Raw genomic sequence first — 57671 nt, forward strand, 5'->3', positions numbered from 1 at the left:
GGCTTCTCGGCGGCCGGGGCCGGCTCGGGCTCGGCCGGGGCGGGGGCCTCGGCGTCGCTCTCGGCGTCGACCGACGGGGTCGCCTCGTCGGTGGCCTCGGTCTCGGCGGCCTGGACCTCGGGGGCCTCCTCGGCGGGAGCCTCGGGCTCGGACGCCGACGCGGCTCCGGAGCCGTCGCCGATGCGCACCAGCTCGGCGCCGACCTCGACGGTCTCGTCCTCCTGGACGAGGATCTCCTCGATCACTCCCGCGACGGGCGACGGGATCTCGGTGTCGACCTTGTCGGTCGAGACCTCGAGCAGGGGCTCGTCCACCTCGACGCGGTCCCCGACGTTCTTCAGCCAGCGGGTGACCGTTCCTTCCGTGACACTCTCTCCGAGTGCCGGGAGGCTGACGGATTCGCTCATGAGCCTGTCTCCTTAAGACGCTTGTGTTTCGATGTCCAGCTTACTGATGCGGAAGCGGCGGATCGCCGCACCGCAGTGGTTCTACAGGGCGTGCAGCGGCTTCCCGGCCAGAGCGAGGTGCGCCTCGCCGAGCGCCTCGTTCTGAGTGGGGTGCGCGTGCACGAGGGGCGCGACGTCCTCGGGGTGCGCCTCCCAGTTCACGATGAGCTGAGCCTCGCCGATCAGCTCGCCGACGCGGGCTCCGACCATGTGCACGCCGACGACGGGGCCGTCGACCAGGCGCACGACCTTCACGGAGCCGGTGGTCCCGATGATCGTGCTCCGGGCGTTGCCGCCGAGGCCGTAGTCGTACACGGCGACGCGCTCGGCGCCGTACTCGGCGATCGCGCGGGCCTCGCCGAGGCCGACGGAGGCCACTTCGGGGTCGCTGTAGGTCACCTTCGGGACGTTGACGTCCGAGACGACCTGCGGGCCCAGACCGGCGATCTCCTCCGCGACGAAGATCCCCTGCTGGAAGCTCCGGTGCGCGAGCTGGAGCCCCGGCACGATGTCGCCCACGGCGTACACGCCGGGGACGGAGGTCTGCAGGCGCTCGTCGGTCAGCACGTAGCCGCGGTCGAGGCGGACCCCGGCCTCCTCGAGGCCGATGCCCGCGGTCACCGGGCCGCGGCCGACGGCGACCAGCAGGATCTCGCCCTCCACCGTGGCGCCGCTCTCGAGCGACACGGAGACGCCGCCCTCGCTCTGCGAGACCGACGCGACGCGGGATCCCAGCTGGAAGGCGATGCCCCGCTTGCGGAAGGCGCGCTCCAGCTGCTTGCTGACGCTCTCGTCCTCGTTGGGAACGAGGTGGGGGAGGGCCTCGACGATCGTGACCTCGGCGCCGAACGAGCGCCAGACGCTCGCGAACTCGACGCCGATCACTCCGCCGCCGAGGACGACGACGCTCGCGGGCACGTGGTCGAGCTCGAGAGCCTGGTCGCTCGTCAGGATCCGGCCGCCGATCTCGATGCCGGGGAGGGTGCGGGAGGCGGACCCGGTGGCGACGACGATCGACGCGCCGTGGAGCACGTGCTCGCCGACGGTCACCGTGCCGGGCGCGGTGAGACGGCCCTCGCCCGTGACGACCGTGATGCCGCGCGAGGACACGAGGCTCTGGAGCCCCTTGTACTTGCCGGCGACGACGCCCTCGCGGTAGCGCGTGACGCCCGCCATGTCGATCCCGGTGAAGCTCGAGAGCACGCCGTACTTCTCTCCCTCGCGGGCGCCGTCCGCCAGCTCGGCGGCGTGCAGCAGGGCCTTGGTGGGCACGCATCCCCGGTGCAGGCAGGTGCCGCCGAGCTTGTCGCGCTCCACGAGCGCGACGCTCATCCCGAGCTGCGTCGCCCGGAGGGCCGCCGCGTACCCGCCGCTGCCACCTCCGAGCACGACCAGGTCGTAGCGCTCTTCCGACACCCAGTGACTCCCTCGCGACGTGCGGTCCCGCTTCCCGGCCGACCGGCTCCGGCGCTGAGCGCCGAGCGGATCGGGAGGGGGGACGAGGCGGGATCTCCCGCCCCGTCGACCCTACTACGCGCTCGCGAAGCCCTCGGCCAGGGCGATCAGCGCGCGCACCGAGACCCCCGTGGCGCCGGCTCCGGTGAAGCCGTAGCCGCCGCCTCCGTTGCTCGAGGGGCCGGCGATGTCGAGGTGCGCCCACGGGATCGTGGTCGCGTCCTCGCCCTCGCCGCGCTTCCCGACGAACTCGCGGAGGAAGTGGCCGGCGAGGAGCATGCCGCCGGCGGTGTTGCCCGGCTTGACGTTCGCGATGTCGGCGATCTCCGAGTTCAGCAGCGGTCGCAGCTCCGCGGGGAGGGGCATCTGCCAGAAGGGCTCTCCCGCCGCGCGGGCGGCGTCGAGGACGCGGGAGACCAGCTCGTCGTCGCCCAGAGCGCCGACGGTCCGGTTGCCGAGGGCGACCACGGAGGCGCCGGTCAGCGTCGCGACGTCGATGATCGCATCGGGCTGCTCCTCGCTGGCGGCGACGAGGCCGTCGGCGAGCACCAGTCGGCCCTCGGCGTCGGTGTTCAGCACCTCCACCGTGGTCCCGCCGCGCACGGTGAGCACGTCGTCCGGGCGGATCGCGGTCCCGGAGGGGAGGTTCTCGGCGATGCAGAGCCAGGCGGTCGCGCGGAGCGGGAGGCCGAGTTCCGCGATGGCGCGCACGACGGCGTACACGGTCGCCGCGCCCGCCATGTCGGTCTTCATCCCGATCATCGAGGCCGGCGGCTTGAGCGAGAGTCCGCCGCTGTCGAAGGTGATGCCCTTGCCGACCAGGGCGAGGTGGGTGCTCGCGCCCTCGGGCGCGTAGGCGACCTTCACGAGGCGGGGCGGGCGGGAGGAGCCGCTGCCGACTCCGAGGATGCCGCCGAACCCCTCCTCCGCGAGGGCCTCCTCGTCCCAGACGGTGACCTCGAGCGGCAGTCCCTCGGCGCCGGTCTGCACGGCCTCGGCCAGCGTCTGCGGGTAGAGGTGCGACGGGGGAGTGTTGACGAGGTCCTTCACCGTGCCGACCGCGCGGCCGAGCACGAGCGCCCGGTCCAGGACGGCGGGGTCGGCCGACTCGCCGCCGCCCAGCAGGACGACGTGCTCGACGGGCGCCTTCGCCGCGGCGGCGGTGCTGCTGCGGAAGGCGGTGAAGGAGTAGGAGCCGAGCGCGGCGCCCTCGGCGACCGCGGCGAGCGTGCCGTCGGAGCCGGCGGGGAGGGAGAGGGCCACGGAGGCGGACCCCGCGAGCAGGCGGACGGCGGCGCCCGCGGCGTTCCGCAGCGCGGTGTCGTCGGGCTCCGCCGAGCCGAGGCCGACGAGGACGATCACTCCGGCACGGACCGAGGACGGCACGCGCACGAGCGTCTCGGCGGCGCCGGTCGCGCCGAGCGCGCTCAGCGCGGGGGCCAGCTCCTCGAAGCCCTCAGCGCCGACGAGCCGGGGACCGTCGGGTCCCGGGGCGACGCCGAGGACGAGGGCGTCGGTGTCGATGTCGGAGGCGGGAACGGTCGAGTACTCGAGAGAGGAGAGGGGCATGGCGGCAATGCTAGGCGCTGTTCGCTGAGGGCTCAGCGGACCCGGACGGGGCGCCGGGACCCCCGTTTAGACTGGACGCATGCTGGATCCGGAAGACCTGTTCGAGATCGAGGGCGACCTCTCCGAGATCCCGCGCGGGCTGCACCTCGTCACGGGCCTGACCGGCTCGGCCGACGCCGGGGGAGCGGTGGGGCAGCTGGGGGAGTACCTCTTCGAGACCCTCGAGCACCGCGAAGTCGCGGTCTTCGACCAGGATCAGCTGCTCGACTACCGGGCCCGCCGCCCCATCATCACGTTCGACCAGGACCACCTGACGGACTACCGTCCTGCGATGCTCCGGCTCTCGCTCGCGCACGACGAGCTGCACCAGCCGTTCCTCCTGCTCACCGGCTTCGAGCCCGACTTCCAGTGGGAGCGGTTCACCCGCGCGGTGGTCTCCCTCCTCGAGCGGCTCGACGTCGCCTCGACCACGTGGGTCCAGGCGATCCCGATGCCCGTGCCGCACACCCGGCCCGTCGGCGTCACCGTGAGCGGCAACCGCGAGGACCTGATCGAGGCGATGTCGGTCTGGAAGCCGCACACGCAGGTGCCCTCGAACGTCCTCCACCTGCTCGAGCTGCGCCTCTACGAGCGCGGTCTGACCGTGGTCGGCTTCGCGCTGCTCATCCCCCACTACCTGTCGGACACCGAGTACCCGCAGGCGGCGGTCGCGGCGCTCGAGAGCATCTCGGCGTCGACCGGCCTCATCTTCCCGACGGACCGCCTGCGCGAGAGCGGGCGGGAGTTCCTCGGCAAGGTCGACGAGCAGGTCGGCGGCAACGACGAGCTGCAGAAGCTGGTCTCGGCCCTCGAGGCGCGGCACGACACCTACATGGAGGGGACGAGCCTCCGCTCGCCGCTCACCGACGAGGACGGCTTCGTGCCCAGCGCCGACGCGATCGCCGCCGAGCTCGAGAAGTTCCTCGCGATCCGCCGCCCGGGCGAGGAGCCCACCGCCTCCTGAGCGGCCGTAGGATCGGACGAGTGCGTGATCGTCGAGCCTGGTTCGTCTTCGGTGCCGGAGCGTTCGCCTACCTCGTCGCGGTCCTGGACCGCACGACGCTGGGCGTCGCAGGAGTGGACGCCGCGGAGCGGTTCGGGGTGGCCGCCGCCGTCCTCTCGTCGCTCGCCGTCGTCCAGCTGATCGTCTACGCCGGGATGCAGATCCCGGTCGGGATCCTCATCGACCGGTTCGGCCCGCGGACCCTGATCCTCTCGGGCACGGCCCTGATGATGGCGGGCCAGGTCGTAGTCGCGATCGCGCCGGGCATCGGCGTCGCGATCGTCGGGCGGATCCTGCTGGGAGCCGGGGACGCCGCGATCTTCACCTCCGTGATCCGCCTCACGGTGACCTGGTTCAGCGGACCGATCGTGCCGCAGCTCTCGCAGTGGATCGGCAACATCGGCCAGGTGGGCCAGATCCTCTCCGCACTCCCGTTCGCGGCGATCCTCCACACGTTCGGCTGGGAGCCCGCGTTCCTCAGCGCCGCCGGCCTCGGGGCCGTGTCCTTCCTCGGCGTGCTCCTCCTGGTCGCCGACGTCCCGCCGCGCACCGAGCCGATCACGGTGGTGCCTCCGACGCTCCGGGCGACGATCGCGCAGCTCGGAGTGAGCCTGCGCCGGCCGGGGACGCAGCTCGGCTTCTGGTCGCACTTCGTCACGCAGTCCTCCGGCACGGTGTTCACGCTGCTCTGGGGCTACCCCTTCCTCGTCTACGCGATCGGCCTGCCGCCGACCGTCGCCGCGCCGACCCTCACGATCGTCGTGATCGCGGGGATCGTCGTCGGGCCGGTGCTCGGCGTCCTGACCGCTCGCCACCCCATGCGCCGCAGCAACCTCGTGCTCGGGATCGTCTCGGCGATGGCGGTCGCCTGGACCGTCGTGCTGCTCTGGCCCGGCGTCCCGCCGTACTGGCTCGTGGTGCTGCTCCTGATCGTCGTCGGAGCGGGCGGCCCCGGCTCCATGATCGGGTTCGACTTCGCCCGCACGTTCAACCCCTCGCGGAGCCTCGGCGCGGCGAACGGAGTCGTCAACGTGGGCGGGTTCCTGGCCAGCTTCACGATGATGTTCGCGATCGGCCTGATCCTCGACGCACTGGCCGGTCCCGGTGCCTCCTCCGAGCAGACCTACTCGCTCGAGCACTTCCGCCTGGCGTGGTGCGTGCAGTACGTGGTGGTCGGCGCCGGAGTCGTCGGACTCGTCGTCGCGCGCCGCCGGACCCGCCGCCGCCTGGCCGAGGACGAGGGAATAACCGTGGCCCCTCTCTGGGTTGCACTGAGTGACCGGATGCGCCGCGGCCGCGCGGGGCGCTGACGGTCGTCCGTCGATCCGCCCTTCTGCAGACGCGATGTCCCAGCGGAACGGCCCGGATCCCGCCGGATCGAGCCCCACTCGCACCGCACCGCACGGCTGCACTACTCAGACGTGCAATAATTGTCAATAGGACCCGTTCGGGTCGAGGAGCACCAGGCCCACGTCGGGCGTGCGACGTCCTCGACTTGACATGGGTCCTCGTAATGCCCACCGACGGACGACGCCTTCCCGCGCCGCCCGCCCCCGGGACGCAACGGATGGAGAGGTGCCGCCATGGCCACCAGAGCTACCAAGACCGCAACGCTCGACGCCGTCGACGACGACGTGACGACGACCACCAAGAAGCCCGCGACGCGCAAGCCCGCGGCGAAGACCACGGCGGCCAAGACCACCGCGGCCAAGACGACCCGCTCGCGCGCCACGACCAAGGCCGCCGCTCCCGCCGACACCGAGGAGGAGCCGACCGACGCCGTCGAGCCCGACGAGGCGGCGGAGGAGGAGACCGAGGTCGTCGCCGAGGACACCGAGACCGACGCGAAGGACGACGCGGAGACGCCGGAGGCCCCGGCCGCCGCTGCCGTCGCCGCTCCGGCCGAGCCGCTCCCGAGCGGTGCGCTCGTCCTGTCGTTCGGCGGAGAGGACGACGAGGTCCCGGTCTACTCGACCGCGATCACCGGCGCCACCGCCGACCCGGTCAAGGACTACCTGAAGCAGATCGGCAAGGTCGCGCTCCTGAACGCGGCCGAGGAGGTCGAGCTCGCGATGCGCATCGAGGCCGGCCTGTTCGCCGAGGACAAGCTCGCCAACTCGACCGACCTCAGCCCGGAGCTCGTCCGCGAGCTGCGCTGGGTCGCGAAGGACGGCCAGCGCGCGAAGAGCCACCTGCTCGGAGCGAACCTCCGGCTCGTCGTCAGCCTCGCGAAGCGCTACACCGGTCGCGGGATGCAGTTCCTCGACCTCATCCAGGAGGGCAACCTGGGCCTCATCCGTGCGGTCGAGAAGTTCGACTACACCAAGGGCTTCAAGTTCTCGACCTACGCCACGTGGTGGATCCGCCAGGCGATCACCCGCGCGATGGCCGACCAGGCCCGCACCATCCGCATCCCGGTGCACATGGTCGAGGTCATCAACAAGCTGGCCCGCGTGCAGCGCCAGATGCTCCAGGACCTGGGCCGCGAGCCCACGCCCGAGGAGCTCTCGCGCGAGCTCGACATGACCCCCGAGAAGGTCATCGAGGTGCAGAAGTACGGGCGCGAGCCGATCTCGCTGCACACGCCCCTGGGCGAGGACGGCGACAGCGAGTTCGGCGACCTCATCGAGGACACCGAGGCGGTCGTCCCGGCCGACGCCGTGGGCTTCACCATGCTGCAGAAGCAGCTGGAGTCGCTGCTCGACTCGCTCTCGGAGCGCGAGGCCGGCGTGATCCGCATGCGCTTCGGCCTCGGCGACGGCATGCCGAAGACGCTCGACCAGATCGGCGACACCTTCGGCGTGACGCGCGAGCGCATCCGTCAGATCGAGTCCAAGACGATGGCCAAGCTCCGCCACCCGTCCCGCTCGCAGTCGCTCCGCGACTACCTCGAGTAGGCCGGTGATCCGCTACGCGCCGGCGGTCCTCCTCGGGAGGGCCGCCCGGTTCGCCGCGCGGGTCCGGAAGCCCGGCGGGGGATCCGCCGTGCCCGGACTCGTGGTGAACCGCGTCGCGCCCGGATTCCTGCCCGCGGTGCTCGACGGGTTCCGGGACGGCCTCGTGGTCGTCACGGGATCGGCGGGCAAGTCGACCACGACCAAGATGCTGGTCGCGGTGCTCCGCGCGCACGGGCTCCGGGTCTTCACCAACCCGTCGACGGCCAACATCGCCCAGGGGCTGACCTCCGCGCTCCTGGAGCGGGCGGACCTCCGCGGACGGATCGACGCCGACATCGCCGTCCTCGAGATGGACGAGGGTCACGGCGCGCGCCTCGCGCCCCGGATGCGCCCCCGCGTCGTCCTGCTGACGAACGTGGTGGTCGACCAGATCGACCGCTTCTTCGATCCGGCCATGGTCGCCCGGATGCTCGGCACCATCGCCTCCCGCGCGACCGGTCCCGTCGTGCTGAACGCCGACGACCGCCACGTCGCCGATGTCGCGACATCCCTCCCCGACGAGCGGATCCGCTGGTACGGCGTCTCCTCCTCCGTCCGCGACTCCGCGTCCGGCGGTCTCGGCTACGCCGCGGAGGCGGAGGCCGGGACCGACCGTGCCACCACCGTCGTCGAGAGCACGACGGGAGCGGTCGCGCGCATCGTCAGCGACGGCGACCCGCTCGAGGTCCGGCTCCCCGCGCGGGGCGTCCACTACGCGGTCGACGCCGCGGCGGCCGTCTCCACGGCCCGCGCCGTGCTCGCCGAGCGCTTCGACCCGGTCCTCGCCGCCTCCGCGCTCTCGAGCATCGACCCCGTCTTCGGGCGGGGCGAGATCGTCACCGTGCGCGGCCACGAGGTCGAGTTCGTCCTGGTTCAGAACCCGGCGAGCTACCGCCTGAACATCGCGGAGATCCCCGAGGGGACCGAGCAGATCATGCTCGCGATCGGCTCCGACGTCCGAGACCCCTCCTACTTCTGGCCCGTGGACACCTCCGTGCTCGGGCACGTCCGGGTCGTCTCGGGGTCGAAGGCGCGCGAGGCGGCGCTGCACCTGCGCTACGACGGCGTGCGCGTCGACTCCGTCGACGAGGACCTGGGTCGCGCGCTCGACGCGTTCCTCGCTCTGCCGACCCCCGCCTCCGGCCGGAAGACCATCGTCTTCTCGGCCGATTCGATGCGCCGCACCCGTGCGCACCTGCAGCTCATCACCAACCGCGAGGAGACCGCGTGACCACCCTCCGCATCGCCGTGCTCGCTCCCGACGTCCTGGACAGCAACGGCGACGCGGCGAACGCCCGGGTCCTCGCGGCTCGGGCGCGCTGGTCGGGCGTCGAGGCGGAGGTGGTGCCGCTGGCGACCGCCTCCGACGCCGAGGTCCGTCCGGACGTCCTGGTCGCCGGGACGGGAGCGGACGAGGACCTCCCGGGCGTCCTGGCACTCCTCCACGAGATCGCGCCGACGCTGCGGGCCTGGGTCGACCAGGGCACCCAGGTGGTCGCGGTCGGAGCCGGCTGGGAGATGCTGGCCGGTTCGATCAGCACGGCCGCGGGCGGCGCCCGGGGGATCGGGCTGTTCCCCGGAGACTCGGTCACGGGCGAGCGCGCGACCGACGACCTCCTCGTCGAGACGCCGGGCGGCGTCCTCGTCGGATTCGAGAACCACGAGCGCCGGATGACCGGGATCGCGCCCGAGGACGCGCTCGGCCGAGTGCTGCACGGCACCGGCGACGGCGCCGGCCACGAGGGCTACGCGGAGGGAGGCCTTCTGGGCACCCACCTGCACGGCCCCGTCCTCGCGAAGAACCCCTCGCTCGCGGACGCGATCCTGCGGCGCGCCCTCGGCGACGCCTACTCCCCGTCGGACGAGCGTCTCCGCCTGGTCGATGAAACGGCACGAGCCGCTCGCGATGTGATCGCGAAGCGGCTCGGCGTCGGTCGGTAGGGCGCTGACGCGCCGTCCGGGCTGATCGGGGACGCGCTAGGGGCGCTGCTCCTCGAAGAGTCGGGCGGACTCGTCGTGCCAGCTCTGGGCGATGCTGGAGAGCTTCTCCTGGTACTTCTTCCCGTGGTGCGCGCAGAACAGCAGTTCTCCGTTGTTCACGACCACTCGGATGTACGCCTGCGCACCGCAGCTGTCGCAGCGGTCGGCGGCGGAGAGCTGGTGGGCACCGGCGAGCTCGTCCACGCCGTTCTGGGTTGCTGTGGTCGACATGACTTGGCCTCCTGCACTCGTTCTTCGATCTCTGCTTAGTGGAACCCATCCAAGCACGCGATTGTTTCCGCACGGAGTCGATCGGTCGGCATTTCGCTCTGCGCGTAGGGGCCCCGCGCCGAGCGGCCATCGTGCTGTCGTCGGGTGCCGCGCCACCGCGGCCGGAGCGGTTCCCGAAAGTAGACTGGGCGGATGGCCTCCACCGACTACAACGCCCGCCACCTCTCCGTCCTCGAGGGTCTCGAGGCGGTCCGGAAGCGGCCCGGCATGTACATCGGATCGACCGACTCGCGCGGCCTCATGCACTGCCTCTGGGAGGTCATCGACAACTCCGTCGACGAGGCGCTGGCCGGGCACGGGACCGAGATCAGCGTGCTCCTGCACGCCGACGGCAGCGTCGAGGTGCGCGACCGCGCGCGCGGGATCCCGGTCGACATCGAGCCGAAGACGGGGCTCTCCGGAGTCGAGGTCGTGTTCACGAAGCTGCACGCGGGCGGCAAGTTCGGCTCCGGGTCCTACGCGGCGTCCGGCGGTCTGCACGGCGTCGGCGCCTCCGTGGTCAACGCGCTCTCGGAGCGCCTCGACGTCGAGGTCGACCGCAACGGCCGCACCTACCGGATGTCGTTCCACCGGGGGGAGCCCGGGCGCTTCGCCGACGCGGGCGAGCCCACCCCCGACGCTCCGTTCACGCCGTTCGAGAACGGGTCGGAGCTGACGGTCGTCGGGAAGGTCGCCAAGGGCGTCACCGGTACGCGCGTGCGCTACTGGGCCGACCGCCAGATCTTCACGAAGGGCGCCTCGTTCCAGACGGACGACCTGGTGACGCGCGCCCGGCAGACCGCGTTCCTCGTCCCCGGCCTGACGATCGACATCGTCGACGACCGGGCGGACGAGCGCCGCGCCGAGATGTTCCGCTACGACGGCGGCATCTCGGAGTTCGTCGAGTTCCTCGCCCCCGACGCCCCCGTGACCGAGGTGCTGCGCCTCACCGGCTCCGGCACCTTCACCGAGACCGTGCCGGTGCTGACCCCCGGCGGCGCCATGGTGCCCACCGAGGTGGAGCGCACCTGCGAGGTCGACATCGCCCTGCGCTGGGGCACCGGCTACGAGACGGTGATGCGCAGCTTCGTGAACATCATCTCGACGCCCAAGGGCGGGACGCACCAGACCGGCTTCGAGCAGGGCCTGCTGAAGCTGCTCCGCTCCCAGGTGGAGGCGAACGCCCGCCGCCTCAAGGTCGGCTCGGACAAGCTCGAGAAGGACGACGTCCTCGCCGGGCTCAGCGCCGTGCTGACCGTGCGGCTCCCTGAGCCGCAGTTCGAAGGCCAGACGAAGGAGGTGCTGGGCACGCCCGCGGTCCGCGCGATCGTCGCCTCCACCATCGCCTCGACGCTGGGCGTGGTGTTCTCCTCGACGCGCCGCGAGGACAAGGCGCAGACCTCCCAGCTCCTCGAGAAGGTCGTCGCCGAGATGAAGTCGCGGATCTCGGCCCGCGCGCACAAGGAGACGCAGCGCCGCAAGAACGCGCTGGAGTCCTCCTCCCTTCCGGCGAAGCTGGTCGACTGCCGCAGCAGCGACGTCGAGAACAGCGAGCTCTTCATCGTCGAGGGCGACTCCGCCCTCGGCACCGCCAAGCTCGCCCGCAACAGCGAGTACCAGGCCCTGCTGCCGATCCGGGGGAAGATCCTCAACACGCAGAAGGCGAGCATCGCCGACATGCTCTCGAACGCCGAGTGCGCCTCGATGATCCAGGTGATCGGAGCCGGCTCCGGCCGCTCCTTCGACCTCTCGGCCGCCCGCTACGGGAAGATCATCCTGATGAGCGACGCCGACGTCGACGGCGCCCACATCCGCACCCTGCTGCTCACGCTCTTCTTCCGCTACATGCGGCCGCTCGTCGAGGCGGGGCGCGTCTTCGCCGCCGTGCCTCCGCTGCACCGGCTCGTGGTGATGAACGCGGGGAAGAAGCCGAACGAGACGATCTACACCTACTCCGAGAAGGAGCTGCAGAGCGTGCTCGCGGCCCTCGGCAAGGCGGGCCGCCGTTACCAGGACCCGATCCAGCGCTACAAGGGGCTCGGCGAGATGGACGCGGACCAGCTGGCCACGACGACCATGGACCGCTCCCGCCGCACCCTCCGCCGGGTGCGGGTCGCCGACGCGGAGAACGCCGGCCGGGTGTTCGAGCTGCTGATGGGCAACGACGTGGCACCCCGCAAGGAGTTCATCGTCCGCGGGTCCGAGTCGCTGTCGCGGGACCGCATCGACGTCTGAGCCGCGGGGCTCAGAACACCTCGGGCGCCGCTCCGATCGTCGCGATCGGCGCCGCGAGCGCCACGCCGGAGCCGTCGCGCTTCATCCCGGAGTCGGGCAGCGCGGCGACCGAGCCGTCGGCCTCGAGCGCGTGCGCGGGACCGGGGCCGACCCACGCCACTCCGAGGGCGGTCTCGCCCTTGAGGAAGCGCTGCGCACGGACTCCGCCGGTGGCCCTGCCCTTGGCGGGGAACTCCGAGAACGGCGAGACCTTCGCACTGCCGGTGTCGGTCCCCGAGAGGGCCCAGCTGTCGACGGCGACCGTCGCGACGACGGCCTCGTCCCGGTCCTCGGCGGCGACGACGGCGAAGTGCACGACGTCGTCGGTCTCGGCCAGCTTGACCCCGGCCATCCCCGCGGCGGTCCGGCCCTGAGGGCGGACGGCGGACGCGGGGAAGCGCAGCAGCTGGGCCTCGCCGGTGACGAAGACCAGCTCGTCCTCCTCCGCCGACGCGGCCGCGCCCACGACGGCGTCCTTCGGCTTCAGGGCGATGAGCTCGATGTCCGGGCGGTTGGGCAGCTCGCCCGGCGCGACGCGCTTGACGACGCCCTGCTGGGTGCCGAGCGCGATCGGCCGCTCGTCGTCGAGGGCGACGAGCGCGAGCACCCGCTCGTCCTTCGCCAGGTGCGGGAGGTAGTCGCTCATGCGCACGCCCGCGCCCAGCTGCACCGAGGAGGAGGGGACGGCGGGCACGTCGACCGGCGAGAAGCGGAGGAGCCGACCGGCGCTGGTGACCGCGCCGATCTCCGTCCGGCTGGTCGTGTCGAGCACGCTGAGGACGGCGTCGTGCTTCGAGCGGCGCGTGGCGCGCTCGGGGTGGGGAGCGGCCTCGGGGTCGCGGTCGACCCGCACCATGCGGCCGGTGGTGCTCAGCAGCACCCGGCAGGGCACGTCCGCGATCTCGAGCACCGCGGCGGCCTTCCGCCCGGTGGTGGCGACGGAGGGACGCGCCTCGGTGAGCAGGGTGCGCCGCGGGGTCCCGAGGCGCTGGGCGACCTCGTCGAGCTCGTCCGAGACCAGCTCGTCGATCCGTGAGCGGCTGGCGAGGAGGGCCTCGAGCTCGGCGATCTCGGCGAGGAGGGTGTCGCGCTCGGTCTCGAGCTCGATGCGCGAGAACTTCGTGAGGCGGCGGAGCTGGAGCTCGAGGATGTAGTCGGCCTGCAGGGTGCTGAGGTCGAAGACCTCGATCAGCCGGGCCCGCGCCGCCGCGGTGTCGTCGCTCCCGCGGATCAGCTGGATGACCTCGTCGATGTCGAGGATCGCGATGAGCAGGCCCTCGACCAGGTGCAGCCGCTCCTGGCGCTTGCGCAGTCGGTAGCGGGTCCGCCGGGTGACGACCTGCACCCGGTGGCCGATGTAGACCTGCAGCAGCTCCTTCAGGCCGAGGGTGCGCGGGCCGCCGTCGACCAGCGCGACGTTGTTGATCGAGAACGCGTCCTCGAGGGGCGTGTAGCGGTAGAGCTGCTCGAGGACGGCCTCCGGGCTGAAGCCGGTCTTGATCCCGATGACGAGCCGGAGGCCGTTGTCCCGGTCCGTCAGGTCGGTGACGTCCGAGATGCCGCTGAGCTTCTTGTTCTGGACGCCGTCCTTGATCTTGTCGATGACCTTCTCGGCGCCGACGAGGTAGGGCAGCTCGGTGACGACCAGGCCGGACTTGCGCGCGGTGATGCTCTCGACCGAGACGCGCGCGCGGGTCTTGAAGCCGCCCCGGCCGGTCGCGTAAGCGTCGCGCACGCCGGCGAGGCCGACGATCGTGCCACCGCTCGGGAAGTCCGGTCCGGGGACGAACGACATCAGGTCGTCCAGGGACGCGTCGGGATGGGCGATCAGGTGCCGGGCCGCCCCGATCACCTCCACGAGGTTGTGGGGCGCCATGTTCGTCGCCATGCCGACGGCGATGCCGCTGGCCCCGTTGACCAGCAGGTTCGGGAACGCGGAGGGGAGGACCTCGGGCTGGTCGTGCGAGTTGTCGTAGTTCGGGACGAAGTCGACGACGTCCTCGCCGAGGTGCTCGGTCATGGCCGTGGCGGCCGGGGCGAGGCGGGCCTCGGTGTAGCGGGCCGCGGCCGGGCCGTCGTCGAGGGAGCCGAAGTTGCCGTGCCCGTCGACGAGGGCGACCCTCATCGTGAACGGCTGGGCGAGGCGGACGAGGGAGTCGTAGATCGAGGCGTCGCCGTGCGGGTGCAGCTTGCCCATCACCTCGCCGACCACGCGGGCCGACTTCACGTGGCCGTGATCGGGCCGCAGCCCCATCTCGCTCATCATGTAGAGGATCCGGCGCTGCACCGGCTTGAGGCCGTCGCGGGCGTCGGGCAGGGCCCGCGAGTAGATGACCGAGTACGCGTACTCGAGGAAGGACCCCTCCATCTCGGCCGAGACGTCGACGTCCTCGATGCGCTCGGTGAGCGAGGATCCGGAGGAGGGGGCTGCAGCGTTCATGACTCGATTCGGTGGCGGGCGCGGGGCGGCGGCGGGGGACTGCACCGCCCTGCGGCGCTCGACGGGACGGGCGGAGCGGAGACGGCGCCTCGCGGACGGGACCGGCCCTCCCGTTCACGCGGACGCTCCGCTGCACCGGCCCGGCGGGGACGGCGGCGCTGTGCGAAACTGGGCGCGATGACCCACATGCTACCGCCAGCCCCCGACGGGCGGCGGAGCCTCGCCGACGTCCTGCCGGGCGCCCTCGACGCGCTCCTGGGCCGCCCCGGCCTCTTCGGCTCGCCCCGCGTCGAGCGGATCGTGGTCGTCCTCGTCGACGGCCTGGGTGCCGCGAACCTCCGCCAGCGCGGGGGCCACTCGCGCACGCTCGCTCCGGCCCTCAACCGCGGCACCACGCTCGTCTCGGGCTTCCCGACGACCACCGCGGCGGCCCTGGCGAGCCTGACGACGGGCCTGCGCCCGGGCGGGCACGGGATGGTCGGCTACCGCGTGCTCGACCGCGCCTCCGACCGCCTGGTCAACCAGCTCTCCGGCTGGGACGAGGGCATGGTGCCCGAGACGTGGCAGCCCCACCCCACGGTCTTCGAGCAGGCCTCGGCCGCCGGTGTCCGGGCCGGAGTGATCGGCCCCGCGCGGTACGCCCGCTCCGGTCTCACGCGGGCGATCCTGCGCGGCGCCGAGTACCACTCCGCCGGCGGCGTCGCCGAGCGCTTCACGGCGGCGCGCGCCCTGCTCGACGAGGGCGGCCGGCAGCTCGTGTACCTCTACGTCCCCGAGCTCGACCAGGCGGCGCACGCGCGCGGCTGGGAGTCGCCGGAGTGGACGGCAGCGCTCGAGCTCCTGGACGGGGAGGTCGGCGGAGCGGTCCGCGGGCTCTCCGCCCGCGAGAGCGTGCTGGTCACCGCCGACCACGGCATCGTGGACGTCCCGGCGTCCTCGCACGTGCTCGTCGAGCAGGGACCGCTGCTCGAGGGCGTCCGGCACCTCGGCGGAGAGCCCCGCTGCCTGCAGCTGCACCTCGAGCCGGGTGTGGACCCCGACGAGGTGGCGCGGCGCTGGATCGAGGCGGAGGGCGCACGCGCCTGGATCGCGACGCGCGACGAGGTCGCCGTGAGCGGCTGGTTCGGCGAGGTCTCTCCGGCGGCGGCCGAGCGGATGGGCGACGTGTTCGTCGCGGCGCGGAGGACCATCGCCTACTACGCGGCGGACGACTCCTCCGGCCGCTCCATGATCGGGCAGCACGGGTCGCTCACGCCGGAGGAGACGCAGGTGCCGCTCCTCCGCTTCGGCGCGCTGGCCTGAGCCGGGCCGAGGGGACGGGGGCACCGTCCACCCCGGCGGAGCCGCGCCGGCGGAGGGTCAGTCGTCGCTGCGCGCTCCGAAGACGATCTCGTCCCAGCTCGGCATCGACGCCCGCCCCCTGCGGAGGCTCCCGCGCACGCCCGACGGCTGCTCGGGGACCGGGGGAGCGGTGCGCGGCGGCTCCGGTGCCTTCTCGACGGGAGGAGCGGCCTCGGCCTCGGGCTCCGGCTCCTCGCGGACGCGGAGGCTCGAGGCGTGATCGCGCTCGCCCCGGCGCCGCCGCAGGGCGTCGAGGAGGTCGGCGGTGTCGTTGAGGTTGCGCTCGCGCTGTTCCGTCGTGCTCGTGACGGGGCGGGGGAGCGTCGAGATCGGGCGCGGGGTCTCGGAGAGGGCCGGCTGCGGCTCCGTGTCGGAGGGGCGGACGGCGGCCGGTCGGGCGTGCGGCATCGCGGCGGGGCGGCCTGCCGTGGGGTGGTCGGCCCGGGCGGAGCGGGTCGGCGCCTCCGCGGACTCCGGGTCGAAGCGCGTGGCGAGCTCGTCGACGGCGGCGGGGATGACGGCGCGCAGGCGCGGGATGAGGGTCGGCCGGATCTCGCCCTGCTGCGAGAGCGTGATCGCCTCGGAGGTCAGCGGCGACAGCAGCGCCTTCCGCGGGTCGAAGCGCCAGCGGGCGTCGTGGTCGATCTCGTCCGAGCGGAAGAGGAGCTTGACGACCCAGCCCTCCTCCTCCTTCCAGCTCGACCACTGCTCGCCCTCGGCGCCGAGCGACGCGAGGCGGTCGCGGATGACGTCGCCGAAGGGCGTGCCCTCCTCGAGGGGATCGGGGTCGGTGGTCGTGTAGACGCGCACGGCGAGGGCGGACGCGACGATGTGCTCGCGCTCGGCCGTGACGGGTCCCTCGAAGCGCTGGACGTAGCCCAGGTCGGCGCCCGTGAGCTCGGCGACCTCCTCGGCGGAGAGCCCGGAGCGGATGTGGGCCTGGATCTCGCGGGGGGAGACGCGCTTCTCGCGCGGCGGGAGGGTGTGGACCCGCGGCCGCAGCTGGCTCTGCAGCGTCTCGTCGATGCGGACCGAGAAGCGCTCGCCGCCCTCGGACACGAGGACGAGCGATCCGCCCTCGACGCCGATCACCTTCAGTTCCATCATCGTGGGGACCCTCCTTCTGGACGCGGACCGGGCAAGGATGCCACGCGCCCGGGCGATCGGCCGGGAATACCCCGGGCGGGTCGAAAGTTGGTGCGGAAGGAGGCGGGGCGAGCGGGTGTCAAGAGCCGTTCGAGGTGGTTTGCGAATCGATGCGTCGTGATGCACACTGACCCCGCCGATTTGTTGAACAGCAGAAATAAGAAGTGGATGGGAATGGCTACGGACTACGACGCCCCCCGCAAGACCGATGACGACTCCGAGTCGATCGAGGCCCTGAAGGAGCGAGTCCCCGACAAGATGTCCGGAGTCGTCGACGTCGATGACGCCGACAACCCGGGCGGATTCGAACTGCCCGGTGCCGATCTGTCCGACCTCGATCTGGACGTCGTGGTCCTTCCGCCCCAGGCGGACGAGTTCACGTGCGTGAGCTGCTTCCTCGTGAAGCACCGCTCGCAGATCGACCACGAGGAGAAGCTCGGACCGATCTGCCTGGAGTGCGCCGCTTAAGCGCCTCCCGGCTCCGAAGGACGACCGCTCCGTCGCCGTGATCCCCGGATCGCGGCGACGATGTCGTCCGGGCGGCGAGTGGAGACCAGCCAGTACGGCGTCGGGTCGGCCGGATCCTCGATCGGGACCCGCACCACCTCCTTCACCCAGCCGCGGATGACCAGGTACGCCCGCGCGTCCAGGCGCGTCCCACGCTCGGCGAACGCCTGGTCCCCCGAGTAGGAGGACGGCTCGCCCACGAGGTCCAGCGGGATGTGCGCGCGGCCGGCGCGCAGCTCCCCCTCCGCCACCTCGATCACGGGGGAGAGGGCCAGCAGCGACAGCACGCAGCCCGCGTACAGCACGACTGCGACGATCACCCCCACCGCGAAGTCGATGGGCGCGAACACCAGGATGCTGGCGGGGATCACGAGGGCGGTGGCGACGAAGAGCCAGGGCGCGGGCCACAGCCTCTCTCGGTAGGACGGCATGACCCTATTGGATCAGACGTTTGGTCTACCCTCGTCACGTGCCTGCAACCGTCGACGTCCCGATCACCGCGGACCGGCTCCCCTCCTACGCCCGTCCGGGCGACGCGGGAGCCGATCTCCACTCGACGGAGGACGTGGTGCTCGCCCCCGGTGAGCGCGCCTCCGTCGGCACAGGGGTGGCCGTCGCCCTCCCGGAGGGCCACGCCGGCTTCGTCGTCCCCCGCAGCGGGCTGGCCTTCAGGCACGGCATCACCGTCGTCAACGCCCCCGGAACGATCGACGCGGGCTACCGCGGCGAGATCCGGGTGGCGCTGCTCAACACCGACAGCCGCGAGACGTACCGCGTCTCGGCGGGGGACCGGATCGCGCAGCTCGTGATCGTCCCCGTCGTCCAGGCGAGGTTCACGGCCGTCGACGAGCTTCCCGAGTCGGTCCGCGGCACGGGCGGCTTCGGATCCACCGGGTACGCCGCCGGCGCCCAGGAGACCAGAATCCACGAGGAGAGCGCATGAGCGACATCCAGTCCACGACCGGCGAGGCCGCCGAGCCCGTCCAGCAGGACTTCGAGAAGTCGGCGCCGGAGGACCGCGCGGAGGCCGGGCCCCTGGACGAGCGCGAGGCCAACCCGGTCCGCCCCTACATCGACCTCGGCGGGGTGAAGGTGCTTCCCCGCGAGGGCATGCACATCCGCCTCGAGGTCGAGGAGGGGACCAAGCGCGTCATCGCCGTCGGCCTCGACTACGCAGGGTCGACGCTGCAGGTGCAGCCCTTCTCCGCGCCGCGCTCCTCGGGCCTCTGGCACGAGATCCGCGGCCAGATCGCCGAGCAGATCGGCCGTCAGGGCGGATCGACGACGGAGCGCGACGGCGTCTTCGGTCCGGAGCTCGTCGCCGAGCTCCCGATCGCCGGCGGCCAGACCCGCGTCGCCCGGTTCGTCGGCGTCGACGGTCCGCGCTGGTTCCTCCGCGGCGTGATCGCCGGAGCCGGAGCCGTCGACGAGCAGGCGGCCGCCTCGGTCGAGGAGCTCTTCCGCAGCATCGTCGTGGTCCGCGGCAGCGGCCCGATGCCTCCGCGCGACCTGATCCCGCTGAAGGTGCCGACCGGCAGCCAGACCCAGCAGAGCGCGAGCTGACCGGCATGGAGCCGGTGCGGCCCGAGGACCCGGCCCGATCGGAGGAGCCGGTCCGGCCCGAGGTCGGCGACGCGATCGCGCAGGCCGCCCGCCGCTCGGGGCTCGGCGCGGTCGCCGACGGCGAGCCGTTCGACGGGAAGGCGCTGCTGCGCACCATGGGCGGCGTCCGGGGGATCCTCGAGGCCGTCGTGCCCGGCATCGCCTTCGTCCTGCTCTACACGGTCACCTCGGAGCTGGTGCTCTCGCTGGTCGCATCCGTCGGGCTCGCCGTGGCGTTCACGGTGGCGCGGGTGCTCGGCCGGACGCCGGTGATCCAGGCCGTCGGCGGACTGCTCGCCGTGGTGGTCTCGGCCGCACTGGCGCTGTTCACCGGGCGGGGCGTCGACAACTTCGCCCTGGGGCTGCTCACCAACCTCGTCTACGGGCTCGTCTTCCTCCTCTCCGTCCTCGTGCGCTGGCCCCTGATCGGCGTCGCCGCCGGCTTCCTGATGGGGGACGGCACCGCCTGGCGATCCGATCGGCGCAAGCGCCGCCTCTTCGGCGCCCTGACCCTCGCGTGGGCGGGGCTCTTCCTCCTGCGCCTGGCCGTGCAGTACCCGCTGTTCCTCGCCGAGGACACCACGGCGCTGGGCATCTGGAAGCTGGCGCTGGGCCTGCCCCTGTACGCGCCGCTGCTGGTGCTCACCGTGCTCGCCGTCCGGGCCGAGTACCGCGGAGCCGGCGAGCGCGCCGATGCGGGCGATGCTCCGGATCGTGCATAGAATTGTCTCGACGTCGAGATAAATAGCGCTCGCCTCCCCGCACCGTCGCGGCGAGGTCGACCGGGCGCCTCGGCGTCGAGGAGTTAGGTCCTCCTTGGTGGCAGGCCGCTGTGCGCGGTCGTCAAGATGAGGACGGAGAGCGGCTCCGCCCGTCGGCGGACGCTGCAGTCAGCGAAGGAGAGGGCGACGTGTCCGCGGTAGACAGCTTTGGATCGAAAGACACCCTGAAGGTCGGCTCGACCGACTACGAGGTGTTCCGCATCGACCGGGTCCCCGGTCACGAGAAGCTCCCGTTCAGCCTCAAGGTGCTGCTCGAGAACCTCCTCCGCACGGAGGACGGCGCGAACATCACCGCCGACCACATCCGCGCCCTCGGCGAGTGGGTCCCGGAGTCGGAGCCCGACACCGAGATCCAGTTCACGCCGGCCCGCGTGGTCATGCAGGACTTCACCGGCGTGCCCTGCATCGTCGACCTCGCCACCATGCGCGAGGCCGTCGCTGCCCTGGGCGGCGACGCGAACCGGATCAACCCGCTCGCGCCCGCCGAGATGGTCATCGACCACTCCGTCATCGCCGACCTCTTCGGCACCGAGGACGCGCTCGAGCGCAACGTCGAGCTCGAGTACGAGCGCAACGGCGAGCGGTACCAGTTCCTCCGCTGGGGCCAGACCGCCTTCGACGACTTCAAGGTCGTCCCGCCCGGAACCGGCATCGTGCACCAGGTCAACATCGAGTACCTGGCCCGCGTCACCATGACCCGCGAGGTGGGCGGCGCGCTGCGCGCCTACCCCGACACCTGCGTCGGCACCGACTCGCACACGACGATGGTCAACGGCCTCGGCGTGCTCGGCTGGGGCGTCGGCGGCATCGAAGCCGAGGCCGCGATGCTCGGCCAGCCCGTCTCGATGCTCATCCCGAAGGTCGTCGGCTTCAAGCTCACCGGCTCGATCCCGACCGGCGTGACCGCGACGGACGTCGTGCTCACCATCACGCAGATGCTGCGCAAGCACGGCGTGGTCGGCAAGTTCGTCGAGTTCTACGGGGCCGGCGTCGCCGCGGTGCCGCTCGCCAACCGCGCCACCATCGGCAACATGAGCCCCGAGTTCGGCTCCACCGCCGCGATGTTCCCCATCGACGACGTGACCCTCGACTACCTGCGCCTCACCGGCCGCAGCGACGAGCAGATCGCCCTCGTCGAGCAGTACTCCAAGCTGCAGAAGCTCTGGCACGACCCCGCGGTCGAGCCGGTCTTCAGCGAGTACCTCGAGCTCGACCTCGGCACCGTCGTCCCCTCGATCGCCGGCCCGAAGCGCCCGCAGGACCGGATCGAGCTCTCGTCCGCCAAGACGCAGTTCGAGTCGGACCTCACCAACTACGCGGACGTCTCGCACGACATCGTCGACCTGACCATCGCGGAGTCGTTCCCCGCCTCCGACCCCGGAGAGCTGCAGCCGCAGGACGAGCACAGCAGCCACGAGCACACCCACCGCTCGCACGCGCCGGCGACCGCCTCCAAGCCGACCACGGTCGAGCTCGGCGAGGGCGGGACCTTCACGATCGATCACGGCGCCGTCGCGATCGCGGCGATCACCTCGTGCACCAACACGTCGAACCCGTCCGTCATGCTCGCGGCCGGCCTGCTGGCCCGCAACGCGGCGCAGAAGGGTCTGAAGGCCAAGCCGTGGGTCAAGACCACGCTGGCGCCCGGATCGAAGGTCGTCACCGACTACTACGAGAAGGCCGGCCTGACCGAGTCGCTCGAAGCGCTCGGCTTCTACACGGTCGGCTACGGCTGCACGACCTGCATCGGCAACTCCGGCCCGCTGCTCGAGGAGATCTCGGCCGCGGTGCAGGACAACGACCTCGCCGTGACCGCCGTGCTCTCGGGCAACCGCAACTTCGAGGGCCGCATCAACCCGGACGTGAAGATGAACTACCTGGCGAGCCCCCCGCTCGTCATCGCCTACGCGCTCGCCGGCTCGATGAACTTCGACTTCGAGGTCGACGCGCTCGGCACCGACTCCGACGGCAATGACGTGTTCCTCAAGGACATCTGGCCCGACGCGGCCGAGGTGCAGGCGACGATCGACTCGTCGATCGACAAGTCGATGTTCGACACGCAGTACGCGGGCGTGTTCGACGGTGACGAGCGCTGGCGCGCGCTGCAGACCCCCGAGGGCTCGATCTTCGAGTGGGACGAGTCGTCGACCTACGTGCGGAAGCCCCCGTACTTCGACGGCATGACGATGGAGACGACCCCGGTCACCGACATCGCCGGTGCCCGCGTGCTCGCCAAGCTCGGCGACTCCGTCACGACCGACCACATCAGCCCCGCCGGCTCGATCAAGGCCGACAGCCCCGCCGGCCGCTACCTCGACGAGCACGGCATCGACCGCAAGGACTACAACTCCTACGGCTCGCGCCGCGGCAACCACGAGGTGATGATCCGCGGCACGTTCGCGAACATCCGCCTGCGCAACCAGCTGCTCGACGGCGTGGAGGGCGGTTACACCCGCGACTTCACTCAGCCGGACGCCCCGCAGTCGTTCATCTACGACGCGTCGCAGAACTACCAGGCCGAGGGCACCCCGCTCGTCATCCTGGGCGGCAAGGAGTACGGCTCCGGCTCGTCGCGCGACTGGGCGGCCAAGGGCACGAGCCTGCTGGGCGTCAAGGCGGTCATCGTCGAGAGCTTCGAGCGGATCCACCGCTCGAACCTCATCGGCATGGGCGTCGTCCCGCTGCAGTTCCCCGCGGGCGAGAGCTGGGAGTCGCTGGGCCTGGACGGCACCGAGTCGATCAGCATCTCGGGCATCGAGGAGCTGAACGAGGGCGTCACCCCCAAGACGGTCCACGTCGTCGCCGAGCCGACCGAGCACTCGGCCGAGGGCAAGCGGACCGTCGAGTTCGACGCGGTCGTCCGCATCGACACCCCCGGTGAGGCGGACTACTACCGCAACGGCGGCATCCTGCAGTACGTGCTGCGCTCGCTCGTCTAGATCAGCCGCAGAGCGTGTGCGCCTTCCCTGCGGGGGAGGCGCACACGCGTTCCCGGGGGCCCCGTGCGTAGACTCGGGAGACGTCCCCACCTCGCTCACGACCCCGGAAGGCGGCGCGCATGGCTGTTCTCGAGACCATCGGCGGTCCTCGCGATCTCGATCGCCTGACCGCGGCCGAGCTCGAGACGCTGGCGCAGGAGATCCGCGACTTCCTCGTGCGCGAGGTCTCGAAGACCGGAGGCCACCTGGGGCCGAACCTCGGCGTCGTCGAGACGACCATCGCGATCCACCGGGTCTTCGACTCGCCGCACGACGCGATCGTGTTCGACACCGGCCACCAGTCCTACGTCCACAAGCTGCTCACCGGTCGCCAGGACTTCTCGAAGCTCCGGCAGCGCGGCGGCCTCGCCGGCTACCCGCAGCGGAGGGAGTCGCCGCACGACATCGTCGAGAGCTCGCACGCCTCCAGCTCGCTGTCCTGGGCGGACGGCATCTCCCGCGCCTTCACGATGACCGGTCAGACCGACCGCCACGTCGTCGCGGTCGTGGGTGACGGCGCCCTCACCGGCGGCATGACCTGGGAGGCGCTGAACAACATCAGCGACGACAACTCCCGCGGGCTGGTCATCGTGGTCAACGACAACGGGCGCTCCTACGCCCCGACCATCGGCGGCATGGCCCGCTTCCTCAACGGCGTCCGCACGCGGCCGACCTACCGCACGATGCACCGCGGCTCCCGGGCCGTCTCGGAGCGGCTGGGCGGCCCCGCCGCCGCCGTCTACCGCGGCGTGCGCGGCGGGCTCCACGGCTTCCTCAGCCGCTTCATCAACAACGAGGCGCTCTACTCCAACCTCGACATCAAGTACCTGGGGCCGATCGACGGACACGACCTGACGGCGATGGAGGAGGCCCTCCAGCAGGCGAAGGACTACGGCCAGCCGGTCATCGTCCACGCGATCACCCAGAAGGGCAAGGGCTTCGGTCCGGCCGTGCACGACCTCGCCGACCAGTTCCACGCCGTCGGGCAGATCGACCCCGAGACGGGCGAGCCGCTGAGCGCGGCCGGGGCCCGATCGTGGACCTCGGTGTTCGCCGAGGAGATCGTCACCCTGGCCGACGAGGACCCGACGATCGTCGGCATCACGGCCGCCATGCTCCGGCCCGTCGGTCTCGACCGCCTCGCGGAGAAGTACCCGGAGCGCGTCTTCGACGTCGGCATCGCGGAGCAGCACGCCGTGACCTCGGCCGCCGGTCTCGCCTTCGGCGGGCTGCATCCGGTCGTCGCGCTGTACGCCACCTTCGTGAACCGCGCCTTCGACCAGGTGCTGATGGACGTCGCACTGCACCGCGCGGGCGTCACCTTCGTACTGGACCGCGCCGGAGTCACCGGGCCCGACGGTCCGAGCCACCACGGCATGTGGGATCTGGCGATCCTGCAGGTCGTCCCGAACATCCGCCTCGCCGCTCCGCGAGACTCCGTGCGTCTGCGCGAGGAGCTGCGCGAGGCCGTGGGCGTCACCGACGCGCCGACCGTGGTGCGCTTCTCGAAGGGGAGCGTCGGCGACGAGATCGACGCCGTCGAGCGCCTCGGCGACGGAGTCGACGTGCTCGCCCGCGCCGAGCGCAAGGACGTGCTGCTGGTCACGGTCGGGCCGATGGCCGCGATGGGTCTCGAGGTCGCTCAGCGGCTCGCGGCCCAGGGCATCGGAGCCACCGTCGTCGACCCCCGCTGGGTCGTGCCCGTGCCCACCAGCATCATCGAGCTCGCCCGCGAGCACCGCATCGTCGTCTCGATCGAGGACGGGGTGCGCGTCGGCGGGATCGGCACGCGCATCCGCCAGGACCTGCGCGAGGCCGGCGTGGACACCGCGGTGACAGAGCTCGGGCTGCCCGACCAGTTCCTCGACCACGCGAAGCGCGAGGAGATCCTCGAGGACGTCGGGCTCACTCCCCAGCACATCGCCCGCGACGTCGTCGCGCAGGTGCTGGGCAGCAAGATCCCGGTCGCCCGTCCGCTCCCGGACGAGGTCGAGGCCCGGGACGACGCCCGCAGCGACTGATCGTCCGTCGGGACCCGTCCCGCAGGCGACGCGCGGAAGGGGCGCCGGATCAGATCCGGCGCCCCTTCCGCGTCACTGCACTCCGCGTCAGTCGACGCCGCGGATCGCGGGGTGGTGGAACGTGTCCCCGAACGCCCGCTCGCTCGCGCCGACCCGGTCGAGGTAGGGCGTGAGCCCGCCCATCTGGAACGGGTAGCCCGCGCCGAGGATCAGGCAGAGGTCGATGTCCTCCGCGGCGTGCACGACGTCGTCGTCCAGCATCCGCTTGACCTCGTCCGCGAGACCCGTCTCGACGCGCAGCCGCAGCTGCTCGGCCGTCATCGGCTCCGTGCCCCCGGCGACGATCGCGACCGCGCGCTTGTCGACGCCCTTCACACGCCCCTTCGCGTCGCGCTCGAAGACGTGGCCGAGCTCGGCGAGGCGGTGCAGGTTGGGGCTGTCGAAGAAGCGGTCGGGGAACGCGGCGTGGTGGGTGTCGAGCACGTGCGCGCCGACCTTGAGGCCCACCAGCTCGAGCAGCTCGAACGGGGTCATCGGCAGGCCGAACGGAGCCAGCGACTGCTCGACGACCTCGAAGGGAGTGCCCGTGTCGACCGCGTGCATCGCCTCGCCCAGGACCTTCGCCAGCACGCGGTTCACCACGAAGCCCGGGGTGTCGCGCGTGATGACGGCGTTCTTCTTGAGCTTCGCGGCGGTGACCATCGCCGTCGAGAGGGTCTCGTCGTCGGTGTGCGGCGTCCGGACCACCTCGATCAGCGGCATGACCGCGACCGGGTTGAAGAAGTGGAAGCCGACGAGGCGCTCGGGGTGCTCCAGCCGCTCGCCGATGCGCTCGACGGAGAGGGACGAGGTGTTGGTCGCGAGCACCGCCGTGGGCGAGACGTAGCGCTCGATGTCGGCGAAGACCTCCTGCTTCACCGACAGCTCCTCGATGACCGCCTCGATCACCCAGTCGGCGTCGGCGAAGTCGGAGCGATCGGTCGTGCCGGTGATCAGCGCCCGGAGGCGGTTCGCGTCGTCGGGAGAGACGCGCCCCTTCGCCAGCAGCGCATCGATCTCGGCGCGGATGCCCGCGACGCCCTTGTCGACCCGCTCCTGGTCGAGGTCGGTGATGACCACCGGCACCTGGAGGCGGCGGAGGAAGAGCAGCGCGAACTGCGAGGCCATGAGGCCCGCGCCGACGACCCCGACCTTGGTGACGGGCTTGGCCAGCGCCCTGTCGGGCGCTCCCGCGGGACGCTTGGCGCGCTTCTGCACCAGATCGAACGCGTAGATGCTCGCGCGGAACTGGTCGCCCGAGATCAGGTCGGCCAGCGCCTCGTCCTCGGCGGCGAAGCCCTCCTCGCGGGTGGTGTTCTTCGCGGCCTTGAGAAGCTCCAGCGCGCGGTACGGAGACGCCGCGACCGTGCCGATCCGCGACTCCAGCTGCTTGCGAGCGATCGAGATCGCGACGTCCCACTTGACCAGCCGCTCCAGCTTGCCGGGTGCGTTCGGCCGCTCCACCTTCACGGAGCCGCCGATCACGCCGTCGGCCCAGCGGAGCGAGTCCTCGAGGAAGGCCGCGGGCGGGAAGATCGCGTCGGCGATGCCGAGGTCGAACACCTCCTGGCCCTTGAGCGTGCGGTTGTTCTTGAGCGGGTTCTCGACCACGACCTTGAGGGCGTTCTCGATGCCGATCAGGTTCGGCAGGAGCCACGCGCCGCCCCAGCCGGGGATGATGCCGAGGAAGACCTCGGGGAGCCCGAGCGCGGGGATGGAGGAGTCGACCGTGCGGTAGTCGGCGTTCAGGCCGATCTCGGTGCCGCCGCCCAGGGCGAGGCCGTTGATGAAGGCGAAGGACGGCACGCCCAGCTCGGCCAGCATCCCCAGCGTGCGGTGGCCCAGGCGCGCCAGCTGGCGGCCGAGCTCACGGCTCGGGATGGCCCCGACCTTGCTGAGGTCGGCTCCCGCGGCGAGGATGAACGGCTTGCCGGTGATGCCGACCGCCTGGATCTCGCCGCGCGAGGCGCGCTCCTTCTGCGCCAGGAGGACGTCCACCAGCTCGAAGAGCGACGCCGGTCCGAAGGTGTTGGGGCGGGTGTGGTCGCGGTCGTTGTCGAGCGTGATCAGGGCGAGCGTGCGGCCGCTGGGCAGCGGCACGTCGCGGACGTAGGAGTGGGTGACGACCTCGCCCTCGGCGAGGTCCACGAGGTTCTCGAATCCGTCGAGCATGGGTCAGCGTCCCTTCCGTCGTCCGCGCTTGCCGTCGTAGTGCGGGTTCTCCCAGATCACCGTGCCGCCCTGGCCGAGGCCGACGCAGAGGGCCGTCACGCCGTAGCGGACCTCGGGGTGCGACTCGAACTGCCGGGCCAGCTGGATCATCAGCCGGACCCCGGAGGAGGCGAGCGGGTGGCCGATCGCGATCGCTCCGCCGTACTCGTTGACGCGCGGGTCGTCGTCGTCGAGGCCGAAGTGGTCGAGGAAGGAGAGCACCTGCACGGCGAACGCCTCGTTGAGCTCGAAGAGCCCGATGTCCTCGATGCCCAGGCCCGCCTTGCGGAGCGCCTTCTCGGTCGAGGGGACCGGGCCGATGCCCATGATCTCGGGCTCGACGCCGGCGTACGCGAAGCTCACCATCCGCATCTTCGCGGACAGGCCCAGCTCCTGTGCGGCCTCGGCGCTGGCCAGGAGCGACACCGTCGCTCCGTCGTTGAGCCCGGAGGAGTTGCCCGCGGTCACCCGGCCGTGGGGGCGGAACGGGGTCCGCAGGCCCGCGAGGCCCTCGAGGGTCGTCTCGGGGCGCGGTGCCTCATCGGCGGTCGCGAGGCTCCAGCCCGCGGCGCTGCGCGTGGCGACGGGGACGAGGTCCGGCTGGATGCTGCCGGCGGCGTACGCGGCGGCGAGCTTCTGCTGGCTCCGCAGGGCGTAGTGGTCGGCGCGCTCCTTCGTCAGGTGCGGGAAGCGGTCGTGGATCCGCTCCGCCGTGCGGCCCATGTTGAGCGCGTCCTCGCCGACGAGGCGCTCGGAGAGGAAGCGCGGGTTGGGGTCGGCGCCGAAGCCCATCGGGTGCCGGCCCATGTGCTCCACGCCGCCGGCGAGGACCACGTCGTAGGCGCCGAACGCGATGCCGCCCGCGGTCGCGGTGACCGAGGTCATCGCTCCGGCGCACATGCGGTCGATGGCGAAGCCGGGCACCGACTTCGGCAGCCCGGCGAGCAGCGCCGCCGTGCGGCCGAGGGTCAGGCCCTGGTCGCCCTGCTGGGTGGTGGCGGCGATCGCCACCTCGTCCACCCGCTCCTTCGGCAGCGCGCCGTTGCGCTCCAGCAGACCGATCATCGCCTTGACGACGAGGTCGTCGGCTCGGGTCCGCCAGTACATGCCCTTCTCGCCGGCACGGCCGAACGGAGTACGGACTCCGTCGACGAACACGACTTCGGATCTCTCGGCCACAATGCCTCCCAGGAACTCACGGTCGCCGTCGATCGTAGGAACCGGCACCGCGCAGCCGGAATCCTTTGCCGCTTCCTACGAAGGGGTTTCGGTGCCCTCGGCCGGCGCTTGGGCCGCTTCGACAAACGCGGTGGCGATCGAGCCCGATGTGGCCTCGACCTGCCAGGCGCGGGCGCCGGCGCGGGTGAGCTCCGCGGCGACCGACTCCGCGGTCAGCGGCTCGGGCGGGTTCCAGGCCACCCGGCGCAGCAGCTCCGGCGTGAGCAGGTTCTCGACCGGGAGCGAGAGCAGCTCCGCGATCTCGGTGACCACGGCGCGTCCCGCCTTCAGGCGCGCGTCGGCGGCCGGGTTGCGATCGCCCCACGCGCGCGGAGGGGGGAGCGTGTCGGCGGCCGGGCGGGTCGGGCTCGGCAGGTCCTCGGTCGTCGTCCCGCGCTCGATCGCGGCCCACCAGCGCTCGACCTCGCCGCGGCTGGCGCGGCCGGTGAAATCGCGGCGGCCCGAGAGCTGGCCGATGCTGGTCGGGATGTTGCGGGCGACCGCGATGATCGAGGAGTCGGGGATCAGGCGGCCGGGAGCGATGTCGCGCTCGCGGGCGAACGCGTCCCGGGCCAGCCAGAGCTCGCGCGCCACGGCGAGGGGGCGCGGGCCGCGGAGCGAGTGCATGCCGGAGAGGCGGCGCCACGGGTCCGGCGGGACCGCCTTCGGAGCGCGCGCGAGCGTCGCCTCGAACTCCTCGCGGGCGATGCGCGTCTTCCGCGCGGCGATGAGCATCTCCTCCATGCGGTCGCGGAGGTCGACGAGGAGCTCCACGTCCTTCGCGGCGTAGACGAGCCAGCTCTGGGGGAGGGGGCGGGTCGACCAGTCGGCGGCCGAGTGCTCCTTGGCCAGGTGGATGCCGAGGAGGTCCTCGACGACGGCGCCGAGGCCCACCTTGGGCAGTCCGAGGAGCCGGGCGGCGAGCTCGGTGTCGAAGATCCGCACCGGGTCCAGGCCCACCTCGCGCAGGCAGGCGAGATCCTGGCTGGCGGCGTGGAGGACCCACTCCTCCTGGCCGATGACCGCCTGCAGGGCGTCCATCCGGCCGATGGCGGGGGGATCGAAGAGGAACGCGCCGGCGCCGCGCCGGTAGACCTGGATCAGGTACGCGCGCTGCGAGTAGGTGAAGCCGGAGGCGCGCTCGGCGTCGACGGCGACGGGGCCCTCGCCGGCGGCGAGGGCGTCGACCGCGGCGAGGAACTCGTCGGGCGTGGAGAGGACACGGTAATCAGTCACGGTTGTTCCGTCGGAAGGCGAGCGGGGTCACACCGTCGCTCGATACGGGCGGGAGACCCGCGAGCATGCACAACAGCTCCCCCCACCCTTCCACGTGAGCGGCGAGCTGCGCATCATCCGGGCTCCAGGAGGCGCGGATCTCGATCTGCGCACCGTCGCCCTGAGCGGCCAGCTCGCCGAAACCGGTGGAGAGCACCTTGGTGGCCGTGCCGGACGCGGCGGAATAGGAGGCGCCCCGCGCCCCGAGGGCGTCGATAAGCCAGGACCAGGCGACCTCGGCGAGGAACGGATCGGTGCCGATCTCGACCTCGAGCGGGGCCTGGGCGAAGCAGACGACACGGAAGGGGCCGCCCCACTGCTCGGGCTCCTCGGGGTCGTAGAGCAGGATGAAGCGCCCCGTGCCCAGCTCGGAGTCGCGTCCGTGCGCGTGGGGCGCGACGTCGCCCGACAGGGCGAGGGCCCAGGGCGCGAGACCCGACGGCGAGGCGATCTCGGACACGGTGAGCTCGGCGCGCGTGGCAGCGGCGCGGATCGACTCCGTCGCGACCCGGAACTCCTCGGGGAGCTGGGACGACGCTGGGAATTCGGGCACGGTCGCAGACTAGGGTTCCGACGCGCCCGGGACGCGGAGGCACGCCGGGTGGGCGGCTCTCAGCGCGTGCGGCTCCAGCGGGCGTAGACGGCCCCGGAATCGTCCGCGGCCAGGAGCGTCAGGGCGTAGGCGTCGTCGACGACGGCCGTGCCCGTCGCGACCGGGAGGCCCGGCAGGACGACGCGCGGCGAGGTGGTGAGGCACAGCTCGTCGACCCGGCCCGAGGCGAGGAACTGGCCCGAGAGCGAGGCGCCGCCCTCGCAGACGACGCGGTGCAGGCCGAGCCCGGCGAGAGCCTCCAGGAGCTCGTCGACGCCGATCCGCTCCGAGGAGGACGGGACCGGGACGACCTCGACGCCGGCGGGGAGCCCCTCCACCGCGCCGCGCGACTCCGGCACCAGCAGCAGGACCCGGGAGCCCTCCTGCAGCTCCAGGCGGTGCCCGGCGAGATCGCCCGAGGCGGAGACGACGGCGAGCGGGACCCGCCGGGGGACTCGGTAGCCCTCGGCGCGGACGCTGGCGGCTCCGACGAGGACGACGTCGGCCTGCTCGCGGACGACTCCGAGGATCGTGCGGTCGACGCGGTTGGTGAGCGTCTCGCTCGTGCCGTCGGAGCCGGTGCTGGAGCCGGTGACGCTCGCGATCATGTTCAGGCGCACGCGCACCGCCTCGTCGGGACGCCAGGCGTCCGCGACCGCCGCTCGCGCGCCCTCCTCGCCGATCACGATCGGCGGACCGGCGGGGACGAGCGGCCGGAGGATCATGCGGCCAGGTGCGCGCGGACCTGCCGCTTGGTACGGCCGAGCAGCGCGGTCATGCCGCGCAGGCGCAGCGGCGAGACCGCCTCCGAGAGGCCGATGGTCTGCGGGAAGTCGTCGGGGACGGCGAGCACCTGCTCGGGGGTGAGCCCGGCCAGGCCCTGCGCCAGGATCGACGCGAAGCCGCGCGTCGTGGGCGCCTCGCGGGGAGCCGTGGCGTGCAGGTGCACGATCCCGCCCTCCACATCGACGACGATGAAGACGGGCGCCTGGCACTCCTCCACGCGCTCGAAGAGGTCCGGGTGGTCGCGGTAGCGCTCGGGCAGGTCGGGGAGCTCGTTCGAGAACTCGAGCAGGAGCTGCAGGCGCTCCGGCTTCTCGAGGGCGAGGAACTCCTCGCGGATGTCGCGCAGAGCGTCGGGGAGCGTGGTGTCGGTCATCCGGTCCAGTGTCTCATCGGGGGAGGGGCGGCGGGCGGTCGCAGCGGAGGCCGGGAGCCCGGATCCGGCCCGTCGACGGGCGGATCGGCGCTCCCGGCCTCCGTCGTGACGCGTCAGCGGGCCGCGGGGGCCTCGCCGGGCTCGGCGCCCTGCACGATCGGGACGCGGACGGCGCTGCCCCACTCGGTCCAGGAGCCGTCGTAGTTGCGGACGCCCTCGAAGCCGAGGAGGTGGGTCAGCACGAACCAGGTGTGGGCGGAGCGCTCGCCGATCCGGCAGTAGGCGATGACGGAGTCGCCGTCCTTCAGCCCCGCGCCCTCGCGGTAGATGCCGTTCAGCTCGTCGAGGGGGCGGAAGGTGCCGTCCTCGGCCGCGGCCCTGCCCCAGGGCACGTTCTGCGCGCTCGGGATGTGACCGGCGCGCAGGGCGCCCTCCTCCGGGTAGGCCGGCGCCGTGGTGCGCTGCCCGGTGAACTCCTCCGGGGAGCGGACGTCGATCAGCGGGTTGCCGAAGTGCGCGAGGACGTCGTCCTTGAAGGCGCGGATCTCGGCGTCGCTGCGTTCGACGAGGGGGTACTCGGCGGGCTCCGGGGAGGAGGCGTCGGTGGTCGTCGGGCGGCCCTCCGCGAGCCACTTGTCGCGGCCGCCGTCGAGCAGACGGACGTCCTCGTGACCGAAGAGGGTGAAGACCCAGAGCGCGTAGGCGGCCCACCAGTTGTTCTTGTCGCCGTAGACGACGACGGTGGTGTCGCGGGCGATGCCCTTGCCGCCGACGAGCGCGGCGAACGCGGCGCCGTCGATGTAGTCGCGCTGCACCGGGTCGTTGAGGTCGGTGTGCCAGTCGATCTTGACGGAGCCGGGGATGTGGCCGGTCTCGTAGAGCAGGACGTCCTCGTCGGACTCGACGACGACGAGACCGGGAGTGCCGAGGCGCTGCTCGAGCCAGTCGGCGCTGACGAGCCGTTCGGGGTGCGCGTAGGAGGCGAACTTCGGCGACGGATCGGTTTCGACGGACAAGGAGGACCTCCAGGATGGTGCGCGGAGCGCGGGCGTGATTCCACGGCGGGCTACGCTGGAGCCCGCCCTTCAGCGACAGTACGCGTCCGCGGACGACGCCGCACGGAGGGCGCCGTAAGAGTTCGACACAGAACCGCGGCGGCTCCGTGCCCGGTGCGGCCGCCGCCACTGAGCGCACGGACCCCCGCGGTGCGCAGGATGCGAGACGCGAGTGAGCCCCGACGACGTCCGATCGACGAGCAGCCTGACCGCCCGCTCGCCCCAGATCAGCGGGCACGAGATCGCGTCGACGCTGGTGCCCCCGCGCCAGTTCGAGGGCGCCACCTTCGAGAGCTACCGTCCCGACCCGGAGTACCCCTCGCAGGCCGACGCGGTGGAGGCTCTCCGCGCGTTCGCCGCCGGCGGCGGATCCAAGGGAGGCGGAGGCGGCTTCCTGGGCTTCGGCCGGAAGAAGGCCCCCGCGGTCAAGCCGGGCGTGTACCTCGACGGCGGCTTCGGCGTCGGCAAGACCCACCTGCTCGCGGCGATCTGGCACGCGGTGCCGGGCCGCACCTACTTCGGGACGTTCATCGAGTACACCGCACTCGTCGGCGCGCTCGGCTACGCGGCGACCGTCTCGCTCCTCAAGGGCTCGGCGCTGCTGTGCATCGACGAGTTCGAGCTGGACGACCCGGGCGACACGATGCTGATGACGCGGCTCCTCGGCGAGCTGGTCGCCTCCGGGACCCGCATCGCCGCGACCTCGAACACCCCGCCCAACGCGCTGGGCGAGGGGCGCTTCGCCGCGGCGGACTTCCTCCGCGAGATCCAGTCGATGGCCGCCCACTTCGAGACGATGCGGATCGACGGCACCGACTACCGGCGCCGCGACATCGAGGGCCACGCCGTGGTGCGCACCGACGAGGAGATCGACGCTCTCGTCGCGGCCGCCCCCGCCGGCTCCGTCGTCACCGACGACCCGTTCGCGGACGCCGTGCACCACCTGGGCACCGTGCACCCCTCCCGCTACATCAAGGTGATCGACGGCGTCGACACCATCGTGCTCCGGGGCGTCACCGCTCTGACCGACCAGACCGACGCCCTGCGCCTCGTGGCCTTCATCGACCGGGTCTACGACGCGCAGATCCCGGTCCTCGCCTCCGGGACGCCCCTCGACGAGGTCTTCGGCGGCGACATGCTGAGCGGCGGCTACCGCAAGAAGTACCTGCGCTCGATGTCGCGGCTCATCGCGCTCACCTCGATGGCGCCCCGCTCCTAGGGGCGGATCCGCTCTCCTCCCGGCGTTCCCGGGGTCGTCGTCGTGCCGTCCGCCAGCGCGCCGTAACGCGCTTTTTACACAGGGGCCTCGGCCGTAACCTCCGCGAAACGTGGTGCCTCACGGGACGAAACCTCGCGCCACCAGACTGTCGGCTACCCGAGGTGACCCGACACCCGCGTGTCTCCAGGCCGTGCTCCGACGCAGCGTCCTCGCTCCGGGCTTTTCTCTGCACACTCACGAGAGGTTCAACAATGGATCAAGGCAATACCGCGTTCCTGCTCATCGCAGCCGCGCTGGTCCTGCTCATGACCCCCGGGCTCGCCTTCTTCTACGGCGGCCTGGTGCGTGCGAAGAGCGTCATCAGCATGATGATGCTCAGCTTCGGAGCCATGGGCCTCATCGGGGTCCTCTGGGTCCTGTACGGCTACGCGATCGCGTTCGGCAACGGCCCGTCCGGCCCCGCAGGGACCGACACCTTCGTCGGCATCGACGGCGTCCTCGGCATCGACACCGCCCAGATCGGCCTGCAGGGCATCTACAACGACGCGCTCGGCGAGCAGACGTCGGCCTACCCGACGCTGGCCTTCGCCGCGTTCCAGGCGACGTTCGCGATCATCACCGTCGCGCTCATCTCCGGCGCCATCGCGGACCGGGCGAAGTTCGGCGCCTGGATGGTCTTCGCCGGCGTCTGGGCCACCGTCGTCTACTTCCCGGTCGCCTCGTGGGTCTTCAACTTCACCCTCGGCGACGACGCCACCGTCGTCGACGGCGGCTGGATCGCCTACGGCGTCGGCGCGATCGACTTCGCGGGCGGCACCGCCGTCCACATCAACGCCGGAGCGGCGGCCCTCGCTCTCGCCCTGGTGCTCGGCAAGCGCGTCAACTTCACCAAGGGCGCGCACCAGCCGCACAACCCGCCGTTCGTGCTCCTGGGCGCCGGACTGCTGTGGTTCGGCTGGTTCGGCTTCAACGCCGGCTCCGAGCTCGCCGCCGACGGCATCGCGGCCGTCGCCTTCCTGAACACCATCGCCGCTCCGGCCGCCGCGATCCTCGGCTGGCTCGTCGTCGAGAAGATCAAGGACGGCAAGCCCACCTCGATCGGCGCCGCCTCGGGCGCGGTCGCGGGCCTCGTCGCGATCACCCCGGCCTGCGCCAGCCTGTCGCCGTTCTGGGCGATCGTCCTGGGCGTCATCACCGGCGCCGTCTGCGCCCTGGCGATCGACCTGAAGTACCGCCTCGGCTACGACGACTCGCTCGACGTGGTCGGCGTGCACCTGGTCGGCGGCCTCATCGGAACGCTCTACATCGGCTTCTTCGGCACCGGCGTGGGCCTGTTCCTCACCGGCGACGCGAGCCAGCTCGGCAAGCAGGCCCTCGCGGCCTTCACCGTCCTCGCCTACTCCTTCGTCATGACGCTCCTCATCGGCTGGATCATCCAGAAGACGATGGGCTTCCGTGTGAAGAACGAGGACGAGATCGCCGGCATCGACACGGCCATCCACGGCGAGGCGGGCTACGTCCTGGCGGACTGACCCCCTCCTCCGCAGCACCCGACGGGGTGCCGGCTCTCCGGAGCCGGCACCCCGTCGGCGCGTCCGCGACGGGCGACCGCCGGGCGCGCCCCCGCGGGCGGGCGGCCGCGGATCCGGGCTAGGGTTCCGGGGTGCCCTCCTCGCGCTCGGTCGTGTCCCTGCTCCTCCGATTCCTCGGCCGCGCGGTCGCCCCGCGGCCGGACGCCGGGCCCCGCCCGCAGCGCCCGTACCTGAGCACGACGGCGCCGACGCCGGGCGCGAGCGGAGTGGGCCGCACCGTCGAGGTCGACCCGTCGCGGCTCCGCGGGGTCCGCCTGGGCTACGCGCCCACGCCCGACGGCGACCCGGACCCGGGCGAGGTCGTCTGGACCTGGGTGCCGTACGAGGAGGACGACGGCCGCGGCAAGGACCGCCCGGTGCTCGTGCTCGCGGTCGAGAAGTCGGGGACGGTGCTCGCCGTGCGGCTGAGCTCGAAGGAGCACTCCGACTATCTGGCCGTCGGCACCGGCGGCTGGGACCCGGACGGGCGCCCCAGCTGGGTCGACCCGGAGCGCGTGTTCCGTGTGCACCCCGCCGGGATGCGCCGCGAAGGAGCAGCTCTGGAGCGTGCTCGGTACGACGCCGTCGCCCGGGTGCTCTCGGCGCGGTACGGCTGGCACTGAGCGCTCGACGCCGTCGAGCCGCCATGCGAGGTCGCCGCTGAGCGCCTCAGGGGAGATCCCTGCCCGTCGAACGAGGCCGTGCTCCTCGGAGGAGGCGTCAGACCGGGTCGATCGGCACGAACTCCGCGTACTTCGCGGCGCGGCCGTCCCCGGAGGACGTGCCGGTGAGCCTGCGCTGCACCCACGGCGCGACGTGCTGCCGGTAGTACTGCACGGTTCCGCCGCGCCGGAGTGCGGGCTCGAGAGCGTCGGGCAGCGCGGCGGACGGCGTGAGCCCGAGCGCCCGCAGGACCCGGTCGGCCACCCGCCGGTGCCCCCGCGGGCCGAGGTGCAGACGGTCCTCCGACCACAGCTCCGGGTCGGCGAAAGCGGGGTCGTGCCAGTTGTCGGCGACGACCACGTCGGTCCGGTGGCTCGTCCGGCGCAGGACGGCGTCGGTCAGCGCGTCCCCGCGGCGTCGGATGAGCGAGCCGAGCGGGAGCCGCGGCGACGGATCGGCGCCGGCCAGGGCGATCAGCACGACGCCCTGCTCGTCGCAGCGCTCGAGGACGCGGAGGTAGGCGTCGGCGATCCGCTCGATGTCGGCCCGCGGGCGCAGCATGTCGTTGCCGCCGCCGTTGAAGGAGAGGTGGGTCGGACCCAGGGCGAGCGCGGGCTCGAGCTGCTCGGCGAGGATCGGCGCGATGAGCCGGCCCCGGATCGCGAGGTTGGCGTACTCGATCCGCTCACCCGTGGCCGCCGCCCATCCCGCGGCCGCCAGATCGGCCCAGCCGCGCGGGGTGCCGTCCGGCCGCTCGTCGCCGACGCCCTCGGTGAAGGAATCGCCGATCGCGACGTAGCGGACGGCCGTCATCGGCGGGTTCCGGATGTGCGCATCGTGGCACTGTACCGCTCCGCGGCCGGGCTCAGGCGCGGCGCCTCAGCGGGGTGACCGGTGCCGAGCGGATGCTGCTGGGGCGGGCCGGAGTCGCAGCGCCCGGCGCTGCGGCGAGCAGCTCCTCCTCGGGCCGGGTGCCGGGCCTATGCTCGCGCTCGGGACGCGGGGCGGCCCGGAACCAGGCGGCCAGCGCGGACGACCGGCGGTGCCTCCGGTGGTCGCGGTCCAGCTCGGCGGTGCCCCGGTAGCCGGAGCCCCGGGCGATGCGGTCGAGGCCGCCGAGAGCGACGGGGGTGCTCGCCATCAGGACGGCGGCCAGCTCGAGTCGGCGGAGGGCGAGGTGCTCGTCGAGGCCGAGCCCATAGCAGCGGCGGAACCGCAGCCGCAGCAGCAGGGCGGGCATCCGCAGCTCGGCGGCGAGGTGGTGGACGGTGAAGCGCCGATCCAGGTAGCGCTCGTTGACGAGGGCGGCCGCCGCGATGGCGACGACGTCGAGCGGCCGGCGGGAGGCGGCGAGGCGAGGGGTGGGGGTTCGGGTGTCCAGGGGAGGCATGCACAGGAGACGCGCGAGGTCCCTGTTCGTGACGCGGAGGCGCGGAATGCGTTCGGGTGGCGCAGTGATCGGTGTCGGACCGGCTCGACCGGCAGGGGCTGTGCCATCGTCGGGAGGGGGCGGAGTCCCCGCCGATCCGGAACCGACACCCAGGAGACGACCGCATGGCGCACGCCGCGCTGATCATCCACAGCGCACGGAAGGTCGACGCAGCCGGGACAGTGGAGGACCACTGGCTCCGCGCGCGGGACGGCGCGATCACGGCGACCGGCACCGGCACCGGCTGGCAGGCGCAGGCGGAGGGGGCGGAGCTGCACGACGCGCGGGGCCTCACCGCTGTCCCGGGCTTCATCGACGTCCATGTGCACGGAGGGGGCGGTCACGGCTTCGACGGAGGAGCGGAGGCGATCCGCGCGGGCCTCGCGCTGCACCGCTCCCGCGGCACCACGCGCTCGCTGGTCAGCCTGGTCTCGGCGCCGCTGGAGCAGCTGGAGTCCTCTCTGGACGCGGTCTCGGCCCTCGCGGCCACCGACCCGCTCGTGCTCGGCGCGCACCTCGAGGGCCCGTTCCTCGCGCCCTCGCGCAGGGGAGCGCACGACCCCGCGGCTCTCTTGCACCCCTCCTCCGGCGCGGTCGGCCGGCTGCTGGACGCCGCCCGCGGACGCCTCGCGCAGATCACGCTCGCGCCCGAGCTGCCGGGAGCCCTCGCCGCGGTGGAGCGGCTCGCCGGCGCCGGCACGGTGGTCGCGGTGGGCCACACCGAGGCGGACGCCGACCAGGCGCGGGCCGCGTTCGACCGCGGAGCCCGGCTGGTCACGCACGCGTTCAACGCCATGCCCGAAATCGGCCACCGCTCCCCGGGCCCGATCCCGGTGGCCCTGGGAGACGAGCGGGTCGCGCTCGAGCTGATCCTCGACGGCCGGCACGTGGACGTCGAGGTGGTGCGGCTCGCGTTCGCGGCGGCTCCCGGGCGGATCGCGCTCGTCACCGACGCGATGGCGGCGGCCGGGGCGGGCGACGGAGCGCACCGCCTCGGCCCGCTCGACGTCGAGGTGCTCGGCGGAGTCGCCCGGCTCGCGGGCACCGCTGTGCTCGCCGGATCCACGCTCACGCAGGACGAGGCCCTGCGGCGCGCCGTCGGGCCCGGCCGGCTCGGGCTGGAGGCGTCCGTCGCCGCCCTCACCGCCGTTCCCGCCCGCGTGCTCGGCCGTGGCGACCTCGGCCTGCTGGCCCCCGGGTACCGCGCCGACGTCGTCCTGCTCGACGCGTCGCTCCGCGTGCAGCGGGTCTGGGCGGAGGGGCGTCCGTTCCCCGACTCCGCGGCCGGTGCGACGCGACCCCGGGTCAGGGCGTCGGCGTGACGGTCCAGGTCCCCTCGGTCTGGACGGCCATGACGCCGGGGAGGTCGGCCTCGAACACCTCGGAGAAGGCGACGGAGTCGCCGAACAGCTGCGGCTGATCGGAGGTCGTGAACACGCGGCCGGAGAACGAGTCGTCCGGACCCGCGGGCGTGTAGTCGACCGTCACGCGCGGGACGTCGTCGGAGAAGAACAGGACGGCCGGGCCGGTGCCGGACTGCGCCCCGCTCACCGTCGCGAGGTCGTTCCAGCTCTGCAGGCCGAGCGTCCACGGCCCGTCGGCTCGGACGATCACCTGCTGCTCGACGGGGTCGTCGCGGAAGATGCCGGTCAGGAACGACCCGGTCATCGGGGCGGCGGCCTCGCCGAAGGGCGTCATCCGGCCCGCGGCGGTGACGATCGCCGTGCCGGTGCAGGCCGAGCAGTCCAGGCTCAGGACGACCGCGAACTCGCCCTGCCGCTGGAACGACACGTCGGCCGGGCCGGTGCCCGAGACGGTGGCGGGGACTCCCTCGCCGACCGGCCCGGCGTCGACGACGGTTCCGACCGGCTCGGCGGTCGCCGGAGCGGAGGGGGTCGGGCTCGGAGTGATCAGGTCGGTGATGGCGGGTCTCGGCGTCCGCGAGGCGGGCGCGGACGCCGTGGCGCCCGCCTCGGCCCCGCCGCCGGCGGTGCACCCGCCCAGCAGCAGGAGCCCCGCCGCTGCCGTCGTCGCCACTGCTGCTGTCGTCCCCCGAGCCCTCATGCGTCCAGACTGCCAGGGCTGGTCCGGATCGTCGTCCCCGGAGGGAGTCAGAGGAGCAGGGCGCCGAGGCCCGCGGCGGCGAGGACGACGATCCACGGGGGCACGGTCCAGCGCGTCAGCGCCACGAAGGCGCCGATCGCGAGCGCCAGAGCGCCGGTCGAGCCGATGCCCTCGGTCAGCACCGGGTCGTAGAGGGCGCCGCCGAGCAGTCCCACCACGCCGGCGTTCACGCCGGCCAGCGCCCTCTGCGCGACCGGCAGGTGCCGCAGCCGCTGCCAGAACGGGAGCACACCGACCACGAGCAGAGCGCCCGGCAGGAAGATCGCGACCAGCGCGATCGCCGCCCCCGCGACACCGTCCGGCGTCCCCGCGCCCACCGCGCCGAGGAACGCGGAGAAGGTGAAGAGCGGGCCGGGCACCGCCTGCGCCGCCCCGTATCCGGCCAGGAACTCGCTCTGCCCGACCGTGCCGGCGCCGACCGTCTGCGCTTCCAGCAGAGGCAGCACGACGTGGCCGCCCCCGAACACCAGAGCGCCCGCGCGGTAGAAGACGGAGGCGAGACCCGCCGCTCCCTCGCCCGTGAGAGCGGCCAGCAGGGGGAGGCCGGCCAGGAGGAGTCCCCAGAGGGCGAGCGCCGAGACCGCGAGCGCCGTCGGGATCCGGACCGCGAAGCCCGGGCCGTCGTCCGGAGCCGCCTCCTCACGGCGGAGCCACAGGACGCCGGCCAGGCCCGCCGCCGCGATCACCGCCACCTGCAGCGCGGGCTCCGGGGCGAGGAGGACGGCGACAGCCGCTGCGCCGGCGATCGTCGCGCGGCGGCGGTCCGGTGCGAGCGAGCGCGCCATCCCGAGCACGGCCTGTGCGACGACCGCGGCCGCCGCCGCCTGGAGGCCCAGGAGCCAGCCGGCGGAGGCGACGTCGCCCGCACCGGCGACGAGCCCGGCGACGAGGACCAGGGCGATCGCCGAGGGGAGCGTGAATCCGCACCACGCGGCGACCAGTCCGGCGAGTCCCGCGCGCTGCAGGCCGACCGCCATCCCGACCTGGCTGGACGCGGGTCCCGGGAGGAACTGGCACAGCGCGACGAGGTCGGCGTACGCGCGATCGGTCAGCCAGCCGCGGCGCACCACGAACTCCTCGCGGAAGTAGCCGAGGTGCGCGATCGGCCCGCCGAACGAGGTCAGCCCGAGGCGGAGGAACACGAGGAGCACGGGGAGGGCGCCGCCCCGCTGCAGCCGACCCGTCTCCGACACGGGGGCATCCTGCCAGACGGCGGTGTCCAGTACGCGTCGTGTCACCGGAAAAGGGACGATAAGCGGCCGGATAAGCGATTCCTTCTTCTCCGGTTGATGAAACGGTGGGTAGAAATACTGAACCCCTTCTCATCCCCTCTGTTAGCCTGATCCGGCTTCCCTTTCCTTCTCGAGGAGAAGGTGATCCGCATCAGTAGCGCGAGCGCTGCCGCTCGTTCACTGAACGCCTTCTCCTCCTCTTTCGATCGGTGTACCCGGAACGGTGACGATCGGAAAGGCTCTCTCTTCCGTGACTCCTCAGGACACTGCCGTCGGCGACTCCGCCGACTCCTCCCGCACCGGCTCCCGATCGGGCGTCAAGGCCCTCTCCGCTCTCTCCCGCCGCACGATCCTCGCCGGATCCGTCGCCGGCGCGGGCGCGATCGCCTTCGCGACGCCGGCCCTCGCGGCCGGCGACCTCACCGCGGTGCCCCGACTGCCCGGCGAGGTCTCGCGCCTGTCCACCGCCACGTCGAAGACGGGCGGGAAGCGCTACGAGATCATCGACGTCGTCGTCGCGGGGGACCGGGCGCGCCTGTTCGTGCCGCACGCGACGCCTCCGTCGCAGACCAGGGGCGCATCGATGCTCTGGTACTACCACGCCCGCAACGGCACCCACACGGCGCTCTCGAGCGCCTTCGCATACTCGGCCGACCTCGCCGTGGACCGCGGCATCGTCAGCATCTGCCCGACCTACGGCGGCAGCATCTGGTCGAGCCCGCGGGCGATCGAGATCCAGGCCGCTGTCGTCGCCTGGGCCTCGTCGGTATGGCGGATCGACGCGAGCCTCCTGCGCTCCGACTCCGGGGGCGGGCCGCTTCTGACCTGGGCCTACGGGAAGCGGATGGTGCCGAACATCCGGGGCGCGTACCTCTGCAACAGCTCCTACGACATGGAGGAGCGGGCGGCGAGCGAACCGGACCGGATCGGCCCCGAGTACGCCGACGCCGCGGCCATCGCCGCCACCAACCCGGCGCGGCTGCCCGCGTCGGTGTGGCGCGGTGCGCGGCTGAGGATCACCGGATCGCCCGACGACAAGGTCGTGCCGTTCGCCCTGCACGGCGCCGCCCTCCACGCCGCGGCCCTGCCCCTGGCGAAGGAGGCGACGGTCCGCACCCACCCGGGGGAGGGCACCGACGGGCACAAGGTCCCGAGCTTCACCAACAAGGAGATGCTCGACACCTTCCAGCGCTGGATCGCCGAGGGCCCCGTGCCGCAGACGGAGCCCGAGCCCGAGACGCCGCCCGTGTCCACGCTGCCCGGCGCGGGCACCTACGAGAACGGCGCCGCGCAGATCGTCACCACCGGCACCTGGACGACGCTGAAGGCCACCGCGGACAGCGGCGGGAGCATCGCCTACTCGACCAGCTCCGGCGCCTCCGCGACGCTCGCCTTCACCGGCACGAGCATCGCCTGGATCAGCCGACTCACGTCGTCCTCCGGGATCAACGACGTCGAGCTCGACGGTGTGAAGGTCGCCTCCGTCGACCGCTACAGCGCGTCCACCCGCTCGAAGCAGACGGTGTGGAGCAGCGGACAGCTCGCCGCCGGGCCGCACACGCTGACGATCCGCCGGGGGAGCGGCCGCAATCCGGCCTCGACCGGGACCAACCTGCTGCTCGACTCCTTCGTGGTCGGCGACGCGACGCCTCCGCCGGCGACGACGCTGCCCGGAGCGGGCACCTACGAGAACGGCGCCGCCCCGATCGTCACGACCGGCACCTGGTCGACGTTGAAGGCGAGCACGGACAGCGGCGGCAGCATCGCCTACTCGACCACCGCGGGCGCCTCCGCCACCCTCGCCTTCACGGGTACCAGCGTGAGCTGGATCAGCCGCCTCACCGGCTCGTCCGGCATCAACGAGGTCGAGCTCGACGGAGTCAAGGTCGCGTCCGTCGACCGCTACAGCGCCGCGACGCGGTCGAAGCAGACGGTCTGGAGCAGCGGACAGCTCGCGGCCGGGCCGCACACGGTGACGATCCGCCGCGGAAGCGGCCGCAATCCCTCCTCGAGCGGCACCAACCTGATCCTCGACGCGTTCGTGGTCGGCGACGCCGCTCCGGTCCCCACGGTCACCGTGCCCACGCCGATCGCGGAGTGGTCCTTCGCCGAGAGCGCCGCCCCCTTCGCCTCGGCCGTCGCGGGCGCTCCGGCGCTCCGGCAGGGTGCGGGCTCCTCCGCCCGCGCCGTGGCCACGCCGTTCGGCACCGGAGTCGCCCTCAACGGGACGACGGACCACCTGGTCGTCCCCAAGGACGAGGTCGGCCCGCTCAACCTGGGCGCCTCGACCGGCCAGGTGACGATCGCGGTGTGGGTGCTCAACTCCGACGCGGACGGCGCCTGCATCGCGGGCGTCTGGGAGGAGTCGACGGTCGGGCCGCTGCGCTCCTATGCGCTGTTCAACAACCTCCCCGAGTACGGCGGCTGGGAGCGCGTGTGCATGCACGTCTCGAAGCTCGGCGGGCCGACGCCCGGCTACCCGTACTCGCGCGACTACTCGGTGGAGCCCCGCCGGATCACGCGCGGCGTGTGGCAGCTGCACGTCGGGACGTACGACGGCGCAGTCGCGGTCTCGTACCTCGACGGCGCCGCCACCGCGTACCCGGTGTACACCGACAAGCTCGGCGCGACCTACGCCAAGAACCCCTACGTCTACCCCGACGGCCTCAACGCGGCTCCGGGCGACTTCGTGGTCGGAGCGGTCGGCCGGGACGGCACGATGATCAACCGCTTCGCCGGCTCCCTCGCCCGACTGCGGGTGTGGGACCGGGCGCTGACCGCGGAGCAGGTGAAGCAGCTCTACTCGGCCGAGAAGGGCGCACTCGGCTGACGACCCGAGGGCGGTGACACGAGTCCGAGAAGCGGATGATCCGCTTCTCGGACAAGGCCGTTCGAGCGATAGCGGGCGTCCCTCTTTCGAGGGTGGTGTTATCGGCTGAATACAGATCGGCGGGCGGCCGCTTCACGGCTGCTCCGCCGTTCTCCGCCGCTTGTATGCGCTGCGCGGGATTCCGTACTCAGGCGGACGTGCGCTCCCGGAGGGCCGTACGGCGGGGGATCATCGCCCGGCGGCCGCGCAGCCCTGCCCCGGATCTCGGAGTGCGGCCCCGCGCCAGATGCGCACCGGCGCGACCACCTCCCAGCCGAGGGTGAGGTAGAGGGCGCGGCCGTCCGTGCTGGCGACGAGGAGACCGCTCCGTGCACCCTCGGACCGGGCCCAGGCGGTGAGGGCGTCGACGACCCGCCGTCCCAGCCCGCGTCGGCGGAACCGCGCATCGGTCTCGATCCGGTCCAGGACCGCGACCGTCCCGTGCACGGCGGCGGTGCCCTGAGCGGCGACGACTCCGTCGACCAGCAGCCGGACGCTCGCCACTCCGTCGGCGGCCTCGAGCACGGCTCCCGCGAGCAGGGCACCCTCGAGCAGGGCACCCTCGAGCAGGGCTCCCTCCGCGGTGCTGCCCGGGCCGAGGAGCGCCGCCATCAGGCTCTCGTCGCCCGCGACGAGCTCCAGCCCGGCGGCGGGCGCGAGGCGGGCGTCGTCGCCCAGGCCGATGACCGTCATCCACTCCCGGGGCCCGGCCGTCTGCTCGGCGCCCGCCTGCAGCGCGGAGGGCGACGGATCGACCAGGATCCGCTCCCGCGTGCGCGACTCCGCTCCGACATCGACCAGCCAGGCTCCGTCCTCGCGGACGCGCTGCACGCCGCGTGCACGGCACCAGCCCTCGATCCAGTCGTCCACCCGCTCCGTCGTCGTGATCACGCCCCGAGAGCAGCCGCGACCGGACGGGCGCGATCGTGGAAGCGGGCTCTCCCGGCGGTGGCCGTCGTTCCCCGCCAGGACCGCCCTCGCCGCGGATCGCACCCCGCGCACCGCGATCCGCCGGGTCCTCCCGTTGTCAACCTCAGTGCCACGGCGCCGTCCCCGGCCCTACCGTCGGCGCGAGACATCCGCTGCACCGCCGGGACCCTGACGGCCGTGCCGAGAGTGAGGGGCCGATCCGATGCCCAGGCAGGACGGCGACCCGCGGAGCACCACCCGAGTGCTGCGCGAGCTGGTCTCCGCGTTCGAGGATCCGGGGGCCGTGCACCCGGCGCTCGCCCGGCAGGTGCGGAGCGCCGCCCGCGAGCTGCTCGGCGCGTCGGAGCGGGAACCGCTGCGCCTGCGCGTGCGGATGCCGACCCTGATGGTCCCGCGCTCGGTCGTGGACGAGGTGCCCGATCCGCCCCCGGTGCCGCCCGCCGCGCTCTGACCCGACGGTGCTCGTACACTCGGACGATGCGACACGGCATCGTCATCCTCCCGCAGGACCCGTGGGCCGAGGCCCGCCGGAAGTGGCAGTCGGCCGAGGGCCTGGGCTTCGACCACGCGTGGACCTACGACCACCTCTCCTGGCGCTCCCTCGCCGACCAGCCGTGGCACGCGACCGTCCCCACCCTCACCGCTGCCGCGATGGTGACCGAGACGCTCCGCCTGGGCACGTTCGTGGCCTCCCCGAACTTCCGCCACCCGGTGCCGTTCGCGAAGGAGATCGCGACGCTGGACGAGATCTCGGGCGGTCGGACGATCCTCGGGGTCGGCTCGGGCGGCACGGGCTTCGACGCGCGCGTGCTCGGGCAGCCCGACTACTCGCCCCGGCAGCGGCACGAGCGCTTCACCGAGTTCGTCACGGCCCTCGACGCGCTGCTGCGCTTCGAGGAGCCCGGCTCGAGCGGCGTGGACCTCGAGGGGGAGTGGTTCACCGCCCGCTCGGCGCGGATGGTGGGCGAGCCGGTGCAGCGCCCCCGCGTCCCGTTCGTCCTCGCCGCGAACGGGCCGAAGGGCCTCGCGCTCGTCGCCGAGCGCGGGCAGGGCTGGGTCACCACCGGCCCGGAGGGAGTGTCGAGCGAGGAGTGGTGGCGGGCGGTCGCGTCCCTCTCCCGGCGGCTCGACGCGGCGCTCGACGCGGCCGGGCGCGACCCGCGCACCGTCGAGCGCCACCTCTCGCTCGACTCCGGGGGCGACTACTCCCTCGAGAGCGTCGCCCGGTTCGAGGACATGGCCGGCCGGGCGGAGGAGCTCGGCTTCACGGACGTGATCGCGCACTGGCCGCGGCGCGACGGCGTCTACGCGGGCGACGACGAGGTCCTCTACGAGGTCGCCTCGCGCTTCTGACCGGGCCTCGGGGGCTCCGGAGCGGTCCTCAGACCGCGCGGGCGCTCCCGCGGTCGACGAGACGCGCGGGCAGGAGGCGGATCGACGGCTCCTCGCCGCGGGACGGCTGCTCGATCCGCTCGACGAGCGTGTCGACCAGGTGCGCGCCGAGCTCGGCGGCACCCGTCTCGACGTAGCTGTAGGGGAGCGAGAAGTCGCGGGCGAACTCGGCCGAGTACAGGCTCACGACGGACAGCTGCCCGGGCACGGCGACAGCGCGTCGGCCCAGGATCGCGGGAAGCATCGCGATGGTCCGGTCGCTGTGGACGACCAGCGCCGTGAGACCGGGGTTGTCGTCGAGGAACGCCGTGACCATCGGCTCGACGGCGTCGGCGGCGGTGGCGGCCGGGCGCAGCACCAGCTCGATCCCGAGCCGACCGGAGGTCTCGAGAGCCGACTCGCGGAACCGGAGCCCGTAGGTCCCTCCGCGGTCGAAGACGCGCTCAGGCGGGGTGATGAGACCGATGCTCCGATGCCCGAGGGCGCCCAGGTGCTCGATCAGCAGGCGGGCCGCGTCGCCGAAGTCGAGGTCGAAGACGTCCACCCCGGAGGCGTCCGCGGGCACGCCGAGGGCGGCACCGGGCCGCCGCGAGGCGCGCAGGACGGGCAGCCGGTCGTCGTCGTCCGCGACGCTCAGGAGGATCAGTCCGTCGACCTGGCCGGAGCGCGTGAGCCGGCGGACGGCAGCCGCCCCGTCGGCCTCGGTGGCCAGCAGCACGTCGTAGCCGAGCTCGCGGGCGCGGGCCGTGATGGGGAGCACGTACTCGACCATCGCGGGCGCGAACTCGTCCGGGTCGAAGTGGACGAGCAGGCCCAGCGCCATGGTGCGGCGCGTCGCGAGCGCCCGTGCTCCGGCGTTGACCGTGAAGTCGAGCTCGGCGATCGCGTCCTCGATGCGCTTGCGCGTCTCGGGGGAGATGCTGCGCTTGCCGGAGAGGACGTACGACACCGTGCTGCGCGAGACCCCTGCCGCTTTCGCGACGTCTCCGATCGTGGCCATCTCCACCCCCGCTCGAACCGTGTCGAGAGTGGCAGTGCGGCGCGGCGCACGCAACTCGGGCGCCGCGTCCCCGGAGCGAGCACCGGACGCTGCGGCTCCGGCGCTCTGCTCGTCCACGGCGCGCTCGTCCCCGTCGGGGAACCTCCGGTCCCGACGACACGCCGACGCGGCCGGGCGCACGAGGTGCCCGGCCGCGTCAGGGCGTTCTGGACGGATCAGCCGCAGCGCGCCGCACCGTAGGCCGGTGCCGTGGATCCGCTCGCCGCAGCGCCGTCGACCGTCCCCGCGATCCGCACGTCGAGAGCGCCGGCTCCGACACTCGCAGCGCGGGTGCTGAAGGCGGCTGAGACCGTCTTGCCGGGAGCGACTCCGGTGAAGGTCTTCGTGCCCCAGGCCGAGCCGATCGTGATGTCAGCGGCGACCGCGCTGGTGTTGGTCGCCGTCCCCGTGATCGTGACCTTCCCCGCGGTGCAGCGCGAGGCCGCCGTGCCGCTCACCGTCAGGCCCGTGGTCCGCCCGACGAAGGGCGTGACCGAGATCCTGTCGATGTTGGGCGCGTACTGCGAGGTGAGCAGGACGCCGGGGAAGGTGTCGGAGAGGTAGGTCGTCCCGTCGAAGCCCGGGAGCTCCTTCGAGGTGATCGCGATGGTGTTCGAGCCCTTCCTGAGCGTGACCGGCACGCTCAGGTCCCACAGCTGGTTCTGGTGGAACGTGTGCGGGAAGAGCACGCGCTGCGTCACTCCGTTGACCGTGATGTCCGCGTGGCGGGCGAGCGGGTCGGGGTTGTAGTGCGTCGCGGGGGACTGCTCCTCGTTGGAGTAGCGCAGCGTGAGCGCGTACGTCCCGTCCTGCTCGGCCTTCACGTCGCCGAAGGTCAGGGTCGAGTCGCCGTCGCGTCCGCCCCCGATGTTCCCGACGGCCTTGCCGCCCGACGCGAAGGACAGGTCGCGGACCGTGGCGGGGCCGGTGATCGTGGCCGCCTCCGCCTCATAGCTCGTCGTCGCGGGCGGGTTCGCGCTCGCTCCGATGACGATCCGATCGACGAGGAGCGTGCCGCTCGTGCCGACGACCTCGATCTTGTTCACGCCGCCCGAGAGGAAGACCTGACGGGTCGAGCTCGCGCCCACCGGCCCGACCTTCACATCGTTCACGTAGAGGTCGCCGGTGCCGCCGCCCAGGGTGTCCACGGTCACGGAGGACGGCGCGTCCTTCGCGGAGTAGCCCCAGACGGTGGTGGAGGCGCCGCTGGTGAGCGTCGCCGTGCCCGAGCCGGAGACGCCGGCGCGGGAGTAGTCGGCCGTCGCTCCGTTGTCGAGCGTGCCGGTCTCGGCCTCGTGGATCGAGGTCGCGGCGGCCGCGCTGGGGAGGGAGAGCTCGATCTTGTCGACGATCGCGTCGCCCACGGTCGACTTCGTGCCGGCGAGGTTCTTCGCGGCGAGCGAGATCGTGTGGGTGCCGGCGGTCAGCTTCACCTTCGTGTCCGCGTGGTCCCAGACCACGAACTTGTAAGCCAGCGGAAGGAGGATCTCCTGCTCCGCAGCGCCGTCGACGCTCAGGAACGCGTTGATCGGACCCTGCTGGGCGTTGGCGGCGTAGGTGTTGAGGGAGTTGGCGAAGACGCTGAGGTCGTACTCGCCGTCCTTCGGGACGGTGACCGCGAAGTCGAGCTTCAGGTCGCCGCCGGTGCGGATCCCGCCGACGTTGCGTCCGCCCGAGGTGTAGAAGCCGCCGACGTTGGTCGGCGAGCCCTCGGGTCCGTTGAGGTTCCGCGATCCGGTGTAGCGGGCGTCCTCGGCCTCGTACTTCTGGCGGAAGTCGACGGGTGAGGCGGACGGCGACGACGCGTTGGCGCCCGGGGTCAGGACGACCTCGTAGGCGGAGTCGACGTCGAGCGCGGGCAGGGATCCGCCGAAGTCGAGCGAGAGGGCGCCGTCCACGACGGACGCGTCGAACTCCTTGACCGTCTGCGGGGCTCCCGAGTCGCCGACCTGGCCGGTCCAGCGGATCTCGCTGACCTCCACGTGGACCTTCGAGCCGAAGGTGGCGGCCGGGATGCGCTCGAACGCGACCTTCTGCGAGCCGCCGACGCCTCCGAAGAGGGCTCTCGCCTGCTTGGCCGCGGTGTCGAGGGTCGCGACGCCCTGGAGGGTGTAGCTCTGGCCGGGCTTGGGCGGTGTGACCGCGACGGTGTCGCCGGTCATCGAGGCGTAGGCGTTGAGGAGCCACCACTGGCCGTTGGCGCGGTTGGCCTGCACCGCGGAGTCGGAGAGGTTGCCGTCGATGTTCCAGTAGGCGATGTCGCCGTCGACCTTCTTGTCCTCGAGCGCGCTGATCCACTGGACCATCTGGCCGGGCACGGAGGTGTGGTAGTTGAAGGCGTACTCGTTGAGGTTCACCGGCAGGTGCTTCCCGGCGTAGGACGTGCCCGCGTACAGCTCGTCCTCCCAGGCCCGGAAGCGGTCGACGTTGGTGCGGATCTCACCCGGGGCGCTCAGCTCGTGCCAGGTCATCACGTCGGGGACGGTGTCCTGCTCGAGCGTGTGGGTCATGAACCCGCGGACCTGGTCGTAGAGGACGCTGGTGTTCGGTCCGGCGATGCGGGCGTCGGGCATCCTGTCGCGGATCAGCGCGTAGGTGCTGTCCCAGGCCGCGAAGAACGCGGTCGGGTCCTCCAGCCAGCTCTTCCCGTTGTAGCTCCACTTCCCGTTGCCGAACATGTTGCCCTCGGGCTCGTTGAACGGCACGAACACGATGTTGTCCTGGTACTCCTCGGGGAGCGCGAGCACCTGGTCGACCTGCGTGGCGATCTTCGCCTGGTAGTCGGCCAGCTTCTCCTGGGGAGTGCTGCCCGGCCACTCGTAGGGGAAGCCGCGGTAGATGTCCGTCATGTAGATGTAGGTGTCGCCGTCCGAGGTGTCGGCGACGGCCTTCGCGACGCTCAACGCGTCCGCGCCCGGATGCTGCGGCCCGTCCTGCGCCTTGGTCGAGACCGTGCGCAGGTCGATCCCCTCGAGGAGGTTGTCGGAGGGGAGGCCCTCGCCGTAGACCCCGTAGAGGGTGCCGGACGCGCCGCCCATGAACTCCCCGGTGCTCGTGCCGAGGTCGATGGTCATCTCGTCGAGCGCGCGCACCGTGACGGTCGCCGTGACCGCGGTGCCGAGGCCGGTGACGGTGCCCTTCACGGTGAAGGTGCCGCGCTTCGCGTACGCGGAGGCGGGGACGCTCTCCCAGGTGACCGGGGCGTCGCGGTTCACGCCGTCGGAGTAGGTGGCGGGGACCCCCGGCAGGGCCGGCGCGACGCCGATGCCGGTGGTGACCGCGACGCTCGTCGAGAGAACGCCGGTGACGGCCGGCGCGGCGTCGCCCGCCAGACCCCGGACCTGCGCGGCGGTCAGAGCCCGGTTGTAGACGCGGAAGTCGTCGATCGCTCCGTCGAAGTAGGGGTGCACGTTCCAGAGCGCCCGGCCGATGTTGCCGCTCTTGGAGGCGGAGGCGGAGTAGAGCTGCTTCGCGAGGTCGACGGAGGCGGGAGCCGTCGCGACCTGCAGACCGTTGAGGTACAGGGTCACGGTCGTGCCGTCCATCGTCGCGGTGACGTTGACCCACTGGTCCTTCTGCAGCGGCGAGGAGCTGGAGACTCCGGTCTCGCCGCCGTCCTTCAGCTGCTTGATGATCGCGCGGGCGCTGCCGCCGTCGAACGACGGAGCGAAGGCCGACGCGGCGTCGGGGCTGATGCCCAGGCACCACAGCCACTGGAAGCCTCCGGTGCCGGACCACTTCGTCCAGGCGGAGACGGTGGTCTGCGTCACGCCCTGGAAGAGCCCGTTCGGCACGGTCAGGTACGGCGCGGAGGTCGAGTCCGCCGCGCCCCCGGGAAGGTCGATCGCGGTCGTACCGGCCTTCCGACCCGCGACGTACGTCGCTCTCGCGCTGTTGACGACGGTGCCGTCGAGCTTCTTCGACGAGAGGTCGGCGACCGTGGATCCGGACACCTGCCCCTGCTCGAAGTCGTACTGGAGGATGAGCGCGTCGGCGGGGACGGAGGTGTCGGCCGCGGAGGCGGACTCGGCGCTCGGGAGAGCGACGGCGAGGGCGGCGAGTGTCGCGGCACTCAGCGCGAGGGCGAGGGAGCGGGTGCCGCGCCTCGGGGAGGACATCGTTGTCACGCTGGTCACTTTCTGTGGGGACAGCCGGCCGGACGACGGCGGGCGTCGGTCCGGGGTCGGAGCAACAGTGCTTCGAACCGGTTCGACAAAACTAGGTTCCGCGCCTGCGACACGCAAGAGGACCTGAGAAGTTCCTCGTCCGGCTCGCAGGTGACGGCAGTCGCTCCGGGCTCTCGCCGGGACCCGTCAGCCCGCCGGAGCGGCCGTCGCCGCGGAGATCGGCGACCGGCACGCAGGAGGACGTCCTGGACGCGGTCGAGGGGAGCCGCCCGGACTGGCTGAGCCCCGACGGCGTCCTCCCGCGGTGACCCGCGGGACCGCGGTGGCCTGTGCCGCGTGCGGGAGGATGAGGGCATGACGCTCCCTCCGCCGACGCTCCTCTCCCCGCCGCTCCAGGACCGGCTGGCCCGGTGGTTCGACGAGGAGGCGCCGCCGGCCCCCTCGCTGAGCTGGGCCCTGTTCGACCGCAGCGGGCTGCTCGTCCACCACGGCCGCGGCGAGCACCGCCTCGACGGCGCCGCTCCCGGGCCCGGGACCGTGCACCGCATCGCCTCCATGTCGAAGAGCTTCGAGGCGGCGGCGGTGCTGATCCTGCGCGACCGCGGGCTGCTCCGCCTCGACGACCGCGTCGCCGACCACGTGCCGGAGTTCACCGACCCGCTCGACTCCGCGGGCCGGCCGCTGCCCGTGACGGTCAGGATGCTCCTCAGCAACTGCTCGGGGCTCCCGGAGGACAACGGCTGGGCCGACGACGTCATGGCTCTGACGCGGGAGGAGTTCCTCGAGGTCGTCCGCCGCGGGCTGACCTTCACGGAGCGGCCGGGTGAGGTCTACCAGTACTCCAACATCGGCTTCTGGCTGCTCGGCGTGCTCGTCGAGAACGTGACCGGGGAGGACTTCCCGTCCTTCGCGACGCGGACGATCCTCGAGCCGCTCGGCCTCCACGACACCCGCTACGACAGCGGCGACTACCCCGACGGCACCGACCTCGCGGCCGGCTTCAGCACCTTCGACGACGGAGCGACCTGGGTGCCCCGCCCCGTCACCGGCACCGGAGCGGGCGCCTGCGCAGCGAGCCTGTTCAGCACGGTCGGCGACATCGCCCGCTGGAGCGGCTGGCTCTCCTCCGCGTTCGAGGGCGAGGACGGCGCGGACGACGGCCCGGTGCTGAGCCGCGCCTCCCGCCGCGAGATGCAGCGCGGCTGGACGCCGGTCCCCGCGCTGAGCCCTCGCGCCGTCGAGAGCACGCTCGACGGCTCCGCCTACGGGTTCGGCCTCGTCGTCGAGCACGACGTCCGCTTCGGCGGGATCGCCCACCACTCCGGCGGCCTGCCGGGCTGGTCGTCGAACATGCGCTGGCATCTGGAGTCGGGCCTGGGGGCCGTGGTCTTCGCGACCGCGAACGGGGCGAAGCTCGCCGCCGCCGCGACGGGACTGCTCCGCGCCGCCCTCGAGGACACCGCTCCGCCGGCGCGGACCATCACCCTCCTCCCGTCGACCCTCGCCGCGGCCGCCGCCGTCGAGGCCGCGATCGTCGCGGGAGACCTCACCCGGGCGGGGGAGGCGGGCAGCGGCGCCCTGTTCAGCCCCAACCTGCTGAGCGATGTGCCGGCCGACGTGCGCGCCCGCCGCCTCGCCACGGCGATCGCGGAGATCGGCGGGCTCGCCGAGGACCCGACCGCGCGGCCGCTGGTGGAGCGGCTGCTCTGGAGCGCCTCCGCGGCGCAGGCGGCCTTCCTCCTGCCGGGCCGCGACGGAGAGCTCGAGTGCCGGCTCGAGACCACGCCGACCGTCCCGGCCCTGGTCCAGCGCCTCGAGATCGTCGTGCGCGAGGCGCCGACGGCTGCCCTCCCGGTCGTGCGCTTCTACCGCCCTCAGGCCGGCTAGCGGTCGAAGACGAGGCGCGGACGCGGCGGACCTCGACGCTCCCGCACCGAGAACGGCGGGCGGCCCTCGAGGGACCGCCCGCCGTCACGCTCCCGCGGTCAGCGGATCGTCGTGCTCGCCGTGTCCGCGTTGCTGCGGATGGACGGGTCGGGCGTCTTCGTCGAGAACGCCGCCGCCAGCGCGGTCGCCGTGCCCGAGACGGCCGCCCTCACCGTGATCTTCTCCGACACGGTCCGCCCGTCCGCCAGGCCGGCCCGCTGGAACACCACGACGTTCCCGACCCTGGTGTACGAGCCTGTCGCCGAGACGAACTGCACACCCGCGGGCAGGACGACCTGCGAGAAGACCGACCCAGACGCAGCCGGACCGGCGTTCGTCGTGATGAGGGTGTAGGTGAGCGTCCTCCCCTTCACCGCCGAGGCCGGCCCGGAGAGGTCGACGCGCAGATCGGCCTTCGTCGCGACCTGCTTCGGCGAGACCGTCAGCGTGCTCGTCGCCCGAGCCGTGCCCGCCGAGTTCGCGGCCTGGATGCTGAAGGTGGTGGTCCCGGCCGTGGTCGGCGTCCCGGAGAGGCGCCCGGTCGCGTCGAGGGTGAGTCCGGCGGGCAGTGCGCCGGAGACCAGGGAGACCGACGGAGCGGGCGTGCCGCTCACCGCGTAGCGGAAGTCGTAGGCCGAGCCGACGACGCCGGCCGCGACCGTCCCGGAGAGGGTCGGCGCGACCGTCGGCGACGACACGGTGACGGTGCTGGTGGTCTCCGCGGAGGCGGTGCCGGCGCGGGCCGCCAGCGTGAACGTGAAGGTGCCCGGCGCGGACGGAGTCCCGGTCAGGCGCCCGGCCGGAGTCAGGGTGAGGCCGGACGGGAGCGCACCGGAGGAGACGGCCACCGACGGCGCGGGGAAGCCCGAGACGGTGTAGCCGAAGTCGTAGGGGGTGCCGACGACGCCCGGCCCGGGGGTACCGGAGATCCCCGGTGCAGCGGCGGCGGGGGAGACGACGACGGTGCTGGTGGTCTCCGCGCTCCCCGCAGCGCTCGAGGCCCGCAGGGTGAAGGTGGAGCGTCCGGCGGTCGTCGGCGTCCCGGTCAGGCCGCCACGATCATCGAGGCTCAGGCCGGCGGGGAGCGTTCCGGAGACGAGCGAGACCGTCGGCGCCGGTGTGCCCGTCATGCTGTAGTCGAAGTCGTACGGGGTGCCCACCGTCGCGGCGGGCGGGTCGCCGGCCAGGGTCGGCGCGACCGTCGTCTCCGCCACGGCTAACGTGTGCGGGGCCCCGACGGTGGCGCCGAAGGGGTTCCGCGCGGAGACGGCGAAGGTGGACGTGCCCGCGGTCGTCGGCGTGCCGGAGAGGACCCCGGACGCGCTGAGGGACAGGCCGTCGGGGAGGGAGCCGGAGGCGACCGCGAACGAGGCGGGGCGGTCGGCCGCGAAGGTGTACGAGGCGGCCGCTCCGAGCGGCCCGGACGCGGGAGGAGCATCCGCCGTCAGGACCGGACGCGGGCCCCGGGCGAGCACGTGATCGGGTCCGGCTGCGAGAGCCGTCGTGCCGGCGAGGCCGGCGGGGGACTGCAGCTGCCCGGCCGAGCTCCGGCCCCACCCGACGATCGTGCCGTCGCCCTTCAGCGCGAGGCTGTAGTCGGACGCGGCGGCGATCGCCACGACCCCGGACAGGCCTTCCGGCACCGTGGTCTGGCCGTAGTCGACGACGACCGAATCGGAGCTCGCGCCCCAGGCGACGACGGTGCCGTCCTCCTTCAGCGCGAGGCTGTGGGTCTCTCCGGCCGCAACGGCCACCACGCCCTCGAGCCCCGCGGGGACGTCGGTCTGCCCGTAGAGGTCCCAGCCCCAGGCGACCACCCTCCCGCCGGACACGGCGAGGCTGTGGCGCCGGCCCGCGGCGATGGCCGTGACGCCTCCGAGGCCCATCGGGACCAGCCCCTCGCCCAGCCCGTTGCTGCCCCACGACGTGACGGTGCCGTCGTTGCCGAGCGCGAGGCTGTTGTCGAGGGAGGACGAGATCGCGACGATCCCGGTCAGCGCGGCACTCCTCGACACCTGCCCGTCGCCGTCGTAGCCCCAGGAGACGACGGTCCCGTCGCTCTTCAGCGCATGGCTGCTGTAGTCGCCGGCGGAGACCGCGACGACCCCCGTGAGACCGTCGGGGACGCTGGTCTGCCCGTACGACCCGCGGCCCCAGGCGACGACCCCGCCGTCGCCGTTCGCGGCGAGGCTGTGGGTCCGGCCCGCGGCGAGGGAGAGGACGCCCTCGACCCCGGCCGGGACCGTGGTCTTCCCGTCGGTGCCGCTTCCCCAGGCCGCCACCCCGAGGACAGGGGCGGACGGAGCGGCGACCGCCGCGAGAGGAACGGCGGTGCCGACGAGGAGCGCGACGGCCGCGGTCAACCCGAGCAGACCCCGCCGGAGCCGCCGCGCCGCTCCTGGATCCCGCGGCTGCGACGTGCCGTCCTGGACGGCGGGCGGACGAGGGACGGTGCTGGAGCGCATGTGCTGCCTTCGATCGGGACGGCCCTCATCGGCCGTCCTCGAACCGTGGCACGGCCGTCCCGCCGCTGACAATGTCCTCTAGCGGCCCTGTCCGGAAGAGGGCGCCGCGGAGCTCCGCGGAGGGGACGTAGGCCCGGTCTCACTGCGGCCGAGCGCTCCCGCCGCGGGCCCGTGACGGTCAGCGCATCCCGAGGGACGCCGTCGCGTCCGGACCGCTCAGCGGGGTCGGAACGGAGACCCCGGCTCTCCCGCGTACGGAGCGTCCGCCTGGTCGAAGTCCCAGAGGCCCGCGGTGGACGGGCGGACGACGGGGGTCTTCGTCGGGGTCGGCGTCGCCGACGGCGCCGGCGCGGCGGCCAGCCCGGCGTGCCAGCGGAAGATCGCGTCGATGCCGTCCTGGTTCACCCACGACGGTGCGTTGTGGCCGAGCGCGTGCGTCCGGACGGTCGCCTCCCTGGCCGTGGCCGTCGCCTTCTTCACGAGGGCGAGCCCGTGCAGTGCCGGCGGCACGCTCGGGTCCGGGTGGGCCGTGTCGGACACCACCGCGCGGATGTTCGCGCCGGCCCAGGCGGAGGCGGGCAGCCGCTTCGGGTTGTGGGAGTCGATCTGAGCGGTGCTGTTGCCGAACGCACCGCCGATCGAGAAGCGGCCCCGCGTCGTGCGGTCGTGGGTGTCGCGGAGGTCGTAGACGCCGTTGACCAGGTAGACGCCGTTGATGCCGGGGAAGACCCGCGCGCCGTAGTCCTCGCAGGCGAGCGCGCCGCCGGCCGACATCGCCCAGAGGTAGCTGGCGGCGATCGGGAACTGGCCGGAGAGGTAGGCGTAGCCGTTCCGCTGGTGCTTCTGCGCGGTGTCGTTGGTCCAGATCGTTCCGCCGAGCGTCTGGCAGATCGCGATGGCGCCCCGCTCGACGGCGAGCTCGGCCGGGTACGCGAAGACGCTGGACAGCGAGGTGTGGTCGGCCTGCGCGGAGTGGATGAACCAGATCACCGGTACCGCCGCGGCCTGCCGCGGCTTCACCGTCTGCGGCACGAAGATCCGCGCGAGGTCGCCCGCGATCGAGACCGTGAGGACGTCGTAGAGCACGCCGCGGTTCTTCGTCCTCACGTTGATCGTGCGGGTCCTCTCCCCGGGCAGGCCGGGCACGGGGGAGGCGGAGGCGGAGGCGGCCGGGAGCGTCGCCGCGCCCAGAGCGAGAGCACCCGTGAGGGCGCCGCCGATGACGGCGCGCCGCCGGAGGCCGGGAGTTCGAGAGGGGGGTACTGCTGAATCGTCGGGGGACACGGGGGCTCCTCGTGCAGGGACCGCGAACCGACGAGGTCGGCGGAGCGGTCCGGGTCGGCGGGGGGGGTGTGCCTGCAACGCTAGCCGGAGGACCGGCCGGACGACCCGTCGATGCGCGCCAGTCGCGAGACGGCGGAGGGACGACGCCGCAGGGGCGGAACGATCCACGGCTCGGCGACCGCATCGGCGGCGGATCGAGGCGCTCCGGAAGCGAAGGAGAGGCCCGTTCCTGATCGCCCGCCCCACCGGTTCCGACCCTTTCGCTCCGTTCGGGAGCACTTCCCCGCACCGGTCTGGCCCCCCGGTGTGAAAGCTCCCAGGTTCCTCGCGCTCGTCGGCGGACCGGTGCCAGCGTGAAGGGACCGAGAAGCAGAAGGAGAAACGACCATGACTCTTCGACGAACTCTTGCCACCCTCGCCCTCACGGGCGCCATCGCCTCCGTCGGCGTCGTCGCTGTCGCGACGCCCGCCTCCGCGGCCGAGGTCGCGAACGGACAGTACGTGAGCGCCGGGAACTACGCGTGCGGAGCCCAGGAGGTGGCCACCGGCGCCACCCTCGGACCCGAGGGCGTCCTGCGCCAGCGCGCTCTCGTCTTCCGCAACTGCGGGTCGAGCACGGTCGAGCGCAAGGCCGACATCATCGCCGACTTCGACGGCAGCTGCTACTCCGTGGCGCCGGGCAAGGCCCGAGTCCTCGACGCGCTGTTCGTGGCGGCGGGACGCAACACCTACCGCGCGTCCAAGGCCTGCTGAGGTCGCGTGCTCCGCCGGAGGGGCGGGTCGGGGACATCCCCGGCCCGCCCCTCCGGCTGTCCGGAACGACCACGCCGTCCGAGCCGTCCTCCCGCCGACCCGCCCGCGGATCACTCCAGCACCGGCCCCAGCTCCGCCAGGACCTCCGCGACCCGGGCCCGCGCCCGTGCACCGAGCCCGCGGACCGGACGCGGGAGGCAGCGCGCCTCGGCGAGACCGAGCTGCTCCGCCATCGCCGCGACCACGCGGTAGCTGCCGCCGTGCTCCGCGAAGAGGTCCCAGACGGGCTGCAGGCGTGCCGATCCCGCGA

Annotated in this window: 46 protein-coding genes (1 of these 46 running past the window's edge); 22 read left to right on the top strand and 24 right to left on the bottom strand. The window is 72.7% G+C overall.

Translation table 11 applies throughout. The features are described 5' to 3' along the window. The 3 genes from C5B98_RS04425 to C5B98_RS04435 all read right to left on the bottom strand — a co-directional run. Positions 1-407 (bottom strand): biotin/lipoyl-containing protein (locus C5B98_RS04425; protein ID WP_308470919.1); only part of this gene is annotated, 407 nt, incomplete at its 3' end. Positions 408-488: 81 nt separating this feature from the next. Beyond that, positions 489-1862, bottom strand: a complete 1374-nt coding sequence (gene lpdA / locus C5B98_RS04430) for a dihydrolipoyl dehydrogenase (RefSeq protein ID WP_104222126.1) — start codon at positions 1860-1862, stop codon at positions 489-491. A 114-nt stretch (positions 1863-1976) separates the two neighbouring features. After that, positions 1977-3470, bottom strand: a complete 1494-nt coding sequence (locus tag C5B98_RS04435) for a leucyl aminopeptidase (protein ID WP_104222124.1) — start codon at positions 3468-3470, stop codon at positions 1977-1979. A 79-nt stretch (positions 3471-3549) separates the two neighbouring features. Here C5B98_RS04435 and C5B98_RS04440 point away from each other — a divergent pair, with 79 nt between their 5' ends. From C5B98_RS04440 to C5B98_RS04460, 5 genes are all read left to right on the top strand, one after another. Further along, a complete protein-coding gene (locus C5B98_RS04440) occupies positions 3550-4473 on the top strand; it encodes a proteasome assembly chaperone family protein (protein WP_104222122.1) in 924 nt (307 codons plus the stop codon). A 20-nt stretch (positions 4474-4493) separates the two neighbouring features. Next, a complete protein-coding gene (locus C5B98_RS04445) occupies positions 4494-5822 on the top strand; it encodes a nitrate/nitrite transporter (protein WP_104222120.1) in 1329 nt (442 codons plus the stop codon). 273 nt (positions 5823-6095) lie between these two features. Next, entirely contained in the window at positions 6096-7409 is a 1314-nt protein-coding gene (locus C5B98_RS04450; protein WP_104222118.1) for an RNA polymerase sigma factor, read from the top strand. Positions 7410-7413: 4 nt separating this feature from the next. Then, positions 7414-8679: a Mur ligase family protein gene (locus tag C5B98_RS04455; RefSeq protein ID WP_104327385.1), complete on the top strand. Its 1266-nt coding sequence runs from the start codon at positions 7414-7416 to the stop codon at positions 8677-8679. After that, complete coding sequence (locus C5B98_RS04460) at positions 8676-9389, top strand: type 1 glutamine amidotransferase (RefSeq protein WP_146076889.1); 714 nt, start codon at positions 8676-8678, stop codon at positions 9387-9389. The genes C5B98_RS04455 and C5B98_RS04460 overlap by 4 nt, the downstream gene beginning before the upstream one ends. 36 nt (positions 9390-9425) lie before the next feature. Here the strand turns inward: C5B98_RS04460 and C5B98_RS04465 are convergent, their stop codons facing one another. Beyond that, a complete protein-coding gene (locus tag C5B98_RS04465; protein ID WP_068212876.1) occupies positions 9426-9659 on the bottom strand; it encodes a hypothetical protein in 234 nt (77 codons plus the stop codon). 192 nt (positions 9660-9851) lie between these two features. Between C5B98_RS04465 and C5B98_RS04470 the strand changes: the two genes are divergently transcribed. Then, positions 9852-11933 (top strand): type IIA DNA topoisomerase subunit B, encoded by a 2082-nt coding sequence (locus tag C5B98_RS04470; RefSeq protein WP_104222112.1) that lies wholly within the window; start codon positions 9852-9854, stop codon positions 11931-11933. A gap of 10 nt (positions 11934-11943) precedes the next feature. On the opposite strand, the gene C5B98_RS04475 is transcribed toward C5B98_RS04470, so the two are convergent. Next, on the bottom strand, positions 11944-14412 hold the full coding sequence (locus C5B98_RS04475; RefSeq protein ID WP_104222110.1) for a DNA topoisomerase (ATP-hydrolyzing) subunit A: 2469 nt from the start codon (positions 14410-14412) through the stop codon (positions 11944-11946). A gap of 177 nt (positions 14413-14589) precedes the next feature. On the opposite strand from C5B98_RS04475, the gene C5B98_RS04480 reads away from it, so the two are divergent. Next, on the top strand, positions 14590-15714 hold the full coding sequence (locus C5B98_RS04480) for an alkaline phosphatase family protein (protein WP_258062136.1): 1125 nt from the start codon (positions 14590-14592) through the stop codon (positions 15712-15714). A gap of 57 nt (positions 15715-15771) precedes the next feature. Here the strand turns inward: C5B98_RS04480 and sepH are convergent, their stop codons facing one another. Continuing rightward, positions 15772-16860, bottom strand: a complete 1089-nt coding sequence (sepH, locus tag C5B98_RS04485) for a septation protein SepH (RefSeq protein ID WP_104222108.1) — start codon at positions 16858-16860, stop codon at positions 15772-15774. A 213-nt stretch (positions 16861-17073) separates the two neighbouring features. Between sepH and C5B98_RS04490 the strand changes: the two genes are divergently transcribed. Beyond that, on the top strand, positions 17074-17367 hold the full coding sequence (locus tag C5B98_RS04490) for a DUF4193 domain-containing protein (protein WP_055792269.1): 294 nt from the start codon (positions 17074-17076) through the stop codon (positions 17365-17367). Here the strand turns inward: C5B98_RS04490 and C5B98_RS04495 are convergent. Beyond that, positions 17364-17837: a DUF3093 domain-containing protein gene (locus C5B98_RS04495; RefSeq protein ID WP_104222107.1), complete on the bottom strand. Its 474-nt coding sequence runs from the start codon at positions 17835-17837 to the stop codon at positions 17364-17366. The genes C5B98_RS04490 and C5B98_RS04495 overlap by 4 nt on opposite strands. 38 nt (positions 17838-17875) lie before the next feature. On the opposite strand from C5B98_RS04495, the gene dut reads away from it, so the two are divergent. From dut to dxs, 5 genes are all read left to right on the top strand, one after another. After that, on the top strand, positions 17876-18349 hold the full coding sequence (dut, locus tag C5B98_RS04500; protein WP_104222105.1) for a dUTP diphosphatase: 474 nt from the start codon (positions 17876-17878) through the stop codon (positions 18347-18349). Continuing rightward, positions 18346-18969: a DUF3710 domain-containing protein gene (locus C5B98_RS04505; protein ID WP_104222103.1), complete on the top strand. Its 624-nt coding sequence runs from the start codon at positions 18346-18348 to the stop codon at positions 18967-18969. The genes dut and C5B98_RS04505 overlap by 4 nt, the downstream gene beginning before the upstream one ends. A 5-nt stretch (positions 18970-18974) precedes the next feature. Further along, the gene (locus tag C5B98_RS04510) at positions 18975-19730 is read left to right on the top strand and encodes a DUF3159 domain-containing protein (RefSeq protein ID WP_104222101.1); all 756 of its coding nucleotides are present in this window, start codon (positions 18975-18977) and stop codon (positions 19728-19730) included. 188 nt (positions 19731-19918) lie between these two features. Continuing rightward, positions 19919-22729 (top strand): aconitate hydratase AcnA, encoded by a 2811-nt coding sequence (gene acnA, locus C5B98_RS04515; protein ID WP_104222099.1) that lies wholly within the window; start codon positions 19919-19921, stop codon positions 22727-22729. A gap of 119 nt (positions 22730-22848) precedes the next feature. Next, complete coding sequence (gene dxs / locus C5B98_RS04520; protein ID WP_104222098.1) at positions 22849-24789, top strand: 1-deoxy-D-xylulose-5-phosphate synthase; 1941 nt, start codon at positions 22849-22851, stop codon at positions 24787-24789. A gap of 87 nt (positions 24790-24876) precedes the next feature. On the opposite strand, the gene C5B98_RS04525 is transcribed toward dxs, so the two are convergent. From C5B98_RS04525 to C5B98_RS04555, 7 genes are all read right to left on the bottom strand, one after another. Next, complete coding sequence (locus C5B98_RS04525; protein WP_104222096.1) at positions 24877-27000, bottom strand: 3-hydroxyacyl-CoA dehydrogenase NAD-binding domain-containing protein; 2124 nt, start codon at positions 26998-27000, stop codon at positions 24877-24879. 3 nt (positions 27001-27003) lie between these two features. Next, a complete protein-coding gene (locus tag C5B98_RS04530) occupies positions 27004-28218 on the bottom strand; it encodes a thiolase family protein (protein ID WP_104327386.1) in 1215 nt (404 codons plus the stop codon). 75 nt (positions 28219-28293) lie between these two features. Then, positions 28294-29493, bottom strand: a complete 1200-nt coding sequence (locus C5B98_RS04535) for a ribonuclease D (protein ID WP_104222092.1) — start codon at positions 29491-29493, stop codon at positions 28294-28296. Beyond that, a complete protein-coding gene (locus tag C5B98_RS04540; protein WP_104222090.1) occupies positions 29486-30085 on the bottom strand; it encodes a DUF3000 domain-containing protein in 600 nt (199 codons plus the stop codon). The genes C5B98_RS04535 and C5B98_RS04540 overlap by 8 nt, the downstream gene beginning before the upstream one ends. A gap of 59 nt (positions 30086-30144) precedes the next feature. Beyond that, positions 30145-30849 (bottom strand): dihydrofolate reductase family protein, encoded by a 705-nt coding sequence (locus C5B98_RS04545; RefSeq protein ID WP_104222088.1) that lies wholly within the window; start codon positions 30847-30849, stop codon positions 30145-30147. Then, on the bottom strand, positions 30846-31283 hold the full coding sequence (locus C5B98_RS04550; RefSeq protein ID WP_104222086.1) for a SufE family protein: 438 nt from the start codon (positions 31281-31283) through the stop codon (positions 30846-30848). Before C5B98_RS04550 ends, C5B98_RS04545 begins: the two co-directional genes overlap by 4 nt. A 113-nt stretch (positions 31284-31396) precedes the next feature. Next, positions 31397-32299 carry a sulfurtransferase gene (locus tag C5B98_RS04555; RefSeq protein WP_104222084.1) on the bottom strand — a complete coding sequence of 301 codons (903 nt, stop codon included), beginning with the start codon at positions 32297-32299 and terminating at the stop codon, positions 31397-31399. Positions 32300-32510: 211 nt separating this feature from the next. Here C5B98_RS04555 and zapE point away from each other — a divergent pair, with 211 nt between their 5' ends. The 3 genes from zapE to C5B98_RS04570 all read left to right on the top strand — a co-directional run bounded on the left by zapE (position 32511) and on the right by C5B98_RS04570 (position 35751). Continuing rightward, positions 32511-33557 carry a cell division protein ZapE gene (gene zapE, locus C5B98_RS04560; protein ID WP_104222082.1) on the top strand — a complete coding sequence of 349 codons (1047 nt, stop codon included), beginning with the start codon at positions 32511-32513 and terminating at the stop codon, positions 33555-33557. A gap of 251 nt (positions 33558-33808) precedes the next feature. Beyond that, a complete protein-coding gene (locus C5B98_RS04565; protein ID WP_104222080.1) occupies positions 33809-35089 on the top strand; it encodes an ammonium transporter in 1281 nt (426 codons plus the stop codon). A 131-nt stretch (positions 35090-35220) separates the two neighbouring features. Beyond that, positions 35221-35751 carry a type II toxin-antitoxin system PemK/MazF family toxin gene (locus C5B98_RS04570; RefSeq protein ID WP_219812899.1) on the top strand — a complete coding sequence of 177 codons (531 nt, stop codon included), beginning with the start codon at positions 35221-35223 and terminating at the stop codon, positions 35749-35751. Positions 35752-35848: 97 nt separating this feature from the next. Here C5B98_RS04570 and C5B98_RS04575 read toward each other — a convergent pair whose 3' ends face one another. Together C5B98_RS04575 and C5B98_RS04580 are read right to left on the bottom strand one after the other, a co-directional pair. Continuing rightward, complete coding sequence (locus C5B98_RS04575; protein ID WP_104222078.1) at positions 35849-36604, bottom strand: SGNH/GDSL hydrolase family protein; 756 nt, start codon at positions 36602-36604, stop codon at positions 35849-35851. A 52-nt stretch (positions 36605-36656) separates the two neighbouring features. Then, a complete protein-coding gene (locus C5B98_RS04580; protein ID WP_104222076.1) occupies positions 36657-37181 on the bottom strand; it encodes a hypothetical protein in 525 nt (174 codons plus the stop codon). Between the two features lie 164 nt (positions 37182-37345). Here C5B98_RS04580 and C5B98_RS04585 point away from each other — a divergent pair, with 164 nt between their 5' ends. Next, complete coding sequence (locus C5B98_RS04585; RefSeq protein WP_104222074.1) at positions 37346-38542, top strand: N-acetylglucosamine-6-phosphate deacetylase; 1197 nt, start codon at positions 37346-37348, stop codon at positions 38540-38542. Here the strand turns inward: C5B98_RS04585 and C5B98_RS04590 are convergent. Next, positions 38526-39284: a hypothetical protein gene (locus C5B98_RS04590; RefSeq protein ID WP_146076890.1), complete on the bottom strand. Its 759-nt coding sequence runs from the start codon at positions 39282-39284 to the stop codon at positions 38526-38528. The two genes, C5B98_RS04585 and C5B98_RS04590, sit on opposite strands and share 17 nt — an antisense overlap. A gap of 47 nt (positions 39285-39331) precedes the next feature. Then, complete coding sequence (gene chrA, locus C5B98_RS04595) at positions 39332-40537, bottom strand: chromate efflux transporter (RefSeq protein ID WP_258063438.1); 1206 nt, start codon at positions 40535-40537, stop codon at positions 39332-39334. 289 nt (positions 40538-40826) lie between these two features. On the opposite strand from chrA, the gene C5B98_RS04600 reads away from it, so the two are divergent. Further along, positions 40827-43406: a LamG-like jellyroll fold domain-containing protein gene (locus C5B98_RS04600; RefSeq protein ID WP_104327387.1), complete on the top strand. Its 2580-nt coding sequence runs from the start codon at positions 40827-40829 to the stop codon at positions 43404-43406. A 228-nt stretch (positions 43407-43634) separates the two neighbouring features. On the opposite strand, the gene C5B98_RS04605 is transcribed toward C5B98_RS04600, so the two are convergent. Further along, positions 43635-44336, bottom strand: a complete 702-nt coding sequence (locus tag C5B98_RS04605) for a GNAT family N-acetyltransferase (protein WP_219814427.1) — start codon at positions 44334-44336, stop codon at positions 43635-43637. Positions 44337-44577: 241 nt separating this feature from the next. Between C5B98_RS04605 and C5B98_RS04610 the strand changes: the two genes are divergently transcribed. Continuing rightward, on the top strand, positions 44578-44826 hold the full coding sequence (locus C5B98_RS04610) for a hypothetical protein (RefSeq protein ID WP_146076891.1): 249 nt from the start codon (positions 44578-44580) through the stop codon (positions 44824-44826). Positions 44827-44852: 26 nt separating this feature from the next. Next, positions 44853-45728 (top strand): LLM class flavin-dependent oxidoreductase, encoded by an 876-nt coding sequence (locus C5B98_RS04615; RefSeq protein WP_104246838.1) that lies wholly within the window; start codon positions 44853-44855, stop codon positions 45726-45728. Positions 45729-45756: 28 nt separating this feature from the next. On the opposite strand, the gene C5B98_RS04620 is transcribed toward C5B98_RS04615, so the two are convergent. Next, the gene (locus C5B98_RS04620; RefSeq protein WP_104308249.1) at positions 45757-46767 is read right to left on the bottom strand and encodes a LacI family DNA-binding transcriptional regulator; all 1011 of its coding nucleotides are present in this window, start codon (positions 46765-46767) and stop codon (positions 45757-45759) included. Between the two features lie 215 nt (positions 46768-46982). Beyond that, positions 46983-50924, bottom strand: a complete 3942-nt coding sequence (locus C5B98_RS04625; protein ID WP_104327388.1) for a LamG-like jellyroll fold domain-containing protein — start codon at positions 50922-50924, stop codon at positions 46983-46985. Between the two features lie 363 nt (positions 50925-51287). On the opposite strand from C5B98_RS04625, the gene C5B98_RS04630 reads away from it, so the two are divergent. Beyond that, positions 51288-52820 carry a serine hydrolase gene (locus tag C5B98_RS04630; RefSeq protein ID WP_104222062.1) on the top strand — a complete coding sequence of 511 codons (1533 nt, stop codon included), beginning with the start codon at positions 51288-51290 and terminating at the stop codon, positions 52818-52820. Between the two features lie 98 nt (positions 52821-52918). Here C5B98_RS04630 and C5B98_RS04635 read toward each other — a convergent pair whose 3' ends face one another. After that, on the bottom strand, positions 52919-55222 hold the full coding sequence (locus C5B98_RS04635) for a putative Ig domain-containing protein (RefSeq protein ID WP_181065456.1): 2304 nt from the start codon (positions 55220-55222) through the stop codon (positions 52919-52921). A 318-nt stretch (positions 55223-55540) separates the two neighbouring features. Continuing rightward, the gene (locus C5B98_RS04640) at positions 55541-56608 is read right to left on the bottom strand and encodes a hypothetical protein (protein WP_104222058.1); all 1068 of its coding nucleotides are present in this window, start codon (positions 56606-56608) and stop codon (positions 55541-55543) included. 387 nt (positions 56609-56995) lie between these two features. Here C5B98_RS04640 and C5B98_RS04645 point away from each other — a divergent pair, with 387 nt between their 5' ends. Continuing rightward, on the top strand, positions 56996-57361 hold the full coding sequence (locus C5B98_RS04645) for a hypothetical protein (protein ID WP_104222056.1): 366 nt from the start codon (positions 56996-56998) through the stop codon (positions 57359-57361). Between the two features lie 110 nt (positions 57362-57471). Here C5B98_RS04645 and C5B98_RS04650 read toward each other — a convergent pair whose 3' ends face one another. Beyond that, positions 57472-57671: the end of a dihydrodipicolinate synthase family protein gene (locus C5B98_RS04650; RefSeq protein WP_104222054.1), read on the bottom strand. It continues 700 nt past the right edge of the window; 200 of the gene's 900 nt are visible here — the last part of the coding sequence; the start codon falls outside the window, past its right edge — the gene reads right to left on this strand; it ends in the stop codon at positions 57472-57474.

Origin of the sequence: Rathayibacter sp. AY1A5 (assembly GCF_002930875.1) — a bacterium.
In the GTDB taxonomy this organism is placed as follows: Bacteria; Actinomycetota; Actinomycetes; order Actinomycetales; family Microbacteriaceae; genus Rathayibacter.

Excerpts from the sequence above, each read along its gene's own strand:
- C5B98_RS04565 (WP_104222080.1), top strand. The coding sequence starts at position 33,809 with ATGGATCAAGGCAATACCGCGTTCCTGCTCATCGCAGCCGCGCTGGTC.
- C5B98_RS04550 (WP_104222086.1), bottom strand. The coding sequence starts at position 31,283 with ATGACCGACACCACGCTCCCCGACGCTCTGCGCGACATCCGCGAGGAG.
- C5B98_RS04545 (WP_104222088.1), bottom strand. The coding sequence starts at position 30,849 with ATGATCCTCCGGCCGCTCGTCCCCGCCGGTCCGCCGATCGTGATCGGC.
- C5B98_RS04580 (WP_104222076.1), bottom strand. The coding sequence starts at position 37,181 with ATGCCTCCCCTGGACACCCGAACCCCCACCCCTCGCCTCGCCGCCTCC.
- C5B98_RS04645 (WP_104222056.1), top strand. The coding sequence starts at position 56,996 with ATGACTCTTCGACGAACTCTTGCCACCCTCGCCCTCACGGGCGCCATC.
- C5B98_RS04575 (WP_104222078.1), bottom strand. The coding sequence starts at position 36,604 with ATGACGGCCGTCCGCTACGTCGCGATCGGCGATTCCTTCACCGAGGGC.
- C5B98_RS04480 (WP_258062136.1), top strand. The coding sequence starts at position 14,590 with ATGACCCACATGCTACCGCCAGCCCCCGACGGGCGGCGGAGCCTCGCC.
- C5B98_RS04590 (WP_146076890.1), bottom strand. The coding sequence starts at position 39,284 with ATGAGGGCTCGGGGGACGACAGCAGCAGTGGCGACGACGGCAGCGGCG.
- C5B98_RS04630 (WP_104222062.1), top strand. The coding sequence starts at position 51,288 with ATGACGCTCCCTCCGCCGACGCTCCTCTCCCCGCCGCTCCAGGACCGG.
- C5B98_RS04620 (WP_104308249.1), bottom strand. The coding sequence starts at position 46,767 with ATGGCCACGATCGGAGACGTCGCGAAAGCGGCAGGGGTCTCGCGCAGC.
- C5B98_RS04525 (WP_104222096.1), bottom strand. The coding sequence starts at position 27,000 with ATGCTCGACGGATTCGAGAACCTCGTGGACCTCGCCGAGGGCGAGGTC.
- C5B98_RS04510 (WP_104222101.1), top strand. The coding sequence starts at position 18,975 with ATGGAGCCGGTGCGGCCCGAGGACCCGGCCCGATCGGAGGAGCCGGTC.
- C5B98_RS04490 (WP_055792269.1), top strand. The coding sequence starts at position 17,074 with ATGGCTACGGACTACGACGCCCCCCGCAAGACCGATGACGACTCCGAG.
- C5B98_RS04475 (WP_104222110.1), bottom strand. The coding sequence starts at position 14,412 with ATGAACGCTGCAGCCCCCTCCTCCGGATCCTCGCTCACCGAGCGCATC.
- C5B98_RS04625 (WP_104327388.1), bottom strand. The coding sequence starts at position 50,924 with ATGTCCTCCCCGAGGCGCGGCACCCGCTCCCTCGCCCTCGCGCTGAGT.
- C5B98_RS04435 (WP_104222124.1), bottom strand. The coding sequence starts at position 3,470 with ATGCCCCTCTCCTCTCTCGAGTACTCGACCGTTCCCGCCTCCGACATC.
- C5B98_RS04495 (WP_104222107.1), bottom strand. The coding sequence starts at position 17,837 with ATGCCGTCCTACCGAGAGAGGCTGTGGCCCGCGCCCTGGCTCTTCGTC.
- C5B98_RS04450 (WP_104222118.1), top strand. The coding sequence starts at position 6,096 with ATGGCCACCAGAGCTACCAAGACCGCAACGCTCGACGCCGTCGACGAC.
- C5B98_RS04585 (WP_104222074.1), top strand. The coding sequence starts at position 37,346 with ATGGCGCACGCCGCGCTGATCATCCACAGCGCACGGAAGGTCGACGCA.
- C5B98_RS04440 (WP_104222122.1), top strand. The coding sequence starts at position 3,550 with ATGCTGGATCCGGAAGACCTGTTCGAGATCGAGGGCGACCTCTCCGAG.
- C5B98_RS04615 (WP_104246838.1), top strand. The coding sequence starts at position 44,853 with ATGCGACACGGCATCGTCATCCTCCCGCAGGACCCGTGGGCCGAGGCC.
- C5B98_RS04465 (WP_068212876.1), bottom strand. The coding sequence starts at position 9,659 with ATGTCGACCACAGCAACCCAGAACGGCGTGGACGAGCTCGCCGGTGCC.
- dxs (WP_104222098.1), top strand. The coding sequence starts at position 22,849 with ATGGCTGTTCTCGAGACCATCGGCGGTCCTCGCGATCTCGATCGCCTG.
- C5B98_RS04610 (WP_146076891.1), top strand. The coding sequence starts at position 44,578 with ATGCCCAGGCAGGACGGCGACCCGCGGAGCACCACCCGAGTGCTGCGC.
- sepH (WP_104222108.1), bottom strand. The coding sequence starts at position 16,860 with ATGATGGAACTGAAGGTGATCGGCGTCGAGGGCGGATCGCTCGTCCTC.
- C5B98_RS04470 (WP_104222112.1), top strand. The coding sequence starts at position 9,852 with ATGGCCTCCACCGACTACAACGCCCGCCACCTCTCCGTCCTCGAGGGT.
- C5B98_RS04505 (WP_104222103.1), top strand. The coding sequence starts at position 18,346 with ATGAGCGACATCCAGTCCACGACCGGCGAGGCCGCCGAGCCCGTCCAG.